The organism is Anaerosacchariphilus polymeriproducens (assembly GCF_003363435.1).
Classification (GTDB): domain Bacteria; phylum Bacillota; class Clostridia; order Lachnospirales; family Lachnospiraceae; genus Anaerosacchariphilus; species Anaerosacchariphilus polymeriproducens.
In genome coordinates this window covers 1-57,671 of sequence record NZ_QRCT01000032.1, presented here as the reverse complement: position 1 = coordinate 57,671, position 57,671 = coordinate 1, and the positions used below count along the sequence as shown (strand labels likewise).

Annotated in this window: 59 protein-coding genes and 2 pseudogenes; 47 read left to right on the top strand and 14 right to left on the bottom strand. The window is 32.4% G+C overall.

The features are described from left to right. Nucleotides 1-282: 282 nt before the first annotated feature. The 4 genes from DWV06_RS10780 to DWV06_RS10765 are packed head-to-tail and all read right to left on the bottom strand — an operon-like array spanning nucleotide 283 to nucleotide 3,038. Nucleotides 283-714 (bottom strand): SMI1/KNR4 family protein, encoded by a 432-nt coding sequence (locus tag DWV06_RS10780; RefSeq protein WP_115482196.1) that lies wholly within the window; start codon nucleotides 712-714, stop codon nucleotides 283-285. Between the two features lie 16 nt (nucleotides 715-730). Further along, nucleotides 731-2,443: a T7SS effector LXG polymorphic toxin gene (locus DWV06_RS10775; RefSeq protein ID WP_115482195.1), complete on the bottom strand. Its 1,713-nt coding sequence runs from the start codon at nucleotides 2,441-2,443 to the stop codon at nucleotides 731-733. A 30-nt stretch (nucleotides 2,444-2,473) separates the two neighbouring features. Beyond that, nucleotides 2,474-2,749, bottom strand: coding sequence for a DUF3958 family protein (locus DWV06_RS10770; RefSeq protein ID WP_115482194.1), 276 nt, complete (start codon nucleotides 2,747-2,749; stop codon nucleotides 2,474-2,476). Continuing rightward, entirely contained in the window at nucleotides 2,742-3,038 is a 297-nt protein-coding gene (locus DWV06_RS10765) for a hypothetical protein (protein WP_115482193.1), read from the bottom strand. The genes DWV06_RS10770 and DWV06_RS10765 overlap by 8 nt, the downstream gene beginning before the upstream one ends. 254 nt (nucleotides 3,039-3,292) lie before the next feature. On the opposite strand from DWV06_RS10765, the gene DWV06_RS10760 reads away from it, so the two are divergent. The 5 genes and pseudogenes from DWV06_RS10760 to DWV06_RS10740 all read left to right on the top strand — a co-directional run bounded on the left by DWV06_RS10760 (nucleotide 3,293) and on the right by DWV06_RS10740 (nucleotide 7,650). Continuing rightward, the gene (locus DWV06_RS10760) at nucleotides 3,293-5,077 is read left to right on the top strand and encodes a GmrSD restriction endonuclease domain-containing protein (RefSeq protein ID WP_162300618.1); all 1,785 of its coding nucleotides are present in this window, start codon (nucleotides 3,293-3,295) and stop codon (nucleotides 5,075-5,077) included. A 134-nt stretch (nucleotides 5,078-5,211) separates the two neighbouring features. Beyond that, nucleotides 5,212-5,373, top strand: a complete 162-nt coding sequence (tnpA, locus tag DWV06_RS18380) for an IS66 family insertion sequence element accessory protein TnpA (RefSeq protein WP_155522629.1) — start codon at nucleotides 5,212-5,214, stop codon at nucleotides 5,371-5,373. 60 nt (nucleotides 5,374-5,433) lie between these two features. Next, a pseudogene (gene tnpC, locus DWV06_RS10750) lies at nucleotides 5,434-6,603 on the top strand (IS66 family transposase). Between the two features lie 29 nt (nucleotides 6,604-6,632). Then, nucleotides 6,633-6,788 carry an ATP-binding cassette domain-containing protein gene (locus tag DWV06_RS19100; protein WP_115482200.1) on the top strand — a complete coding sequence of 52 codons (156 nt, stop codon included), beginning with the start codon at nucleotides 6,633-6,635 and terminating at the stop codon, nucleotides 6,786-6,788. 145 nt (nucleotides 6,789-6,933) lie between these two features. Continuing rightward, the gene (locus DWV06_RS10740) at nucleotides 6,934-7,650 is read left to right on the top strand and encodes an AAA family ATPase (protein ID WP_115482189.1); all 717 of its coding nucleotides are present in this window, start codon (nucleotides 6,934-6,936) and stop codon (nucleotides 7,648-7,650) included. 653 nt (nucleotides 7,651-8,303) lie between these two features. Here the strand turns inward: DWV06_RS10740 and DWV06_RS10735 are convergent. Further along, nucleotides 8,304-8,609, bottom strand: coding sequence for a hypothetical protein (locus tag DWV06_RS10735; RefSeq protein ID WP_115482188.1), 306 nt, complete (start codon nucleotides 8,607-8,609; stop codon nucleotides 8,304-8,306). A gap of 32 nt (nucleotides 8,610-8,641) precedes the next feature. Between DWV06_RS10735 and DWV06_RS18910 the strand changes: the two are divergent. From DWV06_RS18910 to DWV06_RS18690, 16 genes and pseudogenes are all read left to right on the top strand, one after another. Further along, nucleotides 8,642-8,758: pseudogene (locus DWV06_RS18910) on the top strand (DUF6061 family protein); the annotation flags it as partial. Nucleotides 8,759-8,956: 198 nt separating this feature from the next. After that, the gene (locus tag DWV06_RS10730) at nucleotides 8,957-9,160 is read left to right on the top strand and encodes a helix-turn-helix domain-containing protein (RefSeq protein ID WP_115482187.1); all 204 of its coding nucleotides are present in this window, start codon (nucleotides 8,957-8,959) and stop codon (nucleotides 9,158-9,160) included. A 141-nt stretch (nucleotides 9,161-9,301) separates the two neighbouring features. After that, on the top strand, nucleotides 9,302-9,655 hold the full coding sequence (locus DWV06_RS10725; RefSeq protein WP_115482186.1) for a ParA family protein: 354 nt from the start codon (nucleotides 9,302-9,304) through the stop codon (nucleotides 9,653-9,655). Further along, nucleotides 9,648-10,547, top strand: coding sequence for a ParB/RepB/Spo0J family partition protein (locus tag DWV06_RS10720; protein ID WP_115482185.1), 900 nt, complete (start codon nucleotides 9,648-9,650; stop codon nucleotides 10,545-10,547). The genes DWV06_RS10725 and DWV06_RS10720 overlap by 8 nt, the downstream gene beginning before the upstream one ends. Beyond that, entirely contained in the window at nucleotides 10,547-11,554 is a 1,008-nt protein-coding gene (locus DWV06_RS10715) for a DUF6017 domain-containing protein (protein WP_331463316.1), read from the top strand. Before DWV06_RS10720 ends, DWV06_RS10715 begins: the two co-directional genes overlap by 1 nt. 34 nt (nucleotides 11,555-11,588) lie before the next feature. Then, on the top strand, nucleotides 11,589-11,873 hold the full coding sequence (locus tag DWV06_RS10710; RefSeq protein ID WP_115482184.1) for a hypothetical protein: 285 nt from the start codon (nucleotides 11,589-11,591) through the stop codon (nucleotides 11,871-11,873). Nucleotides 11,874-11,895: 22 nt separating this feature from the next. Further along, the gene (locus tag DWV06_RS10705) at nucleotides 11,896-12,102 is read left to right on the top strand and encodes a hypothetical protein (RefSeq protein WP_115482183.1); all 207 of its coding nucleotides are present in this window, start codon (nucleotides 11,896-11,898) and stop codon (nucleotides 12,100-12,102) included. Nucleotides 12,103-12,500: 398 nt separating this feature from the next. Then, complete coding sequence (locus DWV06_RS10700; protein WP_115482182.1) at nucleotides 12,501-12,728, top strand: hypothetical protein; 228 nt, start codon at nucleotides 12,501-12,503, stop codon at nucleotides 12,726-12,728. Nucleotides 12,729-12,779: 51 nt separating this feature from the next. Further along, nucleotides 12,780-13,847, top strand: coding sequence for a DNA cytosine methyltransferase (locus DWV06_RS10695; RefSeq protein WP_115482181.1), 1,068 nt, complete (start codon nucleotides 12,780-12,782; stop codon nucleotides 13,845-13,847). A 12-nt stretch (nucleotides 13,848-13,859) separates the two neighbouring features. Further along, nucleotides 13,860-15,440: an AlwI family type II restriction endonuclease gene (locus DWV06_RS10690; RefSeq protein ID WP_115482180.1), complete on the top strand. Its 1,581-nt coding sequence runs from the start codon at nucleotides 13,860-13,862 to the stop codon at nucleotides 15,438-15,440. A 15-nt stretch (nucleotides 15,441-15,455) separates the two neighbouring features. Next, nucleotides 15,456-17,321 carry a hypothetical protein gene (locus DWV06_RS10685; RefSeq protein ID WP_115482179.1) on the top strand — a complete coding sequence of 622 codons (1,866 nt, stop codon included), beginning with the start codon at nucleotides 15,456-15,458 and terminating at the stop codon, nucleotides 17,319-17,321. Next, complete coding sequence (locus DWV06_RS10680) at nucleotides 17,305-18,171, top strand: hypothetical protein (RefSeq protein ID WP_115482178.1); 867 nt, start codon at nucleotides 17,305-17,307, stop codon at nucleotides 18,169-18,171. The genes DWV06_RS10685 and DWV06_RS10680 overlap by 17 nt, the downstream gene beginning before the upstream one ends. Next, on the top strand, nucleotides 18,161-18,880 hold the full coding sequence (locus tag DWV06_RS10675; RefSeq protein ID WP_115482177.1) for a DUF6339 family protein: 720 nt from the start codon (nucleotides 18,161-18,163) through the stop codon (nucleotides 18,878-18,880). The genes DWV06_RS10680 and DWV06_RS10675 overlap by 11 nt, the downstream gene beginning before the upstream one ends. Before the next feature lie 18 nt (nucleotides 18,881-18,898). After that, nucleotides 18,899-21,823: a sigma factor-like helix-turn-helix DNA-binding protein gene (locus DWV06_RS10670; RefSeq protein WP_115482176.1), complete on the top strand. Its 2,925-nt coding sequence runs from the start codon at nucleotides 18,899-18,901 to the stop codon at nucleotides 21,821-21,823. A 19-nt stretch (nucleotides 21,824-21,842) separates the two neighbouring features. Next, nucleotides 21,843-22,625: an HNH endonuclease gene (locus tag DWV06_RS10665; protein ID WP_115482175.1), complete on the top strand. Its 783-nt coding sequence runs from the start codon at nucleotides 21,843-21,845 to the stop codon at nucleotides 22,623-22,625. Nucleotides 22,626-22,738: 113 nt separating this feature from the next. After that, nucleotides 22,739-22,942 carry a hypothetical protein gene (locus tag DWV06_RS18690; RefSeq protein ID WP_205027761.1) on the top strand — a complete coding sequence of 68 codons (204 nt, stop codon included), beginning with the start codon at nucleotides 22,739-22,741 and terminating at the stop codon, nucleotides 22,940-22,942. Nucleotides 22,943-23,132: 190 nt separating this feature from the next. Here the strand turns inward: DWV06_RS18690 and DWV06_RS18375 are convergent, their stop codons facing one another. Further along, nucleotides 23,133-23,303, bottom strand: a complete 171-nt coding sequence (locus DWV06_RS18375) for a hypothetical protein (RefSeq protein ID WP_155522628.1) — start codon at nucleotides 23,301-23,303, stop codon at nucleotides 23,133-23,135. Nucleotides 23,304-24,010: 707 nt separating this feature from the next. On the opposite strand from DWV06_RS18375, the gene DWV06_RS10655 reads away from it, so the two are divergent. Then, the gene (locus tag DWV06_RS10655) at nucleotides 24,011-24,991 is read left to right on the top strand and encodes a non-reducing end alpha-L-arabinofuranosidase family hydrolase (RefSeq protein ID WP_115482174.1); all 981 of its coding nucleotides are present in this window, start codon (nucleotides 24,011-24,013) and stop codon (nucleotides 24,989-24,991) included. 210 nt (nucleotides 24,992-25,201) lie between these two features. Here DWV06_RS10655 and DWV06_RS19025 read toward each other — a convergent pair whose 3' ends face one another. Together DWV06_RS19025 and DWV06_RS19020 are read right to left on the bottom strand one after the other, a co-directional pair. Further along, a complete protein-coding gene (locus DWV06_RS19025; protein WP_235828943.1) occupies nucleotides 25,202-25,411 on the bottom strand; it encodes a helix-turn-helix domain-containing protein in 210 nt (69 codons plus the stop codon). An 8-nt stretch (nucleotides 25,412-25,419) separates the two neighbouring features. Then, the gene (locus DWV06_RS19020; RefSeq protein WP_155522627.1) at nucleotides 25,420-25,572 is read right to left on the bottom strand and encodes a hypothetical protein; all 153 of its coding nucleotides are present in this window, start codon (nucleotides 25,570-25,572) and stop codon (nucleotides 25,420-25,422) included. A gap of 288 nt (nucleotides 25,573-25,860) precedes the next feature. Here DWV06_RS19020 and DWV06_RS10645 point away from each other — a divergent pair, with 288 nt between their 5' ends. The 3 genes from DWV06_RS10645 to DWV06_RS10635 all read left to right on the top strand — a co-directional run bounded on the left by DWV06_RS10645 (nucleotide 25,861) and on the right by DWV06_RS10635 (nucleotide 28,406). Next, on the top strand, nucleotides 25,861-26,409 hold the full coding sequence (locus tag DWV06_RS10645) for a GNAT family N-acetyltransferase (RefSeq protein ID WP_115482173.1): 549 nt from the start codon (nucleotides 25,861-25,863) through the stop codon (nucleotides 26,407-26,409). 350 nt (nucleotides 26,410-26,759) lie between these two features. After that, nucleotides 26,760-27,119: a helix-turn-helix domain-containing protein gene (locus DWV06_RS10640; RefSeq protein WP_115482172.1), complete on the top strand. Its 360-nt coding sequence runs from the start codon at nucleotides 26,760-26,762 to the stop codon at nucleotides 27,117-27,119. Between the two features lie 48 nt (nucleotides 27,120-27,167). Beyond that, the gene (locus DWV06_RS10635; RefSeq protein ID WP_235828941.1) at nucleotides 27,168-28,406 is read left to right on the top strand and encodes an erythromycin esterase family protein; all 1,239 of its coding nucleotides are present in this window, start codon (nucleotides 27,168-27,170) and stop codon (nucleotides 28,404-28,406) included. 144 nt (nucleotides 28,407-28,550) lie between these two features. Here the strand turns inward: DWV06_RS10635 and DWV06_RS10630 are convergent, their stop codons facing one another. Further along, nucleotides 28,551-28,868, bottom strand: coding sequence for a hypothetical protein (locus DWV06_RS10630; RefSeq protein WP_115482170.1), 318 nt, complete (start codon nucleotides 28,866-28,868; stop codon nucleotides 28,551-28,553). 4 nt (nucleotides 28,869-28,872) lie between these two features. Further along, nucleotides 28,873-29,085 carry a helix-turn-helix transcriptional regulator gene (locus DWV06_RS10625; RefSeq protein WP_115482169.1) on the bottom strand — a complete coding sequence of 71 codons (213 nt, stop codon included), beginning with the start codon at nucleotides 29,083-29,085 and terminating at the stop codon, nucleotides 28,873-28,875. 423 nt (nucleotides 29,086-29,508) lie between these two features. On the opposite strand from DWV06_RS10625, the gene DWV06_RS10620 reads away from it, so the two are divergent. After that, nucleotides 29,509-31,167, top strand: coding sequence for a diphosphate--fructose-6-phosphate 1-phosphotransferase (locus tag DWV06_RS10620; protein ID WP_115482168.1), 1,659 nt, complete (start codon nucleotides 29,509-29,511; stop codon nucleotides 31,165-31,167). Between the two features lie 396 nt (nucleotides 31,168-31,563). Here the strand turns inward: DWV06_RS10620 and DWV06_RS10615 are convergent, their stop codons facing one another. Then, a complete protein-coding gene (locus DWV06_RS10615) occupies nucleotides 31,564-32,361 on the bottom strand; it encodes a pectate lyase (protein WP_205027760.1) in 798 nt (265 codons plus the stop codon). A gap of 494 nt (nucleotides 32,362-32,855) precedes the next feature. Between DWV06_RS10615 and DWV06_RS10610 the strand changes: the two genes are divergently transcribed. From DWV06_RS10610 to DWV06_RS10590, 5 genes are all read left to right on the top strand, one after another. Then, a complete protein-coding gene (locus DWV06_RS10610; RefSeq protein ID WP_193726017.1) occupies nucleotides 32,856-33,758 on the top strand; it encodes a helix-turn-helix domain-containing protein in 903 nt (300 codons plus the stop codon). Between the two features lie 22 nt (nucleotides 33,759-33,780). After that, complete coding sequence (locus tag DWV06_RS10605; protein ID WP_115482166.1) at nucleotides 33,781-34,437, top strand: hypothetical protein; 657 nt, start codon at nucleotides 33,781-33,783, stop codon at nucleotides 34,435-34,437. Between the two features lie 118 nt (nucleotides 34,438-34,555). Then, nucleotides 34,556-34,750, top strand: coding sequence for a hypothetical protein (locus DWV06_RS10600; protein WP_115482165.1), 195 nt, complete (start codon nucleotides 34,556-34,558; stop codon nucleotides 34,748-34,750). A gap of 160 nt (nucleotides 34,751-34,910) precedes the next feature. After that, entirely contained in the window at nucleotides 34,911-35,372 is a 462-nt protein-coding gene (locus DWV06_RS10595; RefSeq protein ID WP_115482164.1) for a GNAT family N-acetyltransferase, read from the top strand. Between the two features lie 16 nt (nucleotides 35,373-35,388). Continuing rightward, complete coding sequence (locus DWV06_RS10590) at nucleotides 35,389-36,795, top strand: serine hydrolase domain-containing protein (RefSeq protein WP_115482163.1); 1,407 nt, start codon at nucleotides 35,389-35,391, stop codon at nucleotides 36,793-36,795. A 174-nt stretch (nucleotides 36,796-36,969) separates the two neighbouring features. Here the strand turns inward: DWV06_RS10590 and DWV06_RS10585 are convergent, their stop codons facing one another. Further along, nucleotides 36,970-37,437, bottom strand: coding sequence for a helix-turn-helix domain-containing protein (locus DWV06_RS10585; RefSeq protein ID WP_328587643.1), 468 nt, complete (start codon nucleotides 37,435-37,437; stop codon nucleotides 36,970-36,972). Nucleotides 37,438-38,083: 646 nt separating this feature from the next. On the opposite strand from DWV06_RS10585, the gene DWV06_RS10580 reads away from it, so the two are divergent. The 16 genes from DWV06_RS10580 to DWV06_RS10505 all read left to right on the top strand — a co-directional run bounded on the left by DWV06_RS10580 (nucleotide 38,084) and on the right by DWV06_RS10505 (nucleotide 55,365). Continuing rightward, the gene (locus tag DWV06_RS10580) at nucleotides 38,084-38,536 is read left to right on the top strand and encodes a helix-turn-helix domain-containing protein (protein ID WP_115482162.1); all 453 of its coding nucleotides are present in this window, start codon (nucleotides 38,084-38,086) and stop codon (nucleotides 38,534-38,536) included. Next, nucleotides 38,533-39,369: an alpha/beta fold hydrolase gene (locus DWV06_RS10575; protein ID WP_115482161.1), complete on the top strand. Its 837-nt coding sequence runs from the start codon at nucleotides 38,533-38,535 to the stop codon at nucleotides 39,367-39,369. The genes DWV06_RS10580 and DWV06_RS10575 overlap by 4 nt, the downstream gene beginning before the upstream one ends. Nucleotides 39,370-39,535: 166 nt before the next feature. Then, nucleotides 39,536-40,141, top strand: coding sequence for a hypothetical protein (locus DWV06_RS10570; RefSeq protein ID WP_115482160.1), 606 nt, complete (start codon nucleotides 39,536-39,538; stop codon nucleotides 40,139-40,141). A 241-nt stretch (nucleotides 40,142-40,382) separates the two neighbouring features. Next, on the top strand, nucleotides 40,383-40,577 hold the full coding sequence (locus DWV06_RS10565) for a PspC domain-containing protein (protein ID WP_115482159.1): 195 nt from the start codon (nucleotides 40,383-40,385) through the stop codon (nucleotides 40,575-40,577). 63 nt (nucleotides 40,578-40,640) lie between these two features. Next, nucleotides 40,641-41,900, top strand: coding sequence for a coproporphyrinogen-III oxidase family protein (locus DWV06_RS10560; RefSeq protein ID WP_115482158.1), 1,260 nt, complete (start codon nucleotides 40,641-40,643; stop codon nucleotides 41,898-41,900). 460 nt (nucleotides 41,901-42,360) lie between these two features. Next, the gene (locus DWV06_RS10555; protein WP_115482157.1) at nucleotides 42,361-43,431 is read left to right on the top strand and encodes an ABC transporter substrate-binding protein; all 1,071 of its coding nucleotides are present in this window, start codon (nucleotides 42,361-42,363) and stop codon (nucleotides 43,429-43,431) included. A 118-nt stretch (nucleotides 43,432-43,549) separates the two neighbouring features. After that, a complete protein-coding gene (locus tag DWV06_RS10550) occupies nucleotides 43,550-44,659 on the top strand; it encodes an ABC transporter ATP-binding protein (protein WP_115482156.1) in 1,110 nt (369 codons plus the stop codon). A gap of 2 nt (nucleotides 44,660-44,661) precedes the next feature. Further along, nucleotides 44,662-46,320, top strand: a complete 1,659-nt coding sequence (locus DWV06_RS10545) for an ABC transporter permease (protein ID WP_115482155.1) — start codon at nucleotides 44,662-44,664, stop codon at nucleotides 46,318-46,320. A gap of 37 nt (nucleotides 46,321-46,357) precedes the next feature. Then, on the top strand, nucleotides 46,358-48,097 hold the full coding sequence (locus DWV06_RS10540; protein WP_115482154.1) for a sensor histidine kinase: 1,740 nt from the start codon (nucleotides 46,358-46,360) through the stop codon (nucleotides 48,095-48,097). Next, complete coding sequence (locus DWV06_RS10535; RefSeq protein ID WP_115482153.1) at nucleotides 48,069-48,848, top strand: response regulator transcription factor; 780 nt, start codon at nucleotides 48,069-48,071, stop codon at nucleotides 48,846-48,848. The genes DWV06_RS10540 and DWV06_RS10535 overlap by 29 nt, the downstream gene beginning before the upstream one ends. Nucleotides 48,849-48,859: 11 nt before the next feature. Next, entirely contained in the window at nucleotides 48,860-49,660 is an 801-nt protein-coding gene (locus DWV06_RS10530) for a Cof-type HAD-IIB family hydrolase (RefSeq protein WP_162300616.1), read from the top strand. Between the two features lie 630 nt (nucleotides 49,661-50,290). Continuing rightward, entirely contained in the window at nucleotides 50,291-51,181 is an 891-nt protein-coding gene (locus DWV06_RS10525; RefSeq protein WP_115482151.1) for a DMT family transporter, read from the top strand. A gap of 117 nt (nucleotides 51,182-51,298) precedes the next feature. After that, entirely contained in the window at nucleotides 51,299-52,789 is a 1,491-nt protein-coding gene (locus DWV06_RS10520; protein WP_115482150.1) for an MBOAT family O-acyltransferase, read from the top strand. 9 nt (nucleotides 52,790-52,798) lie between these two features. After that, entirely contained in the window at nucleotides 52,799-54,154 is a 1,356-nt protein-coding gene (locus DWV06_RS10515; RefSeq protein WP_115482149.1) for a hypothetical protein, read from the top strand. A 197-nt stretch (nucleotides 54,155-54,351) separates the two neighbouring features. Beyond that, on the top strand, nucleotides 54,352-54,855 hold the full coding sequence (locus DWV06_RS10510; protein ID WP_115482148.1) for a CarD family transcriptional regulator: 504 nt from the start codon (nucleotides 54,352-54,354) through the stop codon (nucleotides 54,853-54,855). 105 nt (nucleotides 54,856-54,960) lie between these two features. Then, entirely contained in the window at nucleotides 54,961-55,365 is a 405-nt protein-coding gene (locus DWV06_RS10505; protein WP_115482147.1) for a hypothetical protein, read from the top strand. Between the two features lie 24 nt (nucleotides 55,366-55,389). Here the strand turns inward: DWV06_RS10505 and DWV06_RS10500 are convergent, their stop codons facing one another. Together DWV06_RS10500 and DWV06_RS10495 are read right to left on the bottom strand one after the other, a co-directional pair. Beyond that, entirely contained in the window at nucleotides 55,390-56,121 is a 732-nt protein-coding gene (locus tag DWV06_RS10500) for a GNAT family N-acetyltransferase (RefSeq protein WP_115482146.1), read from the bottom strand. 51 nt (nucleotides 56,122-56,172) lie between these two features. Continuing rightward, on the bottom strand, nucleotides 56,173-57,216 hold the full coding sequence (locus DWV06_RS10495) for a helix-turn-helix domain-containing protein (protein WP_115482145.1): 1,044 nt from the start codon (nucleotides 57,214-57,216) through the stop codon (nucleotides 56,173-56,175). Between the last annotated feature and the right edge of the window lie 455 nt (nucleotides 57,217-57,671).

Here is a 57,671-nt window from a genome sequence, read left to right as displayed (position 1 = left end):
CTCATGCAAACGCATGCGTTATGAACATTTTTATACCCGCCATATGGGTCAAGCATTACTCCCTGCTTTGGGGCTCACTGCCCATCTACGACAGCTCATGCATTACGCATGTGTTATGGAAGTTTATCCTGTTCCATATCCAGTACAACTTTAACGTGTCTTCACACGGAAGATATTACTATCAACATTTACATTATAGCTGATATTAGTGATTAAGACAATAGTAAAAAGTTATAGAATCTATTTGAAACTATATGTTTTAATTTCTTGCAGGAGGGGGTATTAGATTAAATCTAAATAATATTCTTCATTATCTCTTAGTTTTTCTAGAAAGTCAGATAATGATTCGGCTATTGGAGTATCATAATAGTATATCTTGCTTTTCTCGGAATCAGTAAGCTCTATTGAAATTAAAGCTGTTTCATTTGCTTCAAAAAATATTAATTTTCCATTTTCAAATTGATCATAAAGTTCAATATCCGGATAAAATTCAAAATCGTTTTGTCTTAATCTAAAATCTCTTACCGATAAAGGATCCATAATACGATTAATATTCGATTCCGAATTTCCTAAAAAACCATAACCACATTTTAAATAAAAGCTTCTTAATTCTTTTGGAAATTGGATATTCAATTCATTTTCAACATCATTGATTTCATTTTCATTTACTTCATAAAAATTATCTTCATCCATTATAATAAATTCTTTATTCACTATTATCACTCCTAATTTAATTAAATAATTTGCCCGCGGGTGATTCTGATGCATGAATACCTGCTTGATGTTCATTTGGAAATTTTGCAGGATGTATATTCCACCATTTATTTTCACCACCATATGAATTTTCAATTATATGATGTGCATCATATTTACTTCCCGCTTTTCTAACTACTTTACCTGTTTTTGCTGAAATAACGTCTTCTGTATATGTTGGCCATTTTTGACCTGTTTTTGCTTCCCATTCTGAAATTAATGAGTTTTTAACTTTATTAAATTCAATTCTATGTCTGGCTATTTCATTAGTAGTCAATTTTTTATATTCTTTATTTTTTAATGCATTTTTTAATTCATCTATTTGATTATCTGATAGCTTAATTCCTGTTCTAGTTTCAATATCTCGAATATATTTCTTTATTAAATCATAATCAATATTTTTAACAATATTGTCTGATTTATCAGCGTTTTTTAAAACATCATCCACTCTTTTAGCAACGTTGGAAGCTTCATCACTATGTTTTATTCCTTGTTGGACTACTTCCCCTACTCCATCTAAATTCTTTGCAACTCCGAATATAGGTATAAGACCAACGGAATCCAATAAAATTCCCGGAATATCAGGATCGTTGGGATCAAATTTTATAACATCAGCTGATAAGTCTCGTAGGTCTGCAAAAATATCAACTCCGCTAAAGCCTATCAAAACCTCTAAAAAAGTTCCAAGTGGCGTAACCTTTTCAGATAATTTCCCTGCCATTGCCTGTTCAAACGCATCTTTTATAGCTTGTATTACATTCTTTTTGTCCTTAAAGGTTGCTTGTACTAACTGTTCTTCACTGAAAAGTTTTCTGCGTTTCGCCAATTCTTTAATGACTACCAATCGTTTGTTTTTTTCATCATATCCACATTGTTGAACAAGTTTTGTAATATCAAGTTCCCCGGTTTCTAAAATCTCTTTTGCTATGATAACTGCTGCTTCATCAAGTTTAGCTTCATCATACCACCATCCCTTACAGAAATAATCATCTGTCCGATTCCAGAAGTTACCATTCATTTTAGTATAATCAATATCCGATTTTTTACTTTCTTTTAACTTCCATCCATTATTTAATGCTTTAGACCAATTCATATCTAAAGTGTCATATTTCACTATTTTAGTTTTAGAATCAAATTTCCTATTACTTGCTTTATCTAATCCTGTCGCTACATTTTGTAAATATAATTCTGCCTGTGTATAATGACTGGTGTGGGTGTCTTCAAAAGTTCTTATTTTCTGAATTTCATTTTGTAACTGAGCAAGCTGATTTCTCTGTCCTTGAATAAGATCTGCAGTATTTTTAGCAGCATTTTTCATGTCGTCTTTTAATCCGTTCATAATTTGTTCTAGCCCGTTTATATTTGCATTACACTCTCTTATATCTTCACTCAATTCATCCGTATCAATCTGGTAATTATCATCTGTACTAATTTGTGTATGTAAATCATTAAGCAAGTTATTATTTGCTGTCTTTATTTCGTCATATGCCATAATCAGACCTTTCATTATTGGTCTGTGAAATTCTTCAAAATATCTTTTCATTGCTGAAAATGCTTTACCCTGTAAGTCATCCTCACCTATAAGTTTATTTATTTCGCTTAATAGATTATAAGACTCTGCCTCTTTACTAGTAAGAATCGAGTTCATTTCTTCTATCATTGCCTTCATTTCCCCTATAAATACTTTCAAACACTATACTCCCTTCTTTTGTAATACTTATCAGTTTTGATCTTCTTCCTCCTTGCCAGAATCATCTTCTTCTTGTGTTGCTTTATATTCAGCTAATTCATCATATTTATCTTCAAAATTGGTTGAAATTTTGTATTTGTAATCACTAATTCGTTCGTCCATATCTTTAAAACACATTTGGGCTTTATTACCACGAAAGCTCTTCCACATATTTTCCTGGATTCTTTCATTCCTCCTAAAAAAATCGTAAACTTCTTCTTCCGCTGCCTCATATTTCCTTCGTTGAGATGTTTTTTCCTTATCCATTCTTCTTCACCTTAAGACGGATATGTAAAGCCCCTAATCTATCTACCTTTTCAAACATTCCCTGAATTTGCCGCATTACTTTTATATCAGTTTTTAATAAGGAAATAGATTTATCCATCTGTGTAAACTGATTATTATAAATAGTTTCCAATTGACTTCTTATACTTAAATTTGTATAAGTACCAAAGGTTATTCCTTTATCTGTATCCATAACATCTGAAACAGCCTTAGATAAATTTGACCTAAGGTACTTGAATTTCGGTAAATTAATTTTTACTCTGTCCTTCATTTTTACATCCTCTTATTTTAGTCTTACCTTATTTTGCCATATGGAATGTTTTTGTGTCAATGTTATATTATTTATTTGTCCATTTAATGATACAATATATTCCAAAAAATTTTAAGTTTTGAGACTGAACTAAAAATGGAAAGGTTCAGATTGCCTTTTGATTATGGAATTGTTATAATTAAATTAGAATAATTAACTGTTTTCAATGTAGAACAATGTCTAACAATGAAGGAATCATGTTATGGAGGTATAGGATGAAAAAACAACCAGTAATAAGTGGTAAAGTAGTTGAGAGAGCTTATGAAGAGTATAGAGGTGATACGTTCTTAGTCAATCGTAGATATCAACGTAAGTTAGTGTGGGGACAGGAAGAAAAAAAAGCTTTTATTGATTCATTAGTAAAAGGATATCCTATTCCACTTTTTTTATTTTCAAAAGCAACATACAAAGAAATTCAAAAATATGAGATTATAGATGGTATGCAAAGATTAAATGCACTATTTTCATATATTGAAAATGCTTTTTCTAATGAAGAAGGAGAATATTTTGATTTGCAAACGACTGCATTAACAAAAAGTTTAGCAGAATCAGATATTTTAGTACAACGTACCCCAATAATGGATAGAGATATATGTGTAAAACTTGTAAGTTATGAGCTGCCATTTTCAATATATGAAGAAAACGATTCGAAAACAATAGATGAAGTATTTAGAAGAATTAATTCTAATGGACAACATTTGTCAAGACAGGAAATTAGGCAAGCTGGAGCAACAGGAGAATTTGCTCAATTAGTAAGACGAATGGCGACAATAATAAGAGGAGATGTGTCTCATGAGGATATACTTCTTTTGCCAAAAATTAGTGAAATCAGTATAGGAAAAGATATAAACGGAAAGGGAATTGAACCGGCTGATGTTTTTTGGGTTAAAGAAAACATAATTAAAAAAGAAGATTTAAGACAATCAATGGACGAAGAAGTAATAGCTGATCTAATAGCAGGAATGATCATTTCTCCTATTCCACCATCACGTTTAAGTACATTGGATAGTTATTATGGATTCAATTCTGAAGATATTAGTCCATCTGATAGGAGAATTGAACAGGCATTGGCAAGTAATCCACCAGAAAAGATACAACAACAATTTATATACATTTATGATGAAATAAAAAAAATATTTCACAATAGAAAAGATACGCTTATAGAGCATATCGTAAATAAAAGAGTATATAAAGGACCAAGGTATTTTCAGGTGCTTTTCTTAGCTTTATATAGATTGCTTATTGTTGAAGAAAGAGTAATTATTGATTATGATACTATTTATAATCAATTAGATAAGATAAGTTCAAGAACAATAAATATTTCTGGTGGTGGTGGTGCTTGGTCAGGAAAAGAAAAAAATGAACTGATCACGGCGACAGCGGCAGTATTAAAAGGATATACGAAAGAAAGAACTGAAACTGATCCTATGTATTATTCATATACAACAGAATTAGAAACGCTATTAAGGCAATCAAAAACAGAAAACAGTCAATATGATTTTAAACAAGGTATTCATGACTTAAAAACTGGAGAATTGAATGAAGGCTTAATAAATAAAATATTTAAAACATTAACTGCTATGGGGAATTCTGAAAAGGGTGCTGTTGGTTATGTTATTCTCGGTGTTGCCGATAATGAGAATGATGAAATGAAAATAAGTACTCAATATGATACGAAAAGTGTTAAAGTTGGTAATTTCTTTGTAAGTGGTTTGGAGGGGGAAATTGACGCGTATTATAAAGGAAACACAGATAAGTACTTCTCCATGATTAAATCAGTGTTGGAAAAACAACCATTAACAGAGCATTATCGAAGACAGATAGGAAGCAAAATTCGTCTAGTAGACTATTTTGGAAAAACAGTAATTATTATTAAAATAGTAAATGATAATGGTGCAGTAATGTATGATAATAATTATTATACGAGAATTTGTGCAAATAATGATGCACAGCCAGTATCAGCAGAAGCTATGCCAGCCTTTTTTGCAAAATTTATGTAGGACTTAAATACAATAATTAACCAAAATAGAGGTTTGTTATGTGATAACATGTAACCGCTTCAAAACATGACGCCATTTTATATAGTAACAAAAAATGATATTCTACCTTAAAGTATATTAGGAAGAAAATTATCATGAGTACAAAAGAAAATATTTCATTAAGGAAAAACAGATTTGAAGCTAGAAAGCTCAGTTGTTTGAAGGTAGATGATTGGTGTAAGAAAAACGATGTTTCCAGACATGCTTATTATTACTGGTATCGTAAAATTCAGAATGTGCAACATGAAGAAGAATAAAATATATTTGCCTAGATACCAGTATCTTCTACACTTGAAAAGCTTAAATTGAAGCAGATTGTGCGTCAGGTAGCAAAATGTGAAAAATGTGAAAAAAAAGACAGTGAGAATAAATCTCCTGTATTTGTTAAGGCTGAAATACCTGCACCGGTTCTTCCTCATTCCATCTCAACGCCATCGCTTGTTGCACAGGTCATGTATCAAAAATTTGTGATGGGTCTTCCTTTTAACCGTCAGGAGAAGGACTGGTTCCGCATGGGACTGGTCCTTACAAGAGCAGACATGGCCTTCTGGATTATCCGTTGCAGTGAAGAATGGCTGGTTCCAATCTATCAAAAGATCCATGAACAGTTCATCACCTGCGAAGTGCTTCATATGGATGAGACACGAATTCAGTGAAACAAGGAAAAAGACCGGAAAGCCAGCAGCAATTCTTTTATGTGGGTAATGAGAAGTGCGGCAAGTGAATTCATCCAGGTGGCATACTTTTACTACTCCACCTCCAGAAGTACGGAGGTGGCCAAAAGTCTGTTTGGTAATTATAGCGGGTATCTGATTACAGCTGCATACTCCGGGTATAATAAAGCAGGTGATTATACAAGATGTATGTGCTGGGCTCACTGCCACCGTTATTTTATAGAAAGTATCCCTTTAGACAATAACGGAAAAGAGATTCCGGGTTCTAAAGGTGCAGAAGGTCGGGAATATATCAACCTGCTGTTCAAAGTTGAGAAAGAAATAGAGAATTTATCTTTTGAAGAAAAGAAACAGAAGCGTCAGGAGGCATCGCGGCCTATCCTTGATACATTTTGGTCGTGGATTGAACAGACTTCTGCCATGCAAACGACCAATGAGAAATTGACAGAAGCACTGGCTTATGCTGCAAACCAGAGAATGTATCTGGAGACTTTTATGGAGGATGGAAGAATTCCGCTCTCTAATAATCTCTGTGAGGCAAACATCAAACCATTTGCCACGGCAAGACGTGCCTGGTTGTTTGCAGATACACCGAAAGGTGCAAAAGCTAATGCAATTTTATATACCATTGTCGAAACAGCCAAATCCAATGAATTGGATGTATATGAATATTTGAAGTATCTCCTTGAGGTGATGCCAAACAATGACCACCTTCAGCAGCCGGAAGTCCTGGACAGATATCTTCCATGGTCGAAAGAACTGCCAGATCAGTGTCGATTAAAAACAAGGCATAAAAAGTGCCTCAAAAAATGATGTTATTAGATTAGCATAGAAATGCCGTTCTGTATAGGACGTCATCTTTTGAAGCACTTACAGAAATAAGTGAAGATGGAGAGTCATTATCTAGTGGGCAGATAAAATTAATATCATTTGCAAGAGCATTGTATGGTAACTATAAAATAATTCTTCTTGATGAAATATCTTCAAATATGGATTAAATATCTTCAAATATATTAAATGACACTCTTCAATTTTGGAAGGAAGATAAAATTATAATTATGATTGACCATACAGATTTATATGATGAAATAGCAGACAATATTTTGAATTTAGATAAAATTTTAATTTGAGACAGGAGAAGTAATGTATATAAAGAATTTAAGAATAAATTGGAATCAGCAAGAGTGTAAAGAGTATTATAATGAGATACTTAGTATAAATAATTTAGAAACCTTAGATTTTAAAAAAAGAATTACTTTTTTTGTAGGTGAAAATGGCTCGGGGAAATCAACATTACTTGAAGCTATTGCAGTAAAATATGGTTTTAATCCGGAAGGTGGTAGTATTAATTATAATTTTAGTACAAAACCTACACATTCATCTTTATCAGAATTGTTAACTCTTTCAAAAGGCATTCGTTCAAAAGATGGTTTTTTTCTTAGAGCAGAAAGTTTTTATAATATGGCTAGTTATGTGGATGACATAGGCATTGATTTTGAAGGATATGGAGGAAGGTCATTACATGAACAGTCTCATGGAGAAAGTTTTCTAACATTAATAAATAATAGATTTAGAGGAAATGGATTATATTTACTAGACGAACCAGAAGCGGCACTTTCTCCACAAAGACAATTATCATTACTTGTAATGATAAATAAATTAGTTAATAATAATTCGCAATTTATTATAGCAACCCATTCTCCAATTTTATTAGGGATTGATGATGCAGCTATTTATTCTTTTGATAATGACGACATAAATCAAATACCATATGAAGAAACAGAAAGTTATAATATAACTAAACTTTTTATTGAAAATCGAGAAATACTTTTAAAAAGGTTAATGAACGATTCAGAATAGGATTTGTAAGTGAAAGGGTAGTATAATAAAAACAAATTTATTATTAGAGTACAATGAGAAATGCGGGGTGGCAACACATTGAAAAATTTACATTCACAGACTATTATAGGTGGATCTATTAGCTATTATATTTATAAAGCATAAATAAAATTATAACATACTATTTTCTGTTTCATTTTGACGATATTATCCTTTATGTAGGAATATTGTTTATTTGTATGATACCTATGACTTATAGGTTCTCAAAAAGAAAAGTACAATTGAGGAATTAAGAACAATAGAATAGATATTTTGGGGTTAATATAGTGGCAAGAAAATTCCTAAACATAACATAACTGAACGGTAGTAGTGCTTGTAATATGCTTGCAAAAATTTTAGAAAACTTATATTATATTAAAATCTGAGGATATTTTGGAGAATATATAGATGAAAAAACGCCTTATATGTATTAAAATATATTCCTAAATATCGAGTTTGAATAAAAAATAGAGAAAATAAACGTAGTATTTAAGCGTGTTACAAACAAATTTGTTTAGTATGTGGCAACAAAATGGCAACGTTTGGCTCTAACTCAAAGAATAAATTTTATCTATAAGCATAAAAAAACTTCTGATTTTCAAAAATGAAAGTCGGTAAGTTTTTTTGTGCATTTTTTATTTGTCCATTTTTTGGATTTTAGAAAGACCAAACCCTTTTAATTTTTCAGTTACGTAAGTGCTAGCAGGATAATTATATCTCCAAGTATCATATGCTTCTTTTGTAATTTCACCTTGCTCTAGCTTTGCAGCTTGTATTTGCCATAATTCAATATTATTTCCAAGTGTTGAATGGTCAGGTGTAATGGATGGATAAAATTGAAGACAGGTTTTCCCATCTACCTTAGTAATCTTTAATCCATACATATCTTCTAAAGCAAATAAAGTATGCATGAGACCGTCTGTGAGGAAGTGGAGTTTCATCTTCGGATGACTCCACGTTCAAAGGCAAAGTTAATCGAATTATTAGAGAAATTCCATTGGAATATGTGCAGATGGCATTAGATGGAGGATTACAAAAATATTGTGATTTACAAGATGATGAATTAAGGATTTGTACGGACGGATTTTAAAAGGATATTTGAAGAAAGGGTATAATTTAGCAACAGCGAAGATGATAGCGAGGGAGGTTATGGGGTATGGAAATTAACGGAACAGTATATAATGATCAATTCATATGAAGTCATATGAAAACCATCAAAACAATTGAAAAATCATAAAAAAATGTTATAATATATAACGAAATTATATTTGTTTAATGAGGTGTAAAAATGACTACAAATAAATATGAAGATAGATGGATTGGAATTGAAGAAGTAGCGGACTATATGGGAGTAAATAAAGATACAGTTCGTAACTGGATAAAGAAAGAAACTAATATTCCAGCACATAGAGTCGGTAAATTATGGAAATTTAAAAAGTCGGAATTAGATTCATGGATAAAAAGTGGAAAAAGTGCCATGGACCATGAATAATTCATAATAGAGTTTAATGGAAAGTGTAATAAATAAAAAAAGAATAAGTGTTTTGGTATATTAAATTTAAAAATAAATTAAAAAAAGGAGGATACGTATTATGAATCCATCTCCCCTACGTTATCCAGGTGGTAAATATAAATAGCAGCTGATGAAGTTATTATTCCTGTACAGGCAGCGTATTTGCCACTTAAGGGATTAGAACAGTTGTTAATAACAATTAGCCGTGCAAAGAGAAAGATGAATCCAAATCTACATATTATGGGTGTTTTGATCACCATGGTAGATTATCGAACGGTAAATGCAAATGAAATAACAGAGGTATTATATCAGCAATATGGAGATAAATTACATATCTTCGAACAAGCAATACCAATGTCAGTGAAAGCAGCAGAAGCTTCCACAGAGGGTATTAGTATCTATACACATGATGTAAAAGGAAAAGTCGCACTAGCATATGGAACAATTACGCAGGAGGTGGCTGATTATGAGTAAAAGAAATCTTGGAGAAAAAATCAAGCTGACTTCGTATGATGATATGTTTGGTGCAGATGAAGCAACTTCTAGTCCAGTGGACCTAAAGTTAGAGGGTCAGATTGTAGACGTACCATTAGAGGAGTTGCATACTTTTGAAAATCATCCGTTTCGAGTAGTTGATGATGAGTCTATGGAAGAAATGGTGGATAGCATAAAGGAGTATGGAGTTCTTGTTCCTGCGATTGCTCGTCCTCGTGCAGAGGGTGGATATGAACTGATTTCTGGTCATCGTAGACATCATGCATCTAAGATTGCTGGAAAAGATACAATGCCTGTTATTATTAGAGATTGTGATAATGATGAAGCAACTGTGATTATGGTGGATGCCAATATCCAAAGAGAAGATATTCTAATCAGTGAAAAGGCAAAAGCATATCGCATGAAGTATGATGCCATGAAGCATCAGGGAGCAGCTGGTGGAAATTCATTAAAAGAGATTAGTGAGCAGGCAGGAGATAGTATGAAGACAATTCAGAGATTGATCTGCGTTGCTGATTTGGATGAAAATCTTTTGAAACTCTTGGATGCTAAGAAGCTTGGAATTCGCCAAGGAGTAGATTTATCTTTCTTGGAGAAAGAAAAGCAGGAAGTTGTATATAAAATAATTATTGATTTAGGAGTTTCTTTATCGTGGGAAGATAGCACACGTATAAAGGAGGCAGGGAAAAAGGGATATCTGAATGAGGATTATATGAGAGATATTCTGACACATGATAAACCAAAGGTAAGAAAAGTGGTATTTAACCAAAAGAAGTTAGATGACTATTTTGAACCCAATATGAGCAGTGAAGAATTCGAAGAACTTATTGTAAGATTATTAGATGAATGGAAGCAGAAAGGAGAAGGCTGATGGAGCGATTAGAACTGGAATATTATTATGGAAAAGAATTTGAACAGTTCACATTCTATCGCCTTCCTAAGGCTTTAATCACTGACCTTAGATTTAAGGATATTTCAAATAACGCCAAGTTATTATACGGACTTATGCTTGACCGTATGTCTTTATCAGCGAGAAGCGGATGGTTTGATGAAGATAATCGCGTGTTTATCAAGTATGCTGTCAAAAGTATTATGGAAGATCTCAACTGCAGTAAGATGACTGCAGTTGGGCTTCTTAAAGAACTTCAAGGGATTGACTTAATAGATATAGAACAGAAAAATGGATTGGCAAATATCATATACGTTAAGAATTTCGTATCTGAGGATAAAAGTGAAGCAGTAGACCGGTCTAATAATTGTACCGGTAAGAAAACTGTACAGGCTAAATCAGACCAGTCTAAAAAGGAGACTAGTCTAAAAAATAGATCGGTACAGAACATGGACGAGTCAAATAGTCAGACCGGTACGAGTACAGAAATTGGACAGGGAGCGGTACAGATTTTAGACCCGAATAATACTGATTTTAATAATAACTTTTTTAGTGATAACAATCCTATCATTCAATCTGAGGAAAAAGTGGAAAATATGAAGCCTGCACAAGTAGATCAGATAGATGAGACAGCTACATATATGGAGCTGATTCGTGAGAACATTGAATACGATGTTATGATGAGCGACAGAAAGTGGCTTGAGCGAGATATGTATGATGAACTTTATGAATTAATCTGTGATGTTGTATGCGTTCCAAGAATGACAATTCGAATTGCAGGAGAGGATTATCCCTATAGCTTGGTTAAAAGCAAATTCTTAAAACTCAATTCAAGTCATCTACAATATGTTATGGGATGTATGAAAAACAACACAACCAAGGTGTCAAATATTAAGGCATATTTGATAACAGCCCTGTATAACGCACCAAATACAATCAGTCATTACTATACTGCGGAGGTTAATCACGATATGTATGGTGTAAATTGAACCAGCGGAAAAATTACAAGAGAGGTAAACGGTAATGGATGTACAAGCGAAGAGGACAACAAGATTCAGAGTCATTAAGACATATCCAACGGATGATAGCATTGCAACATGTGAGTACGAGGGTACTATTGAGGAACTGTGTATAGAGTTAAGCAAGTACTTGGGTGGAAAAACAACCAGATACAGAGGGCTGATGGAGAAGTGGTTATATCTGTATGAGCAAGAGCATCCATATGTACATTTTAAAGTGTGGAATACTAGAACGAAAGCATGGAAACTTTATCAAAAAAGAATTGTGCAAATAACAGTTATGATGTAGGAGAAGGTGAGGTGCTGCATTTGTGTGGAGTATTCCACTTCATCAGAAGCTGTTTCCTGATGCTGGCTGGTGGACGACATTTGCATTATGTGGATTGTTTGTAATCGCATATATGGTACTGAGTTTTCTACCTATCATAACAGTTGCTCCTTGTGTAGCAGGAGTGATTATATTCACAGCATTAGCCTGGGCACCTGCAGACATGATTGGAAATAATGTGGTTAGATAATTGTTAAGACAGTGATCCTTGCATTCTTCATTGTGTTGGAATTATGCGTGTGGATTAATGCGACACTGCCTTGGTTGGAAAGGAAGTTACCCAATAGACCGAATATAAGGGTGATTAAATAGAATTAACAATAGAACAATAGAATTATATTGTTGCGAGTCCGTTTATTGGGACAGAAAATAGTATAAAATTAGAATCAAGATTGAGATAATGGACATTATTTCGTTTTGATTCTTTTTTGTGTATATGTAAAATAATGAAATCTAAGTACATAGATATGTCAAAAAATTACAATGTTCTATTTCTAATTTAAAAATAAAATAAATATTTGAAAAATAATGACATCTATGCTATGCTTATTTTTGAAATAATGTATTTCTCTTAAAGGAGCATAGCATATGAAAAAAGAGACAAAACGTGATAAATTCATAAGATTAGCGGAAGCAAGAACAAACAAAATAATTGGAATGATACGTTTGCTTGGTAATTGTGCCAATACCAGAATTTATGAATATAACAAGGAAGATGTCAGAAAAATATTTGCTGCGATTGAAGAAGAGTTAAAAGCAGCAAAAGCTAAGTATGATATTGCTGACACCGAGGAAAAGAAATTTTCTCTCAAATAAAAGAGCATTTGAACATGGGAAAGAATAATAAAAATTGAATGGAGAATTGAAATGGACAACAATACAACGGTGTTTAGATTGGGAGAATTATTTTGTGGACCTGGAGGTTTAGCCTTGGGAGCAACAACAGCCCATATTAGCAATCCCAAATATAAAATTGTTCATGAATGGGCGAATGATTACGATAAAAGCACATGTGACACATATATAAGAAATATTTGTCCGGATAAACCTGAAAGCGTAATTTGTGGAGACGTCAGGAAATTAGATATAGACGCATTAGGTGACATAGATGCACTTGCCTTTGGATTTCCTTGTAACGATTTTTCCATTGTAGGAGAACAAAAAGGATTTGAAGGTGAATTTGGTCCTCTTTACACATATGGAATTAAGGTGTTAAAAAAATATCAACCTAAGTGGTTTTTGGCAGAAAATGTTGGTGGATTAAAGAGCGCCAATGAAGGAAAAGCTTTCTTGAAAATCCAAGAGGATATGAAAGCTGCAGGATATATAATATATCCAAATTTATATAAATTTGAAGAGTATGGGGTGCCACAGGCTCGTCATAGAATGATTATAGTTGGAATAAGACATGATCTTCCGTATGAGTTTAAAATACCAAGCACAGAACCATATAAGGGAATTAATGTTACATGTAAGACAGCACTTGAAGTACCACCTATTCCTGAAAATGCGCAAAACAATGAGCAGACAAAGCAATCAGCACATGTAGTAGAGCGCCTTAAGCATATTAAAGAAGGAGAGAATGCTTGGACAGCAAATCTTCCAGAAGAGTTACAACTAAAAGTTGGTGGTGCAAAGTTAAGTCAGATATATAAACGTCTTGATTCAAATAAACCAGCATACACCGTTACTGGATCTGGTGGTGGAGGGACTCATATTTATCATTATACTGAACCAAGAGCACTAACTAATAGAGAACGAGCTAGATTGCAGACATTTCCAGATGATTATGTTTTTGAAGGAAACAAGGAAGCTGTAAGAAAACAAATAGGAATGGCAGTTCCACCGAAGGGAGCTCGCGTGATATTTGAAGCGATATTAAAAACATTCGCAAATGAGGAATATCCTTCGGTTGAAGCATCAGAAAGAGATTAAGAAGGTGAAGTAATGATAAACTATTGGTGGGTAACTAGACCTAAAAGAAAATTAAATTCAATACCTGAAATATTAGCAGTTTTTTCAACCGTTTCGTTAGATGTTCAATGGCAGGGTAGTATAAGCTTGCATAGAATGTTTGAAGATGGATTGGAAGAAGCAGGGTTAAAAAGAATTGGTGAAAGAAGAGATGCTAGAGGAAGTGGGGGAAGAACATATTATGCATGGCTTGCTTCCTTGGGTCTTGTATTTACACAAGAAAGTACTAATAAATCGTATTTAACACTGGCAGGAGAGGCTATAATGCAAGGTCGCTCTCCTGTTGAAGTGCTAAAAAATCAGGTATTAAAATATCAATTTCCTTCACCATTTTCTATTTCACCACAATCTTCGAAAACTCGTGTTAATGAACGATTCAAGATTCGTCCATTTAGATTTTTGCTAAGACTTCTTTCAGATGAAAGAGTTCAATATTTAACGAATGATGAGATTGGTAAAATCATTATAGTTGAAGCGGAGAACGAAACAGAACAATGCTATGAACACATTGTGAAGAGACTTCAAATGTATAGAGATTTTGCGGATGGAATTTTGGATGACGATTATTTTGAGAAGTATGCACCTAGTTCAGGGAAGGTTAATCCAGATCATCCTTTTAGTCATCTTACAGACACCGCAAATACATTGGTAAACTGGCTTGATTTTACACAGTTAGTTTATCGAGAAGAAGGTGGAATAGTAAAACTACTTGACGAAAAAAGGGAAGAAGTAAAGTATATCCTTGAAAATAGGACAGCATTTATTGATAGACCTGAGGAGCAAGAATATTTTCAGCGTAAATATGGTCTTGATCCATGGCATCAGAAAGATACAAGAAATTTAGCAAATACTAGAACAATTACCTCTCGTATGATTGATATCCAAAAAATTCGTCAGGCGTTTATTACATATTCAATACACAAGCCGGTAAGAGCAATTACCTCAGATGTCATAGATTATGTTATTAGTGTTACTGGAACTGATGGAAGATTAGTAGAAAATACATTGATAGAGGCATATCCAAATGGCGCAATTAGTGGATTTATGACAGAGTACTTTGAAATGGCATTTAAAGGAACTGAAGAAGCTATTCAATTTGAAGAAGCAACTACGGAACTATTTAGTGAGGTATTTGGATTTAAGGCAAAGCATTTAGGACAGACAGGAAGTAAATCTGCTCCCGATGTTTTACTGTTATCTGATGATGCAGGATATCAGGCTATAATTGATAATAAGGCATATAGTAGATATTCTATTTCAGGGGATCACCATAATAGAATGGTTCACAATTACCTGAATAACATATCAAATTATAGCGAATACCAGCAACCAATAGGATTTTTTACATATATATCTGGTGGTTTTGGAAACCAAATTGATAGACAAATACAATCCATTGCTGAGGAGTCAGGAATACATGGATCAGGTATGAGCGTTTCTAATATGATTAAGCTGGTAGAAAAACAAAACGAAAAACCATTAACACATCAAATGATAAGAGAAATATTTTCTGTAGATAGACAGATTTTACTTTCAGATTTGAATCTGGTGTAGATCAGGAGGATAAAAATGGCAGAATGGAGATTTCCGTCGAACGATTATGGAGAAAATAAAGGAATAAACGATTCTGGAGTTGCTATGTTTAGGGGAACTCCTTTGAAGTCATTGGCTAGAGAGATTTGTCAAAACTCTCTTGACGCTGCAACAGATAAGAAAACAGTTGTTGAATTCAGTATGTTTAGTATTCCATCTTCTCAGATTCCTGGAAGAGACTATTTGTTGGATACGTTCAAGAGATGTCTTAATTTCTGGGGTGGACAGAAAGCTTTGGCAACGAAAGAGTTTTTTACTATCGCTATTAACATGATTAGTGGTGATAGTTGTAACATTTTAAGAATAAGTGATTTTAATACAACTGGATTGACTGGATCAAGAGAAGAAATCAATACAGATTGGACAAACTTGACAAAATCATCAGGTGCATCAGATAAAAAAGGCACTGCAGGCGGATCATATGGTATTGGAAAGTTTGCTCCTTTCGCATGCTCAGCATTTTCAACAGTATTTTATAGTACATATGATATTAATGATGAGAAGGCTATGCAAGGAGTTTCGAGATTAGTAACATTTACAAGAGAAGATGGGCAGAATACTCAAGGAACGGGGTACTATGGAAATGATAGAAATACCCCGGTATATGAGGAACTTAAGTTTGAACAAAGTTTTTCGAGAAAAAATGGACAATATGGGACAGATATTTACATTGCAGGATATAAATATGGTGGAGAGAATTGGCAAAAGGATATCATTGTTTCAATTCTGGATGGATTTTTAGGAGCAATTTGGAATGAAAAATTAGAAGTAAAAGTTGGAGAAATTTATATATGTAAATCAGAATTAGGTAATATCATGGAAGCGTATCATGATGATCTTACAAGCTATACAGATAAATATTATGAAGTGCTTATTTCAAATGAAACAGTATGGTATGCGGAAGATTTTTTGAATTTGGGTGAACTACGTTTAGGGCTTTTATTGGGAAATCAAGATTCTCCAAATAGAATATCAATGATTCGTCAAACTGGTATGAAAATTATGGATAAAGACCGTTTGCCAGGACATGTTCCATTTACAGGGGTTATGTTTATTGAGGGGCAAAAAATTAATGAAAGACTGCGTTTGATCGAGAATCCCGAGCATACAAAATGGGAACCAGAAAGATCAAAAAATCCTATTCAAGAGCGACAATTACTTAAAGCATTGAATGACTATATTAAATCAAAGATTGAAGAATTAATTAGCTCAGGTGCAGGTGAATCAATAGATGCAGTAGGTGTTGGTAATTTTATTCCGGATGAAATAACGAACACAGAAAACCAAGCAACTGAAGAAGTAGTAAGTGAGAAAATTCTAGATGTTGAGATAAAACAAATAAAGAAAAAAAGTGTTTCCAAGCAAGCTCCAGGTTCGTCAGAATCAGATAGCGAAAATGAAGAATTGGGGCATAAGGAAAAGGGTGGTAATGATACTGAATGGTTCCATGATGGCGGAAAAACTGAAAATCCTGAACATAAACCTGGACAGGAGGCACATGTCGAATTTGGTGGAGATACGCCGATGCTTACAAAGATAAATGTAGGAATTGAAAAATTTGTATGTATGGGAATAGATAAAGACGCAGGAAAGTATATGCTGATGGTTGTTCCAAACCAAGATGGTACTAATGGAGAATTAGAATTGTACTTATCAGCAGAAACACAAAGATATGAGGCTCCGATAAAGAATGCAAATGTTATCGGAGGAACAGCACAGTTTAGTAAAAATGTCATATCTGGATTAACCTTTTCTAAGGGACAACCAATTAGGATTAGTCTAGAGTTGGATTACTTTGATTATTGCTCAATGGAGGTGATGATGCATGCAACTTCGAAATAAATATTATCCATACCCAGTTATTGTTGAAGATGGAGATTATTATGAAAGTAGTTCTTTTTCATCATTTGTAGAGCAGGCTATGGAAGGTTACAATGTTAAATTGACATTAAAAGCGCAATTGGAAGACCAGTTGCTGAACCAGATGATAGACGATGGATCTGTGATATATGCTCATCATATTGAATGCCCACAAACTTGTTATAGAAAAGTTATAAAGACAAAAGATAAAGAAGTAAATGTATTATTGAATGATACTGATGTTAATGGAATTGTACAGGTATGTTCTTTTGTAGTTGCTGAAAAAAATATTGAAAAATATACGAATGAGTCTTTTTCAGCAGATTATAGAGGTTGGAAATTCAACATAGAAAAAGGATGTATCCTTGCAATAGGACATCAATATAACTTGAGAATAAATAAAATCAGAGATGATTTAGCCAATACTACATCAATTTTCTCAATAGTACCAAATACAGATCCAACAGAGAGTAATGTATTAGTTGATTTGGGTCAGCAAAAAATAATTATTTCATTACCTGAAAAAACATATCAACAGTACTATAATGTGCAAAGTTATATTGATATTCAACCAGTAATGCATTCGATGATTATTGTTCCAGCATTAGTTTATGTATTTTCAGAGTTAAGAGCGACAAGTAATTTGTATGAAATGGAATATTATAGATGGTTCCGTGCGCTAAAAAAGGCTTGTGAAGGAATGGACGTTACTTTAGACACAGATGGACTAAGGCAGATGGATACTTTTAAAGTGGCGCAACAGCTTTTAGATGGTCCAATAGAAAAAGCTATAAAGTTTTGTTCAATGGGAGGTGGAACATATGAAAATTAAATATATGATAGAAGATGACTTAAATACCTTAAAAAGTAACCTCCCAGGAGTTTTCAAAGAAGTTGTTGCTCCAGGCGGAATAAGTATAAATAAAATGTTTTCCAGAGAGGATATGATAAAAAATACACCATATGAGATTGATGAATTTACACTTGATATGAGTCAGCCAAAAGGTAAGGAAAGTCTGACTGATGTGGAAAACATACAAAGAGTGTATAATCATATGAAGTTTTTATCAGATTCACAGGCTTCAGATGAAAGAATATGGTTGGCTTATACTTTTTCGGAATTTATAGACTATATGCGATATAGGTGGACTGCAAATTCTGTATCTGACTTAGAGAATAGGTATTTATTTGGATATTCAGTACAAAGATCTTTATTTAGAAATGGAATAGCAAGATTATGGTGGATTGGGAGATTTACTTATGATCTGAATAGACTAGATCCTTATGAATTAACGAAGTTTTTGTGTAAAGATCAAGATTATATTGAAAGTATATGTGGAAGAAACATATTTAATAATCCAGATGTTGGAGTGGCGACAGTTTCTGCGTTATTTGACGCCGAAAAGAATGGAAAAACAGTAAATAGAGATGTTGTGCGAAATATGGGTAAATATGTAAATGTGTTGGCAGGTACATATTTACTGGACTCATTGAGTCGCGAGGAAATATATAACAAAGTAAGTAAAAAACTAGCACAGTAGAGGAAGGAGGGTATCATTTTGCAGTGTAAAGAATGTGGAGAGAATTATGCTGAGGAAATGTTTCCGGTATGTCCATATTGTCTAACTCCAAGTAATAAGAATGAACTTTATACCCAAATGGAATCCGATAAATCTGAGACAGAAGTTTGCGAGAATGATATAACAGACGTAGATAATGATGAAATATTAGTTAGTGATTCCAAAGACAACGAAGAAGAATTGGTTGAAGAATCGAAATCGGAAATAACGAGTGCAACAGAAAAAGATTTAGAAGTAATTAATATACCTTCTTTTAGTATGAGAACAAAAAATGTATTGCGTAGAAACGGAATTTTCAAACTATCAGAACTTAAGTCTTTTTTGAACAAGAAAGAGGTTAAGGATATTCATGGTCTTAGTGTATTTGTTGAAAAAGAGATAACAGATGTACACCTGTTAACAGAAGTTGTTGCGGATGAGGATAAGGAGAGGATTCAAGAGGAAACCAGGGTAAGTAGTGTATACTCAGCAAATAAGTATAAATTGTTTGTTGAATATTGCAAAAAAAATGGAATCACTTATATGAGCGATTTTGCTGGATTTGATTTTATGTCCTTGATGCATGTTCAAAGAATTGGAACCGGCAAAATAGAAGATATTATTAAAGTATTTGATTCATACTGTGCAGGAGAATTGGTGGAAGAAAATATCAGTGATTATGAAAACGTCCAATCTACAACATTGTATGGGTATATAAATGAGCAACTTTTAGACTTGAATTTAGATTTCTTAGTGGGACTTGGAATAAAAAGTAAACAGATAAAGGAATTATCTAGTCGTGGATTTATGAGAATTAGTGATTTACAGAACATTTCTGTAAACACGTTGCAACAGATTGTCGGAATTCGAAACATTGAAAAGTTTAGAGGAATAGAAGATTTACTGAAAAAATCTTTGATAGAGATTTTTGAAGGAATACTTTGCGAGTATGAAAAGGAAGATGATCTGATTATTGATGTAAAGAAAGAAGAAGGATTTACACTCCAAGAACTTGGAGATGAATATGGTGTTACAAGAGAACGTATTCGTCAGAAAATTAGTAAATTTAATTTAAAGATAGACCCATTTATGAATCCAATTGTGGAGTTCTTTATGAATCCAAAGAATTACGTTAGTACACAGGAATTACTCGACATATATGATAATGATAATTTTGATAAAGTACTAATTCATTGGTGTAAAAATTGTAAGTCATTAGAATATTTAAGTTTTGCAGATGTTTTTGTTTGGAAGTTAGATGAAGAAAAATCAACTTACGATAAAATATTAGATTTAGCAATAGATTTTATAGGTGATGGCATCAATCTATATGATAATTTAGAAGAACTTGAAACACTAATGCAAACTTCAAATTTTACATATGTTGACGGTGGAGCTTTTTTGAATTTAGCTCAGGAAAAAGGATATAGAGTTTATGGTGATTTTATTGTAAAGGGAAGACAATCATATGGATATTTATGTGCAAAAATTGTTGCTAATAAATTTCCAGATGGAATAAAGTTGTATGGTAGTGCAGATTTGAAAATTTTGAGAAAATTAGCATTGGAGGAATATGGTGATTTAGGTATTCCAGATAATGATAGAGCATTCAGTACAAGATTGACAGACTATTTGGTGCTATCTGGAAGAGGCACGGTGACAGCAGAGGCTAATATACATATAGCTATAAATGTTCTTGATGATATCAAGGATTATATCGATGGAACACAAGAAGGAGAAGTCTATTACGCAGAACTATATACCAGATTTGAAGGTATGCTCAGAATGATGAGTAACATAGACAATTACAACTTTTTACATGGTGTATTGAAACTTTATTTTTCAAATGATTATGATTTTTCCAATAGAGATTATTTGAAAAAACACGGAGACGGATATGTATCAGGAAAACTCAGTATTAAGGTAAAGAATTGTATCGAAGCTGCTGGTGTTCCTCTACATAGAAATGAAATTAAGAAAAAGGTATTAGGATTGACTGACATTGTTCTGTTCTCTGCTATCGCATCAGAACAAGAATTATTTCAGTGGGATTACAATTATTATTATTCAACAGCACTTATGCAAATTGATGAAAGTGATATTGAGTACTTGATGCAACAAACTGATACAATTATGGATAAGAATGAAGGCTACTGCAGTGACAATATGTTACTTGATGAAGTAAAAAGATTTAGAAGAAACTTTTTGATAAAAAATCGAATTGAGTCTTCGAATAATTTGTATTATTTGTGTCAAAAACTCCTGTCTGATAGATATGATTTTAGAAGACCACATATAACGAGAAAAGGTCTTATGGAAGAAATATCTGTAAGAAATGTTGCATTGCATTTGCTTGGAAGTCCAATCTTGCTATCGTTTAAGACATACCAAGATATGGCGGAACATCTTAAATGGTCGCCAGTTACTACGGGAATGGTGTTTGGAGAGATAGAAAAAGAGTATATTCGAATTACGGATGATTCTTATCTTAAAACAGAAGAATTTAAGATTGATAACACATCGGTAAAAGAAATAGAAAATGTTTTAATAAATAATATGAGTAACGATTATATCTCGTTAATTAATTTTGATTTGTGGGAAATGTTACCAGATATAAAATATGAATGGAATATATATCTATTGAGATCCATTATAGATAAATTTATTTCGGAACTTCGTATTATAGAAATCAGAGCAAAAGACAGGCGCTATGAAAGAGGAATTGTTGTCAAAAGAGAAATGGAGCTCTCAGATTATGCAGATTTAGTAGCTTATTTTATGAGAAAAATGGGCTATAGTGATTTGTCAGAAAATAACATGCTAACATTGTTGGTTATGAATAACTTGACATATAAAATGATTCCAAAAGATCTGTTTTTGTCAGATAAAATTATATATCAAAATGAACATTTCATGTTAGCGTAGCTTTTGAGAAGGAGGTTTTATGGCTATCAAATATCGTGAGAAATGGACGAGAGAAGAAACTATTTTGGCATTTGATTTATATTGTAAAACGCCCTTTTCAAAAATTGCTAAAACTAATAAGGACATAATAGAGTTAGCAAATTTGATAGGTAGAACGCCTAGTTCTGTTGGATTGAAGATGGCGAATTTAGCTCATTTTGATCCGACATTAATTGCTAGAGACGTTAAAGGAATGGCAAATGGAAGTAAGTTAGATAAAGAGATATTTGACGAATTTTCAAATGACTGGGAAGAATTATCTTATCAGGCACAGATAATTCTTGCTAAATATAACAAAGTATCAATTGAAAGCTTAAATCCGCAACTTGGAATTGAAATGATTCCGGCAGGTGAATATAGAGAAATAGAAACAAAGGCAAGGATTGGTCAATATTTTTTTAGAACATCGGTGCTTATGGCATATGGCAATCAATGTTGTATTACAGGAATTCGAAAACCAGAACTGCTAATTGCAAGTCATATTAAGCCTTGGTCAGTTAGCGATTCAAAAGCAGAAAGAACAAATCCAAGGAATGGTTTGAGTCTTAATGCATTGCATGATAAAGCTTTTGACAAGGGATTGATTACATTAGATTCAGAATATAGACTGATAATGTCTTCTAAGATTAAGGATGTAGAAATGGATGAAAATACAAAGTCTTGGTTTTATTCATATGAACATGAAAAAATCATTCTGCCAGATAAGTTTATTCCAGATAAAAAATTTATTGAGTATCATAATGATGTGATTTATCAAGGATGATATATAATAGTAAAATAGCTGTTTAATAGGGAGATGATTTAATGTCTCGTTTTAGAGTTGGAGATACGGCATATATTGTTGAATCAAATAGAATTGTAAGGTAAGTAACGATTGTGAAATGCTCTGGTGGAATCTATCTAATTCGTTTTAATACAGGTGGCGGAATTCAAGTGAAAGAACATCGTTTGTATTCATCACAAGAGGAGGCGCAAGCTGCAATTCCAGGAAACAGTGCAGTAAAAGAAAAAGAGTATCGAGTCCATATGATTATGAGCATTAAGAAAGTTTTAGTCCACTGGACCAGAGTTAATGATTAGTGTGAAATTAATTCAATATGTTTACAGTAGGGGGCAGTCGTGCTAGGCTATCCCAAGAGCGGAAGGCTCTGGTTTCTATTTAGGTAGGAATCGGGGCCTTTCTTTTTGCCTTTCAGCACGGCTGTGGGTTCATGCTGTCAACATATAGAGCAGATTAACTTTTGGTTCAGTGGACTAAAGGCGGACTTTTCTATTTTTCTGTTAATTCGAATTTTGATGATCCTGTATATAATTGTGTATGCGTATCAACACCTGAGAATCCAAGGTTCATTCCATTCCCAGAAATAAGGTTTTTGATTTCTTCGAAGTTTTCTATTCCCCATTGATGACAGCCTGCTGAAAATTCTGTTTCTAGCCACAATGGACATCACGAAAAAGTGGACTGGCCAGCGGTAAGACTGGGGTGTAATCCATTCCCAACTAGAGATTTATTTTGAAGAATGCCTAACTGGCTATTAATAAAACTGGCCAAACTCAGCCAGTTTTATTGACATACAAAAAATCAGCGTTATAATACAGACAAGGACAGAACTCAGAAATAGCGGTCCTGTCCTTGCATAACTAATAATATATCTTATATCAGTTTTTAGAGTTTACACAAAACTTTGGCTTTTAAAGAATGAATATGGGAAGAAAGATGGCTCTCATCAGAATCCCATAGTCATGAAAGAAAGTCATAGAATGTATCACCCCCCGGAGTGTCACCGAATGCAAAGCAGCTAAGAATGGCATAGAGAGGGTTGATTTTAAGTTGAGCAGCCCAATCTAGTTATAAAAAATGATAAGATAAACCATTTACATAATTGATAACTGTAAGCTTTTATAAAAATTTTACTGAAAGCAACTCGCAGTATGGAAGGTTGAATTGCAGCTTTATATTATCAAAAGCTTGTTATTAGTGGCTATTTCATTGACTTATATAACTATCGGACTTTGACAACAATTTTTTTGTAATTAACTGGTTGTAATACTTAGTTTTAAGACAAAAAATATCAAATATCTACAATATAAGCATCATCCTATTTATTTTATGTAGTACATATTTGCCTAAAAGGAAGGAGTATATATATGAAACAATTAATAAGGTTAAGTTCTGCATTTATAATTGGACTAGTTTTAATATTTCCAGTTGCAGGTTCTCAAGTAAAAGCTGCAGCTAATGCATATCCAACATGGTATGTCGATTCACCTGTCATTAACCATGGACAAGCATATCCATATGATTATTATGCCGCAAAGGATCCAAGCATCGTATACTACGGCGGTAAATATCACGTATTCTATACCGGCGCCAATAAAGGCGGCGGCTGGCAGATGCTTTATACATCTGCCAGTACCATTTCAGGATTAAAAAGTGCTTCGCGTACCTATTTAAGTAAAATCGGCGAAAGCTATTTTTGCGCACCTGAAGTGTTCTATTATGAGCCACAGGGTTTATGGTATCTGGTTTACCAGGACGGAACACATGGAGCAGCCTACGCAACCACAAGAAATATAGCAGATCCTAATTCCTGGTCCGGACCAAAATCCTTTGGCATATCAGGAAATATGGGATGGGATTATTATATTATCTGCGACGATACCTATGCCTATATGTATAACACACCAAGTGACGGATCCGGTAAACTGTATGTACGCAAGACAAAACTGGCCAATTTCCCGAAAGGCTGGGGCTCACCTACAGTCGCAATATCCAATACCTTTGAAGGTGCACATGTATATAAGTCAAAAGCAGACGGAAAATATTATTTGATTGTGGAAGATCAAAAGGATGGCCGTTATTATGAACTTTGGACCTCATCAGGTGCAGGCGGTCCTTGGACACAAGTTGCTGAAAAATGGGCATATCGCGGAAACCTTTCCTATAATGCAGCCAAGTGGACAACTAATGTTTCTCACGGAGAAATTATACGCTTCGGATATAACCAAAAGTTGGAGATCAATGATATTAACAGGGTAGATTTCCTTATTCAGGGTACCACCAACTTAAACGGCCCTACATATCAGCAGCTTATCTGGGATTTGGGAGTAATCAGAAATTATAAATAAGCTGATTCTGTGTAACATTTAGAAATAATTGATACTGAATTAACATGTATTCTAAAATGAATAGGGTGATACTTATATGGTAGAACTTTGTAAAACAATCTTTTTGGTAAGAAGTGCCTATTATATACTAGGGAATTTCGGAGAAAATTCCTAGTATGATGTTGGGTCAAAAGGTATTTTGCCCCTGGTATATAAACAACCCCTGCCATATCAAAGTCTAATATAGTACTTAAATACAGTTTCTTTTTCTCTTCTCAAACGCTCTAATTCATCTACTTGGTCATTAGGTTTATGATAACCTCTACGATCTTTTAAACTATCTTCTCCTTTAGCATCATATTTTTTTACCCAACTATAAACTTGGCTATAAGAGACATCATATAAAGATGCGGTTTCCTTATAGTTACGGTTATGATTTATAAAGTATTCTACGATTTTTTTCTTCTTGCTTCTGCCATATAGACCTCCCGCTTAGGATTGTAATCCTTAAGTACTCTATTGGCATTATAACCCTTAATCCATCTTTTAAGAATAGATGAATCTGGAATATTGTATTTTGTTACAATTTCACTAACATACATTTTTCCAGAAATATAAAGTTCAACACACTTAGTCTTAAATTCCGCACTGTAACAATTACACCCCGATTAGTTGATATAATAATTAAAAGTGGTATATTTAAATATATAGTATACTTTATATATACTATATATTGCTATTGCCATTTGGCATTTGAATGTACAGATAAGTTATTTACAGTAATTATAAATAAAAAATTTAAAATTAGGAGCCACATGTCAGAAGCGGATATAATTAACTCATTTTAAAACATAATTTAATGTAAAAATAAAAATCTAGGAGATATATTTATGAAATTTAAGTCTATATCAATTATAGATAAACTAGGAAGAAATGTTATTTTACGAAATGCAGAGGTATCAGATGCCGATGATCTAATTAAATACTTAAAAATTACTACAAGTGAAACACCTTTTTTGACTAGAGAATCAGATGAAGTTGTTTTAACACATGAACAAGAAGAGCATTTTATAAAAAGAAGTATAAATGCAGAACGTGAATTAATTCTCGTTGCTACAATTGACGGAAAGCATATAGGAAACTGCTCTCTTATGGGAATTGGGTCGTATAAGAGGTATGCTCATCGTGGTGATATATCAATTGCTTTATATAAGGAATTTTGCGGAATTGGAATTGGAAAAAAAATGATGTTGAAGGTTCTTGAATTGGCAAAAGAAATTGGGTATGAACAAGTCGAACTTGAAGTAATTACAGATAATAAAGCGGCAATTACTCTATATAAACAGTTAGGATTTGAGAAATATGGAAGTTTTCCTCATAATGTGAAATATGCAAATGGAAAATATGCAGATGCAGACTGGATGATGAAAAAATTATAGTTTTCAAATAACATATTATGTAGAGTGATAAATAGTGGTATATGATAAAAAGAATGGGTTGTAAAAAAGGCTTTTTGTCAATAGTTGGGGTGGTATCCTTATGGATGCCGCTCCATGATTGCGTTTTGGGCATGCAAAGAGGACCTTTATGTGCCAGACCAGTCTATTGCTTTTAGATAATTAGTGTGTATTAAGTAAAATGCGGGCTCAGAAATGATTGAAATGTTTTTTTAAGGCAAAAATAACGCTATTTTATGTTTGCAACCCAAGTGCAACTGAAAATAGCGTGATAGTTGGTGGTGGCAACCGCAAAATACTGATATAGTAAATACAAGAAAGGAGTTGATAGCATGAAACTTGATTTTTTAGGAACAGTCATCTTTGGTATAGTTCTTCTTATTGGGCTGGCAGTGGTAGTAATATTTATTCTCTTGGGTATATTTGTAATAAAAGCACTCATTAAATATATCAAATCAGAAGATGTTAGGAAAGAAAAGTCAGGCATCAGAAAATCTCTTGGCAAGGTTTTAAAACAGCATCGAGAAGAATGTAATATGACGCAAGAATTTGTTGCAGAGGCAATTGGTGTAAGCAGACAAGCAGTATCTAAATGGGAGAATGGAATGTCTGACCCCAGTACCTCTAATTTAATTGCACTTGCAAAATTATTTAAAATCTCTACTGAAGAACTATTACACGAAGTGAAATAAACTCGGCGTAGAGAATATTCACATCAAAAACGAGAGGGTATATCAGTTATGAAAACAAAACACTTTAAAATACGGTACATCGTTTTGAGTTTATTAGGAGCAATCCTTTTGGCAGCATTCATTTTTATGCACTTCGGTGGCTTTAGTACAGGAAAAAATGCAAATCCAGAGGAATTTGCCAAATATGCACAGTCGGTGGAAGATATTACAATACCGGAAAATACCAGAATAATAGCCTTAGGAGAAGCTACACACGGAAATGTAGAATTTCAACAGCTTAAGTTGGACGTATTCAAACAAATGGTAAACAAATACAACATGCGAGCCTTTGCATTGGAAGGAGACTTCGGCGGTTGTGAGCAGGTAAATCGCTACATACACGGTGGCAAAGGAACAGCTCAAGCGGCTGCAGCAGCTATCGGTTTTGCTATATATCGCACAGATGAAATGGCTAAGCTTATTTCGTATATGCGACAGTATAATGACAATGCTGCGGAAGGTGATGATCTGCGTTTCTACGGTTTTGATATGCAAAGATATGCTCACAGTTTTCATTTCTTGTTGAAATTCTGCAAGGAGCTTGGCGTGGATACCAAGAACTTGAAAAAACTCATGGACGGTGAGGAATGGAGCAGTGAGTATGACAACTCTGCCCGAATGGAAATTATAACACAGGTTAAAACCGAGCTTGAGGGCAAGAAAAATGCTGCACAAGCAGTACACTTCGCAGATATGCTTCTGCAATACTGTGAGCTTCAAGTGGGCACAAATAGCAGTACATTAAGAGATAAACTTATGGCTGAGAATGTGGAGTGGATATTACAGCAAGAGCAACAGCTTGGCTATGAGCGTATCTTTGTTTCAGGTCATAACAGTCATGTGGCTAAATGGGGTAGCTTTGATTCCATGGGCAAGCTACTTTCCAATAAAACAGACAATGGTTATTATGTAATCGGTACTGATTTTTATAAAACAAACTGTAATCTACCTTCCAGCTCATTAGGTAAACGTACAAATCAAATATTTTATTCCCATAGTCCACTGGCAAAAACAGCAAAAATGGCTGGGTTAGAAATTTGTTGGTTGAATTTTAGGGATATTCCGCATGATTCCGAATTAGCGGAACTGATTTTGCAATATACCTACATGGGTACTCTGGGAGAAAGATATTCTTGGTTGATGCGTCTTATTCCTCCAAGTTACCGAATGTTTCAACCACCTGCAGTACTTTACGATAGTATGATATTTGTAACGAATGCGAATCCCATTCATATAATCACAGAATAATAAAAAAGAACTCTTACACATGAAGGTTTAACTATAAATTTGTAGCCTAATCGCTATTATGAGGAGGTGACGGTGTCTATTTATAAAGGAGCATATTAAAACTAGCGGTTTAGATTTTTTGTTCCACTGTGATGGAGTTTATATTTATAGCTTTCGATCATAATAGATAAGTCCAATAAGTTCTAATAAATTTCGAAGACCGAAAAATAGTATCCCCGCAAATAATATTCTTTTAAGTGGGACGAGTACTTCTTGTATTGATGGTATACATAGTAGAATTGCTACTAAGATAGTTAATAACCCATTGGCAACCTCTGCAAAACTTTTGGATTTTAGCAGAACAAGAGTCCAACGTTCATCATTTTTATTTTGTACTTGTAATATAGCGCTCCATAAATAGAAGCTCACTGTAGATAATGCTGCTATTACTATTAAGATAAGTAGTATAATTTGTTCATTCATTTTGTTAATTCTCCGATGTTATATTTTCTTTTAAACAGTATAAATCTTCCATTGATACTTTAAATATCTCTGCTATACGATATGCAAGTATAAGAGATGGATTATATTTCTCATTTTCAATGGATATAATTGTTCTTGATGAAACATTAACTAATTTAGCCAATTCTACCTGTGTCATATTTGCTTCTGTCCGTAATTTTCTGACATTGTTTTTCAATTTACCCCCTCCTTTGGATGTGAAACAAACTTCGCATGAAGCTGACTTCATATTGGCATAAATAATATGTCGCGTCAATAGGAAAAATCATTTTATTAAAAACATTAGAATAAAAAATTTCTAAAATTTAATTGTACAATTATTGATTTACCATTAAACCTGAAATGGTAACAGCAAGATATATCTGGAACACAAAGCAAGTAATAATAAGAAAGGAGGCATTGCATCGGCAGTGTTCCAGTTGGATTAGGTATCAACGTTTACAGTTTCAAAACCGTTAATGACTGATATGGATTAATTGATTTATTTTAAGTTTAGGATAGAAAAAAAAGACAATTATTGCTTTTTATAGTTTACAATTAGTATAAAATGCCTTAAAATCTTTATAGTAGATAAAAATTAAAAGTAAAAAGGAGATAAATGATGAAATATTCACCGTTACAACAAGCTAGATATGCGTATACTCCTAAACTTCCAGGAATGCTTAGAAATGGTATCGCAGAAATCGGCGTTAAAGAAGGACAAGAAACACAGAGTGTAGCTGATCAGGACAAGATTAAGGCTCTCTTTCCTAACACCTATGGTAAGAATGAAATTACATTTGAAAAAGGTCAGAACACATCTGAGTCAAAAAAACAAGTTGTAGGAGTTATCCTTTCAGGAGGTCAAGCACCAGGTGGACACAATGTTATTTGTGGTTTATATGATGCATTAAAGGCTACAAACAAAGAGAATGTTCTTTATGGTTTTAAAAACGGCCCAAGTGGTCTTATTGAAGATGATGTATTAGTATTCGATGATGAATATATTAATGAGTTCAGAAATACTGGTGGATTTGATATCATCGGTTCTGGTAGAACAAAACTTGAATCAAATGAACAATTCGCAATTGCGGCTGAAGTTTGCAAAAAACATGGCATTACAGCAATTGTTATCATTGGTGGAGATGATTCTAATACAAATGCAGCTATTTTAGCTGAGTATTTTGCAGCTCATAACACAGGTGTTCAAGTTATCGGTTGCCCTAAGACAATTGACGGTGACCTTAAGAATGAAGAAATTGAATGTTCTTTCGGTTTTGATACAGCAGCTAAAACTTATAGTGAATTAATCGGAAACATTGAAAGAGATGCAAATTCAGCTAAGAAATATTGGCATTTTATCAAAGTTATGGGGCGTTCAGCTTCTCATGTTGCTTTAGAATGTGCTCTTGAAACACAACCAAATATCTGTTTGATCTCTGAAGAAGTAGCAGCTAAAAAAATGTCTCTTTCTCAACTTGCGGATTATATTGCTGATTCTGTTGAAAAGAGATCAGCGAAAGGCATGAACTTTGGAGTTGCAATCATTCCAGAAGGTGTTGTTGAATTCGTTCCAGAATTCTCGACTTTAATCGGTGAAATCAATGAATTACTCGCAGGAAGTAAAGCAGATGATTTCAATGCACTTAATACATGGGCAGAAAAATATACATTTATTGAACAAGGACTTTCAAAAGAATCTATGACTGTATTTGCAATTCTTCCACAAGGAATTCAACAACAGTTATTCCTTGAAAGAGATCCACATGGTAATGTACAAGTTTCTCTTATCGAGTCAGAAAAATTATTCTCCGCACTTGTTGCAGACAAATTAGCTGAACGTAAGAAAAACGGCACATACAATGGTAAATTCAATGCCCTTCATCATTTCTTTGGATATGAAGGAAGATGTGCTTTCCCATCAAACTTCGATTCAGATTATTGCTACTCATTAGGATACAACGCATTTATGTTGATTCAATATGGTTACACTGGTTATTTATCTAAAATATCTAACCTTTCTAAGCCTGCAAGCGAATGGGTTGCTGGTGGATTGCCTATCACTAAGATGATGAACATGGAAAGAAGACATGGCGAAGATAAGCCTGTTATTAGAAAAGCTCTTGTAGAACTTGATGGAAAACCATTTAAATTCTTTGAAGCAAACAGAGAAGAATGGGCAGTTGAAACAAGTTATGTGTATCCAGGTGCTATCCAATACTACGGACCAGCAGAAGTTTGTGATATCACAACAAGAACACTTGCTCTTGAACAAGAATAAGAAAAACAAATAAACCTTACCGATTTGCGTGAGCAGATAGTTAAACGGAAATAGTTATTTTTCCATTTGATGAATGCCTCAACACTCATGTGTGAACATGGGTGTGAAAATCGGTAAGGTTATTTTTTATATCTCACTATTTCTTCTTTTTTTGCCTACGCTATAATTATCCCAAGAAGGATTGTCATATTTCTTTAAAATTATAAAAAGATTTTCCAAGCAATCGTATTACATGAATAATTCAATTAAGTTTTTTGCATGTTGAGGAAGCCTTCGAAAGAGGGCTTTTCACATATTTAGATCCCTAAAGGAACTAAAAAGATACACAACCCAGCAGTTATAATGTACTGCTTGGGTTGTGTATCCAATCATCATTTTCTTATTTCTAATTCATTTTTAGTAAGTACTTACCTGAGAACTGGAAGGGAATTTCCACCAAGTAGTACAGTTCGTTACGGTAAGGTTTTTATAATAGCATTTTGTAGATTTACTATCAGTTCTTGCGATAGAATCTTTTACTTTATCAATTGTGCAATTATTTATGTACCACTCACATTTATAAGACGTTCCGCCGTTTTGCCTTACAAATTTTCCAATATCATTTGCTTTAATATTACTGAAGTATACTTTACATGGAGCGTTGCATTGGAATAGTTTATCGGTTGCTGCACTTGCTGTACAATTGGAAATATTAATTGTTCCAGCATCCGCAGAAGAACTACCTTTTACTGTTAATGCGTCTTCTCCAACATCTTCCCAAGTTACATTATCAACGGTATTATTACCGTAAACATGCACACCGTCACATCCAGGGGAAGCGATAATAACATTTTTCAAAGTAGCTCCCTCTTTTAATTTAAAAATTGGCTCTTGATTCTCAGCCTGGCTGCCGTCACCCATTCCACTGGCTATGATGGTAATACCTTTGCCATCATAAGTTTTACCAGAATCTACTACGATGGTGCTGGTGATTGTTTCACTTTTTCCGTAATTCGACATTCCACTATAAGAAGCCCCAACAGATGATAAGTTTTCACTGCTGGATGACATGATTTCGAGATTTTTAAAGGAACTATCATTTGAATTCCATGATGTCGAAGTTTTTGCACTAGACACAATGCTTGTTACATCCATAACGGTCAGTACTAAAGCAAGTGCTAAAAATGTTGTTAATAATTTCTTAAAATTTTTCATTAACATATTCCTTTCTTTAAAATTTTTATTATCAAGTAACAAACTCATTATAGTGCAAACTTTCAATAAATGTCACCGTAATAATAGCAAAATTTTACTCTTAATAACGTTGGAAAATGTTACAATGTAACATCTATTTTTCTTACATTGGTAAAATATTACATATATGTTAAATGTATTTCGTAATTATTAACTATAATTAACATAACATTATTTTATGGTAATCTAGTATTTGCCATTATATTACTCCATATTTGGATTTAAACATAAAACATACAATTATACTTAATTCTGTTATTGTACTTTATTTTCTTTCTAAATTTCTTTGTCACCAAACTTCTCCTGCATGGCTTCCATAACCATTAAAAATTTCACTTATAATATTCGTTGATAAGTTTAAGGAAGATGCAAGTTTTTTTAAGAACAGCAATATCAATCAAAAAAAATTTTTAAGTTATGCTATAATGAATTTATCTAATAAAGGAGTAGAAAATTTGAATTATTCGTATCGTATACAAAAAACTATTTTATATATTGAAACTAACCTTGGAAAGAAACTCTCTGTAGATGAATTGGCGGGAATAGCGGGATTTTCTAAATATCATTTTATTAGAATCTTTAAACATGAGACTGGAAGTAGATTATTTGAGTATATTCAAAGTCGCAGGATGGCTAGGGCAGCAAAACAATTATTGTTTACAAACCAAAATATATTTGATATTGCACTAATGTATCAGTTTGATTCACAGGAAGCATTTACCAGGGCGTTTAAGAAAGAGTATAGTCTTTCACCGGGAAGATATCGTAATGTAATGAGTAATTTAATACATTTTGAAGAGGAGGTATATACCATGGAAAAAAATATAATTCCTGGATGGATTGTAACGGGTACAGTACCGAGTGAATACAATGTGGAATTTGATTATATTATTTTTCATAAAGGAACTCGTTCTGTACGTATAAAGGGAGAAAGTATAAATATTAATAATGAGGACTATATGACTGTAATGCAACAGTTTAAAGCATGTACTTATATAGGAAAAAGAATTCGTTTTTCAGCATTCATTAAGACCCAGGAAGTGGACACGTGGTGTGGCCTTTGGATGAGAATAAATGATGCCACAGCAAATATACTGAAATTAGACAATATGCAGAATCGTCCTGTAAAAGGAACAAATGATTGGAATTATTATTCTGTCGTTTTAGATATACCAGAATGTAGTAATATTATTAATATTGGTATTCTACTTAATGGGAAAGGAACAATTTGGATGGATCACGTAGATATTGAGATTGTCGATAAGAGTGTTGAGACAACAGATGTAGATTTAAGCAGTGAACTTCCAGAAAAGCCTATGAATCTTTCACTTGAAGAATCGGATATTGAGATGGAGTAAAAAGAAACTGAGGGATAGGGAAATGAGCAAAATAGATAAAAAAGTCAAAAAAGAATTAGCATGGGAGTATGGATATATGCTAGCAATGACTGCTATAAGCTGTATTCTAGCGTATTTGCTAAACAAATTGATTTTGCCTGCTATTTTCATAATACTTTTAGCGGTTTTAGTTGGAATTGTTGTACTTTGGACTAAACCGATCAGTAGAAAATTATTATATCTACATAATATTTTAAATAGTTTGGCATCCGTTTCTTTCGCATATCTTCTTGTTACCGTATTTATAAAATCTGTCGACAGCTTTATTACAGTGGTTATAATAATCGTAGTAATGGATTTGTTTAGTTTTACAAAAGCAGGGAAAAAAACACCAAATGCAAAGTTAATTAATAACAATAATACTTTGGCACGTCTAAGTATCTGCTTGCCAGTACCAGGTAAACCGGGACTTCAACCAATTATTGGAGTGGGAGATTTGTACTTTTACAGCGCTATGTCAGTATTTTCTTTACATATTTTTGGTGTGAATGTTTTTGGAAATATATTTTGTTTGATTCTTGTAGGTCAATTAATAAATATTCTATTAATATCGATTATCAAAAATAAAATATGGTACAAAGGTTTTCCGGCAACTTTATTTCCAGGTATATTTTATTTAATTATTATGTATATCGTTTGAATTTATAAAATGTTAAATGTTTTGAAGCAAAATTCATTGTGATCAAAACTTTTATTAATGTTATATTGACGGTTACTCTTAGAAGTAAAAATTTTTATTTAAGTGAAATAAAATAACTATGTTAATTATGGTTAGCAATATTAAAGATACGAATAGCTTACAAAATTTATATGTATATAATAATGGTAATTTGGATAATTTTGAAGTATTATTAAATGAGGAGTGGAATATAAAGTCTATTTTAGGCTCATATTTAAATATTGTTTTCTATCAGGGTGGTTTTGATAGAGAATCAATACTCTTTATGCCGTAAGGTATGACTCTAATAATTCTGAAACAATAGTTTTATTTAATACTTATGGTGATTTAATTAGTGTATTAAAGTATAAATAAGTTAATTTTTTAACCAAAATTACAAGATCACTTATGAGAAAATAATTATCATGTTCAAGAAAGGTTTTAGCTAAAAAATTATGAGTATTAAGTTTAAAAAATCAATTGTTGAAGAAGCAGAAGAACTTGTAAGAATATACAATGAAGCATTTTATGCAGATTATGTTCGGTTTGGTGTATGTCCGGGATATGGGCATACAGTAGAAAATATGCGTCAGTCAATATCACGCAACTTGAAGTATACAATATTTGCAGATAAACAGCCAGTTGGAGCAATATCTGCTGTTAAAGAAAGTGAAGAAGTATATCATATAGGTTGTCTGTGCATTATACCAGAATATCAAGGATTAGGAATAGGTTTTAAAGCCATACAGTTTTTAAAAGAAACATTGCCAGATTGGAAAGAGTTAGTTTTGGATACACCTGTTGATAAAATAGAAAATGTAGGATTTTATACTCACAAGTGTGGGTTTGAGATAATAGAAGAGTATCAAGAAGGCAAGATTAAATTATACAAGTTCAGATTAAAAAGGATTAAATAGGAAGAGAAACATGTAGATGAAGAGATTCGTGATAATAGTGAAAAGTACAATTATTGTAATTATTTGTTTGTATTTTATGGGTTATGTGATAAAACATTATGATGGAAAAGAGTATGGCTTCAATCAAATAAATGACTATGTCACAAAAATGTGTAAAGTAGCAGATACACCTGGAATGTCTGTAGCTGTTTTGAATGATGAACAGGAATATTATATTAATGCCGGTTATGAGAATAAAGATACAAAAACAAAAGCAACAAGTGAAACAAAGTACGAATTAGGCTCCACTACAAAAGCATTTACAGCGTTGGGGATTCTCTTACTTGAGCAAGATGGAATGTTAGACCGAAACGATAGTGTTAGCAAATATATACCATGGTTTGCACCTAGTTTTAATGGTGGAACTGTGGAAATGACGATAGAACAATTACTTTGCCATACAAGTGGGATTCCTGCATGGACTATAGCCAATCTTCCTATAGGGACAATAAATGATGATGGATTATTAGAAGAGACTATTAGCATGATTAAGGATATGAAACTGGATAATCATCCAGGAAAGGTTTATAATTATGCGACAATTAACTATGATGTACTAGCACTTATTATTGAAAGAGTAACAAATACTACATACGAAGAATACATAGAAAAGAGTATATTAGAACCGTTAGGTATGTATAATAGTTATTTTAGAGTCGATAATTCAAAAAAAAGTCAGTTAGCACAAGGATATCATTATGCGTTCCAAGTAGCAGAAAAATATGAGGCACCTACTTTTTATGGGAACACGGCAGCTGGTTATTTAGTTTCAAACACTAAAGATTTAATGATATGGATGAAAGCTCAGTCAGGATTATTTGAAATAAATATGACTGAATCATTAGAAAAAATAAAAAATGCTATTATGGAATCTCATTTATATCCAATAAAGAGTGGAAAACATTACTGGGCAGGTTGGAATTTATATCATTCTTATTTCTTTCACACAGGAAACAATCCAAATTTTTCCTCCCATGTAATTATTGATAGAGATGAAACAAAAGCAGTATTTGCATTGACAAACATTTCTGGTTCGGCAGCTGCAGTGACAGCTGATGGAATATACCGGATTCTACATGGTGAAAATATAAAGATTGGATTTTTTGTGGATGAAACTTCACTAGTTGACTTATTTTGTACAATATTATGTTTCGTTGAACTTTATGTAGGAATTATCTTATGGGAAAAAAAGAATAGGATAAGAACATATGCTATTGTTAAAGCTTCTATTTCTTTGTTATTAGCCATCCTGATTGCAGTATTTCCTTATGCTTTGCATTATAATTATCTGACTTTGGCAATATGGTATTCACCTTCCCTGCTAGTTGCAGCAGTGGGTGGTGTGATATGCTTATTAAGATATGCTGTAAAATGTGCCGTTTGACTCTACTTTGATCTAATTGTAAGAAGCATTGTAGAATCAAAGGGCTAATTTTGTTTAAAAGATAAATGATTTCAATAACCAAACGAATATCATGCAAACTATAAATGTAATGAGCCCACATACAAAAACAGACAATACCTTTTGGTATGGACGTTTTCCGTATTCTTGAGCTTTTTAAATTTCATCTAACCTTTTACCTTCAGTAAAAGATAAAATTTCCTTAAATGTCTGAATATCATTATTCTTTTTATACTTCTCAATTTCGTTCGCATAATACATTGTTATTACAAAAATTATAGCTGTAATAAATAAGCCGAAATAACCTAAAAATACAGCCAGTGGAACAGTCGACATCATTAATAACACTAATAGTAAGGTGAATATAGTACCGTTACGATTAAATTTTTGAAGTTCACCTTTATTTATTTCTTCTTTCATAACTTTTATATCTCCTTTTATCAATTGATCAAGAGATGTGTTGAATAATGAACTTAGTAAAAGAAGACTATGAATGTCTGGGTAATTTTTATTGTTCTCCCAATTGGAAATAGTTTGTCGAGTGACATAAATTTTTTCGGCAAGTTCTTCTTGTGATAAGTTCATGTTGGTTCGGTACTTCTTTATTTGGGTATGAAGTTCCAAGGGAGACCTCCTTTCTGTTTTGTTTCTCTTGACCTGTGTTCATCATAGTGTATTCAAGAGAAAGATGCTATCAAATGGCTTTTACATTATTGAAAAGCAGCATGTAAAAAGTGTTTTACATCACGAAAATGTACTATTTGCGGGATTTCCTATTCCTATTTTTAATAATTATAGTATTGTGACTGGAAAAGTATTGTGACTGCAAAATTGTCTTAGTATTTCTTGGATATTCCTCGCATATTTTTAGAATATTTGATTTTCTGCCAGTTGTTATATCATTATTCTACATGTATTTTGTTTACATTTGTATTCTATCACATGGGGACACATATAAAAAGTAATGAAAAATACTTTGCAGACACAGAAGAACCATTTTTGCGATAAATATGTCTAAATTTGGAATAATATATTTGCTTTTATTCACGGGATCCTTCCTGACAGATATATAACAATGATAAAAACTAGTGCATGAGTAGAAATCAATTATGGTAAATATAGGGTTGTAAATGTGGAATTAAAATTTCACTTTACATAGGGAATTTGTTGAATAATTTTATTTTAATACTTGACATATTACCTAATATGACTTAATATGTATTCGTAAGTGATAATAAGAAATAATAAGAAATATAAAAAGGAGTTAATAATGGAAAGAGAATTTTATACAGTTGACCAAATAGCAAAAATGTTGAACATACATCCAAAAACGATACAAAGATATATTAGAGAAGGGAAGCTGCGTGCAACAAAAATAGGAAAAAGTTGGAGAGTTTCTGGTCACGATTTAAGTTGTTTTACAGAAAATAATGTTTCAGTATACAGCATGAATTCAGAAGATTTAATAGAAAATCGTGTAAGGGCATCTTCGGTAATTGATATCACTGTCATAAATAAAGAAGAAGCAAATAGAATAAGTAATTCTCTTACGGCAGCGATGAATGTAAAACCAGTTGAATACGGTCAGGCGTCGTTACATGCACAATTTTTAGAAATGGACAAGGTGCTTCGAATAACATTATGGGGAAATGCAAATTTTATGTCAGCTATTTTTAGCTTTATTGAAGTATTTGTAAATCAGACAAAGGAGGATTTATTATGAAAAGGTCAAGTGTTTTTAAATCTGAAAAAGGCAAAGAGAAGATCAGAGAATATTATAACAATATTTTAAATAATTTTCCTTTGTTACAAAGAAATATTGAGACTTCATATGGAAAAACATTTATTCTAGAATCAGGAAACGAAGGGAAAGAAAATATGCTTCTGATTCATGGATCTTGCAGTAATAGTTCTGCTTGGTTAGGCGATATAATGGCTCTTTCAGAACATTATCATGTATTTGCAGTTGACATTCCAGGTGAACCGGGAAATAGTGAAGATATTCGTTTGAATGTAGATTCAAACGAATATACAGAATGGCTAAAAGAAGTTATCGAACTTCTTGGATTGGATAAAGTAATATTGGTTGGGAACTCAATGGGGGGATGGATAGCCCTAAACTTTGCAGCAGAGTATCCAGAACGAATGAAGGTACTGGTATTAATGGCACCATCAGGTATCGTACCACCAAAAGAAAATTTTATTGATCAGGTCGAGCTAATAGAAAAAAGTACTGAAGCTGCAGATATTGTTTCTGCTGAAGTTTTGGGAGATGTAGCATTACCGAAGGAAGTTATGGAATTTATGATGCTTGTAATGAAAAATTTCAATCCAATAACGGCATCACTTTCTATTCTTTCTGACGCACAAATGAAAGCACTAACAATGCCTGTATTATATATAGCGGGAACAAATGATGTGACAATGGATTCTGTAAAAGCATCAGAGAGATTAGGTGAGTTATTACCTCAGGTGACCTTAAAAATAGATGAAGGAGTCCATGTAATTACATCGGTATCAGAAATTGTTATTCCATTTTTAAAAGGAAAGATGTAATGATTGATGAAAAAGGATGGAAAGTAGCAAAGAATCTAAGAAAAAATCAGATATTTGGTAGTTAGTATCGGTTGTTAGCCTGGAAAAATTAGGTTATACTATAGTCAAGATTTGGCAAATAGAAATCTGTCTGTGGAAAATATAATTGATAACAAGGGGGATAATTATGAAAAGAAGAATTATAAGTTTGTTAATTACGTTTACATTACTTTTTATAGGGGGGTGTGGGGATGTAAACAAAACGAGAGATGAACTTGAAGGAACATATGTATTCAAGGACTCTTCTATGACAGGTATTGATAAATTGATTTTTGAAGATGATACTTTACAAATGTGCACTTATTACAAATATAATCTAATGTCAGATGGTCAAATTAAATTTTTGAATTTAGAAAATGAAAAAGATCATAATATGAAAACTCAATATATAGTTGAACAATCTGATAATAAATATAAATTAGACATCTATGAGGGCAGTGAGGTAAAAAATAGTAACAATTATGTAATTTATAAAAGTGGGAACGATGGTATATTAGGAAAAGATACATTTGATGGAATATATGTTGACGATAAAAATAATGTAAAATATGTATTTTCGAAAGATGGAACACTTGAATTAATTTCCATTCAGAGTTATAGCATTAATGACAAAACAATAAAACTAACAGGAACAAGTGGCTCTACTACATTTTCTTATGAGTTGAAAAACCAAGGAAAAGAATTAGATATTTCATCTGGTTCGGATAATAATTTTACTTTAATGAAAGAATAAGTTGATGTCTTTTGTACTGAAGATACTAAAATTTTTTATAATAATCTAAAAAGAAATTGTCGATAAAATTCGACAATTTCGCCTTCTATTATCTTTTCTTTTAGGTTATAATTTGAGTATAAAACAAAATAACTAAAGATGGTGGAAAATGTAACCAACAAATGAAAAAAGTTGGGACTAAAGGATACCTCTCATTTGACTATAATTATTATAAAATTGTAGTATGGAAAGGAATTAAAAAATGGATAAAAGATTATACAAATCAGATACAAATAAAAAAATTTTAGGAGTATGTGGAGGAATAGGAGAATATTTTGCTATCGATCCTACGTTAGTACGATTGGCATGGGTAATTTTTTGTTTTGCAGGTGGTAGTGGAGTTTTAGCGTATATCATAGCAGCAGTGATTATTCCAGAAAGAAGAGAAATTATGTAAAATAATATAATACAAAAAAGTAATCTTTATAAAAGAAAATATAAATACTGAAAGGATTAACAAATGAGTAAACTTACTTCATTTGCTAGAATATGGCTTACTCGTTCATTTAAACCGTTTTACTTTTCTAATACATATGACAGCGTACTTGAATATGAAGATACAGATAATCTAGGGTTGTATGTACATATTCCTTTCTGTAGGAAAATATGTACGTTTTGTCCCTATTGTAAAGTAGTATATAATAAGGATGATGCAAAATTATATGTTAAGGCACTATTAAAAGAAATTGAAATGGTTGGACATATGAGAAAAAAGGAGAAAAAAGAGGTTACAAGCTTATATTTTGGTGGGGGAACACCAGCGCTTCTCATAGAAGACATAAGACTGATAGTTACTAAAATAAAAGAAAATTTCATTATAACAGAAGGTATTGGCTTAGAACTTCATCCAAATGACGTTACAGTGGAAAACTTAAAGACGTTAAAAGCATCAGGAATTACTAAAATAAGTATTGGAATTCAATCTTTTCAATCAGAATTTTTAGAATTACTTGGAAGAAGCAGTGTAGAATATGAAAGTATGTTTCAGGCATTAAAAGAAGTTGCATTTGAAACGGTTTCAATGGACTTTATTTTTGCATTGCCAGGACAGACGTTTGAACATATAAAGAAGGATATTGAAATAGCATTTAACAATCAAGCAAATCATGTTGCCATTTATCCATTCATAGATTTTTCATTTACTAGTCATACATTTTCTTTAATGAGTAATCAGGATAAAAAAAGACTTCTTTTTAAAATTGTTTCATACTGTAATGAAAAGGGTTATGAGAGGGATTCGATCTGGACTTTTTCAAAAAATGGGAAAGCACGATATTCTTCGATGACACGAGAAAACTTTTTGGGTTTTGGATGTTCTGCAACGACTCTTTTAAAAGAGCAGTTTAAAATTAATACTTTTGATGTAAATGAATATATAGAAAGGATCAGCGGAAAAACTTTACCAACTTCTTTGGCTATAAAATTTACTCTTAGACAGCGCATGGTATATTATTTATTTTGGACTTTTTATACCATGAAATTATATGAGGGAGATTTTAATAAATTTTTTAACAAGAAGCTTCTTAAATATTATGGATTGGAATTGTTAATTGCAAGAATGTTTGGTTTCATAAAAAAAGAGAATGAAAGGTATTCTATGACTACAAAAGGGTCTTATTATTATCATTATTTTGAGCATTTTTATACGTTGTTATATATTGATCAAATGTGGTCACTTATGAAGAATAATGCATTCCCAGATGAATTAATAATACATTAAGACAATTATAAAAGTTATGTATCTCACTTTCTGAGATTATTTATCCTTTTCAGAGGGTATTAGAAGAATGTGACAGAAACAAAGTTTTCTTATCCTGTAATTTACGGAATGAGAAAACTTTTTTTATTATATTTAAAACGCTTATAATTTGAAGAAAATGTAGGTGTTTGGGCTTTGACATTATATAATACTTATAAATTTCGACACAAAGCCTATTGGCTCTACTTTATTTTAATTGTAATCTTTCCAACATTTTAACTACGCATAATGTTTTTACTAATTCTATATTTTTGCAAATTATGATGCATAAAAAGTGAATTATATGTAACTAATGCATAAAATATATTGCATTAGTTCATTTTTTGCGATAAAAATGTCTAAATATAGGTTTATAAAACCAAGAATACAAGATAAAATTACCATACAAACAAAAAACAAAAAGCAAAAGGGAGGATTTTAAATGAAAAAACTTATATCAATCTGTTTGGTACTATGTATGGCGATGTCGCTTGCAGCCTGTGGCAGCAAAAAAGAAGAAACGAAAGAAGCAAAAACATCTGAAACAACAAAAGAAACAGAAGGGGCGGAAAAAACGAAAAAAGCTACAGATGATCTTGTCATATATTGTCCACATCCATTGGAATTCATTAATCCGTTGGTAAGTGAATTTGAATCACAGACAGGTATCAAAGTTGAAGTTATTGCAGCAGGCACCGGTGAACTTTTGAAAAGAGTAGAATCAGAACAAAGCAATCCTTTGGGGGATATCTTCTGGGGAGGTTCCATTTCTACAATGAAACCTCAGGCAGATTTATTTGAAGCATATCAGTCAGTGAATGAAAAATTTGTACAGGAAAACATGAAGAATGTAGAAGGCAGTCTTACCAGATTTACAGATATACCAAGTGTTATTATGGTGAATACAGATCTGATCGGAGATATTGAGATCAATGGGTATGAAGATTTATTGAATCCTGAATTAAAGGGAAAAATTGCACACTGTGATCCTTCCAAATCTTCATCTTCGTATGAACATCTAATCAATATGCTCTATGCAATGGGGAAAGGTGATCCGGAAGCAGGATGGGATTTTGTTAATAAGTTTTGTGAGAATTTAGGTGGAAAATTACTTAGTGGATCTTCAGCAGTTTACAAGGGTGTAGCAGATGGAGAATATACAGTAGGTTTGACCTTTGAAGAAGGTGGGGCTAAATATGTTGCAGATGGTGCTCCGGTTAAATTGATCTACATGAAAGAAGGTGTTATCTCCAAACCAGATGGTGTTTATATTATTAAAGGTGCAAAAAATATGGAAAATGCAAAAAAATTCATTGATTTTGTTACTGGAAAAGAAGCACAGACTATTATTGTAGAACAATTAAATCGCCGTTCTGTAAGAACTGACGTAGCAACCCCAAGCTATTTATTACCAAAAGAAAAAATGAACATCATTACAGATGAAGAAACAGTTGTGAATGAAAAGAAAGAAGAATGGTTAGGGAAATTTAATGATATTTTTACCAGCTATTAATTCATTCTCTTAGATACTTAGAGTAAACAGAATTAGGGGCAGGCCCACAACTCTGTTGTGGGCCTGAACTCTTAAAAAAATCCCCCGATGCAATGACACAAAAAAGGAGAAATTGACTATGAGTAATTCTATAAATATTGGAAATGTAGTTAAAAAGTATGGAGAATTGACCATTATTCCAAATTTATCTGTGCAGATCAAAAACGGAGAATTCTTTACCCTTTTAGGACCTTCTGGTTGCGGTAAAACAACACTGCTACGTATGATTGCTGGTTTTAACAGTATTGAAGGTGGAGAAATAAAATTTGATGATATGATAATTAACAATATCTCTGCACATAAGAGAAATATTGGAATGGTTTTTCAGAATTATGCTATATTCCCACACTTAACAGTACGCCAGAATGTTGAATATGGACTGAAGATAAGAAAAATTCCCAAAGCTGAGATGAAGAAAAAAGTTGATGAAATATTAGAAACCGTAAAAATTAGTGATTACCAGGATCGTCTACCCGAAAAATTATCAGGTGGTCAGCAGCAAAGAGTTGCTTTGGCCAGAGCGATTGTAATTCATCCAAGTGTACTTTTAATGGATGAACCACTTTCCAATTTAGATGCAAAGTTACGAGTGGAAATGAGAAGTGCGATTCGTGATGCACAAAAAAAAGTTGGTATCACAACAGTCTATGTAACGCATGATCAGGAAGAAGCACTTGCAATCTCCGATCGAATTGCTGTTATGAATCAAGGGGTGATTCAGCAAGTGGGTACCCCTGAAGAAATCTATGCAAGGCCAAATAATGTCTTTGTATCAACCTTCATTGGCCATTCTAACTTATTCTATGGAAAAGTTGGAAGAGACAGTAATAGTACTTATGTAGAATTTACAAACGGATATAAAATTTTACTAGACAATTTGAGTCAGGATTGTAAGGCGGGTATGAAAGTAATCATTTCCGTTCGTCCGGAAGAATTCTCGATTGCTAATGATGGTCTGAAAGTAAAGATTAAAAATCGCACCTTTCTTGGGAAACATACCAATTATGAATTGGATTTTTCCGATTCTATGATAATTCCAAATCAGCCATCCATTGAATACTCTCAGGATTTGGGCCAGTCAACGAAAACATATGAAGCAGGTGAAATGTTATCATTAAAACCAAATGCGTACAAAATAAATGTTTTTACGGAAGATGGGCAAAAAAGTTTGATTAAAGGATGTGATTAATTATGGAAAAAAAGAAACACTTTAAGGTTGATTTTTGGTTTGTCATTACGCTAGTAATTGTAATTGTATTTGCACTGTTTCTAGTATATCCATTATTTTCTTTATTTGCGAATGGATTTAAAGATGCAGATACACAAACGTTTACAATGAATAACTTTTTGAAATTTTTTCAGAAGAAATATTATTATAGAACTTTATGGCACAGTTTTTTAGTAACGACGTGTACCACGATACTGGCTGTTGGGATCGGTGCCCCACTTGCATATTTTACCACAGTTTATAAGGTGAAATGCAAAGGCCTTATTGATATATTAATTATTCTTTCCATGCTGTCACCTCCTTTTATTGGAGCGTATTCTTGGATTGTATTAGGTGGAAGAAGTGGAGTGATTACTAAATTTTTTGCCAGTACTTTTGGAATTGAGACTCCTTCCGTATATGGATTTGGAGGTATCTTATTAGTCCTGACCTTGAAGTTATATCCTTACATCTATTTGTATACCAAAGGTGCATTGAAAAAAGTAGATGCATCACTGGGTGAAGCAGCAGAAAGTCTCGGCTGCAGTTCAGTTCGAAAAGTAGCTACGATTATTTTACCGCTGATTACACCGACTATTTTGGCTGGATCTTTATTGGTGTTCATGAATGCTCTTGCAGACTTTGGTACACCAATGTTAATTGGAGAGGGCTACACGGTAATGCCTGTACTTATTTATAATGAATTCATCAGTGAGCTAGGCGGAAAGGCTAATTTTGCAGCAGCTTTAGCAGTAATTTTAGTTATTATCACAGGAATCATGTTCCTGGCACAAAAATATGTGGTCAATAAGAAATCCTTTACGATGAGTTCTCTTCGGCCAATACAGGCAAAGCGCTTACGAGGAGGTAAAAATATATTATTACATATAGGTATATTTATAGTAGTGTTTTTATCTATCATTCCACAAGTTACAGTGATTTACACTTCCTTTAAAGTAACAAAAGGATCTATGTTTGCGAAAGGTTTCTCTTTGAAGAGCTATCAGTCTATTTTTGGGGACTTGGGGAAACCGATTCTTAATACCTATAAATTTGGATTAATTGCAATTATTAGTATTATTTTATTGGCCATGTTTATTGCATATATAACGACAAGAAAGAAAAGCTGGCTTACAAACATAATTGACTCTATTACCATGTTCCCATATATTATACCGGGTTCTGTATTGGGTATCACCCTGCTTCTTGCATTTAATAAAAAACCAATGTTATTGAGCGGAACAGCTGTGATAATGATTATTGCTTTTGTAGTTAGACGTCTTCCTTATACATTGCGATCTAGTGCGGCTATTTTATATCAGATCAGCCCGAGTATGGAAGAGGCAGGAATTAGTCTCGGAGATTCACCACTTAAAACTTTCTTTAAAGTTACAGCGGTCATGATGCTTCCAGGTGTAATGTCAGGTGCTATCCTGAGCTGGATTACCATAATCAATGAATTAAGTGCTTCCGTCATCTTATATACAGGAAATACCAAGACCATGTCTGTTGCAATCTATACCGAAGTTATCCGGGCAAGTTATGGTACAGCAGCGGCTTTAGCCAGCATTCTGACGTTGACCACAATAATATCGTTATTGATATTTTTTAAGATTAGTGGTAAAAAGGAAATAAGCATTTAAAACAGAATGAATCGCGTTAAGATGGAGGAATAATGGTATGAAAAGAGAAAAGCATAGTTATTTTAAGGATGATATTAGGAAAATGCTTTTAGTTTATGCCATTATTCCTGTTGTACTTATTACGCTGGTGGGATTATGCGCTTTTTGGGGAGTTTGGCGCTATTCTATCCAAAAGATAAGTAAAAATGATAATTCTACGATTTCAGAAGACCTGGTAACGACTGTAACTGCTTACAGTAATATACTAAACCAGTTAGAGGCCAATAATAAATTACTGGGGGGAGATTTAGAAAAACAAGAACGGGTCAAGATATTTCAAAAAATATATAGTATTTCGAATGAACTAGACCGAAAAGGGAGTCTTTACATATTTGACCAGGAGTTAAATCCTATCATAACAGCTACCAAGCAGGTACCGGAATATCTAAATGGAGAATATAACAAAAATTGGGGTATCTTTCTCATTATGAACCGGACTCCGGACCAAATCGCTTTGAAGATGGTGGAAGAAGAAATATCGAAAGATATGCAACTGCTAATTGGAAAGGCAATTGTCCGAGAGGGAGTGATTAAAGGTTATGCAGTTTTTGTTATTGACAGCAGGCAATTTGAAAGTGCAATTGGCAAAATGGACTCGGAAACTGTGGTTTCAGATGAATATGGCTGGGTTTTTATTTCAAATAACCATAGTTTTAATGATGAAATGGAGCGTGTAGATATCAGCAAGGAGAAATCACATGGTACTATCGTTAATGACCTGGGTATTTTCTATGTCACTTCGAACTCAATACTGGGTGACCGGCTTTATATCTATTCAATCTTACCACTTAAAAATCAAATTACAATATTTAAATGCATCTTATATTGCTTGATAGCTGTTTTTGCTATGATGGTATTTGCGATTTTAATTAGTACGAAAGGTCATGCGATTAAGAAGACAAAGGACTTAGATACTATAATTAGAGGCTTGGAGAAAGTAAAGGAAGGAAATCTGGAAACACACATTGATATCACCAGCAATGATGAATTTGAGATTATTGGAGAATCTTATAATCTGATGATAGATAGTCTAAAGGAACAGATTGAAAGAAATAACGAAATGAGCAGATTGGTTTCTTTTTCTCAGAACAAACAGTTGGAATCACAGTTTAATCCACATTTTTTGTTTAATACCTTAGAAAACATTCGCTTTATGTGTAAATTAGATGCAGAGTCTGCTAGCAAAATGGTACTAAATTTATCTACTTTGTTACGTTACAGCATTAGCAATACACAGGAAGAGGTAACCATTAAGGAAGACTTGATTTATACGGAAAACTATATGAGCATCTTAAAATATCGATTTAATCAACGTTTTCATTATATAATAAATATTCCGACCGAAGTACAGCTATGTGTAATACCAAAACTAATTATTCAACCAATGATTGAAAATGCGATAAAATATGGGTTCGAAGGAAAAGAACATCTTCTTGTTGAAGTTAATGGATACATTGAAGATAATAAATTGATTCTGCAATGTTTTGATGATGGTGCAGGTATGAAACCCGAAACCCTAGAAGAAATGCAAAAAATAATTGGCGAAAGCATTAACAGAAGTAATCATTCAGGATTATACAATATTCATCGCAGAGTGCAACTTCGATATGGGGAAGGATATGGTATACAAATCGAGAGTGAATTGGGATGTGGAACTTGTTTAAAAGTGTTATTGCCAGTGAAATTTCAAGAAAGTCAAGGTGAAATCAATGTTGAAAATTATCATAGTAGAAGATGAAGATATTATACGTAAAGGATTAGTGTATACGATAGACTGGCTGAGTATGGGGTGCGTTGTTGTTGGAGAGGCAGCAGATGGTGAAGAAGGGTTGCAAAAGATCATTGAATTAGAACCGGATATTGTAATTACTGATATTAAGATGCTCAAAATGGATGGGATTGAAATGATTCGTCAGGCAATGGAACAGGTAGAATTTAAAAGCCTGTTTTTAACGAGTTATGCGGAATTTGAGTACGCCAAAAGAGCCATTCAGTTAAAAGCATACGAATATTTATTAAAACCAGTGAATGAAGAAAAGATAATTGAGACGATACAGGCAATCCAATCGGACCTAAACAAGCATAGGAAAGAGGAATTTGTATCTGAAAACATGAGTTCAGCATCTCGCCGTCTCGACTTTAATTATTATATGCAGCTGGATAAGTCTGAGAGTGGTTATGTAGCAAAAGCCATTCAAAAAATCCAAGAAAGCTATGCCGATCGAATTAGTGTTGAGTCGATCTCGGACGAGCTTGGTGTAAGCAGCAGTTTTTTAAGCCGTAAGTTTAAAGAAGTAACAAAACATTCATTTTTATATTTGTTAAATGGGTATCGTGTGCAACAGGCAATTAAATTATTAAATTCTGGTAAATATAGGATCTATGAGATATCAGATATGACAGGATTTGGAGACTATAAGCATTTTTGTAATGTATTTAAAAAATATACTTCAATGTCTCCTACAGGGTTTGTAAAAAAGAGAAAGTAAAGGGAATGGTTATGAATTATAACAACATAATATTATTAAGCGATATGGATGGAACTTTATTGAATACAAATGGTATTGTTTCTGAACAAAATAAATATGCAATAAAAGAATTTGTAGCAAAAGGGGGAAAATTCGGAATTGCAACGGGTAGAAATCAAATGAATTCCGTGATGTTTCTGGATGGGATTGAGTTGAATATACCTTGTATACTCTACAATGGAGGTGCTTTATATGACTTTAAGACGAAACAATTTTTGTTGTTGTGCGAATTAGAAAAAACAAAATTGATTGAGTTTTTACGGTTTTGTTTGAAAGAGTTTCCGGATATCGTAATTCTTATTTTTAGTCCGGATCAGTGTTCTGTAATATCAGTGAAAGAAAATACAGATCCTGATTTTATTGCGGAACATCAGCCATGTGAATTTTGCAAAATGGAGGATATTATAGAAAAACCATGGATTAAGATATTGTTTTGTGGTGAAAATAAAATGCTCAAGTCCTTGGAACGCGAAATGCTAAAGTTTGATTTGGAGAATGATGTACACTGTGTTTTTTCTTCTGGAATTTATATGGAACTTTTACCATGCCAGACAAATAAAGGAAGTATGTTAATGAGATTAAGGGAGCTTATGGATAAGGACTACACAATATATGCAGTGGGCGATTATAACAATGATATAGAAATGTTAAGTCATGCTGATGTCGGAATTGCGGTACATAATGCACATCCCGATTTAAAGGAAATCGCAGATGTTACAACTGTGAGTAACGATGAAAGTGCGATAGCAGATGTTATTAATCATATTTTGTGATATGAGTTGTTTTATATATAATAGTATGAGACATATGTTAAAGTACTTTTAGAAGAAATTGAATTGGTTGGCCCTATGAAAAAAACAACGCATTACCTGATGAATTAATGAAACATTAACACCATTTTAAAAGATAAGTATAATGGAAGAATGTCAAAAACAAGTTTTCTTATTCGTAGTTAACGTAATGAGAAAACTTGTTTTCTATATTTACCTAACTTTTAATTTAACAAAGCTTAAGTTTTAAATAAAGTCAAAAAAGTCGAATTGGGTGAAATAAGATAATAAAATGCGATTACTTTTCTGCGATTCTACAAAATAGTATGTTAACATTAATATATGCAGCCAAATTGCGACAACAAATTAGTAGAAGCAGGGTTGTAATAAATATCCGGAATGCAGTGATTGTGAAGTAAAATATAATTGTGCTGGTGGCTGTATAGGAGAGGCGCTATATGAGAAAGGTTCAATTTTTAAAATTAAAACACAGAATTGTGAGGCGATTAGATATTTGGCAAAAGAATTAGGCGTCAATAAAGGGAGCTATCCTATATTTCATCCATAGCAGGATACAACTTATTATTAATTTTTTGCCGTAATCGAAGCGGTTCGGAATGGAGATAATTATTTATGCAAAAAAGAAGGATGGCAGATTTATTACTAATATTTATAACCTTAACTTGGGGATCTACGTTTGTTTTGATGAAAAATATTCTAGATACATTGTCTACGTTTGAATTATTATCACTTAGATTTACAAGTGCATTGATAGTTTTACTAATAATATTTCATAAAAAACTAAAATACATAAATTTTAATATTCTAAAGTATGGATCGTTAATTGGTCTGATGCTTTGTGCTTCTTTAGTTTTTCAGGTATATGGACTTTATTATACAGAAGCTTCAAATTCATCTTTTATAACTAGTTTAAATGTACTTTTAGTTCCTATACTTTCAGCAATCTTTTTTAAGAAGAAAGTGAATCGATCTTCAGTTGTAGGAATAGTATTTGCATTAGCCGGTATGTTTTTTTTGACAGGAGGCTTAAATTTTAAGTTTGGAATTGGAGAATTTCTGACCTTCTTATGTGCACTTTGTATTGCTTTACAAATACTTTTTATAGATAAATTTACTCAAAACTATGATGCAATTTTATTGGGAATTGTTCAAATTGGATTTTCAGCATTATGTTGCAGTTTGGGTTGGGTATTTGTAGGAGGAGATTTTGTAAAATTTAATTCAAATATAATAGTTATGATAATTGTGGTTGGAATTTTGGGTACTGCATTAGCATTTACCGGACAAACTTATGTACAAAAGTTTACATCACCTACACATACTGCTCTAATATTTGCTTTAGAACCAGTGTTTGGACTATTATTTGCATTAATCGTTCCAAATAATTTAGGAAAGGTTGAGGCTTTGACAATTAATAAAGTGATAGGTTGTTTTGGTATATTGCTGGGTGTAATAATATCTGAAATGAATTTATTTAAGGTAAAAAAAAATAAAAAAATATAAATATTTGCCTGCAAAATGTAACACTCCGAGAAATTATATAATACTGAACTTTTTTTCTTGCTGAAAAAAGTCGATTATGGTAGTATTATACATATTTTGTAAATTCAGGAGATAGTTATGTTATTTAATTCAATGGAGTTTTTGATATTTTTTCCAATCGTGGTCTTAATATATTTTGTTATACCGCATAAAATTCGTTATATATGGCTTTTAGCTGCAAGTTATTTTTATTACATGTGTTGGAATCCCAAGTATGCGATTTTGATGTTACTTTCAACAGTAATTACATATCTTAGTGGGATATTAATTAGTAGAGCTAATTTGGTACCGAATAAATTGAAGGCTGTCAAGTTAAAGAAATTGTTTGTTGGGTTCTGCTTTAGCTCCAATTTAATCATCTTATTCTTTTTTAAATATTTTGATTTTTTTATTTCAAATATAAATTTAGTTCTAAGAAAGTTCAATTTTGAATTATTAAATCCTCAATTTGATATTATATTACCTGTGGGAATATCTTTTTATACATTTCAAGCATTAAGCTATACAATGGATATTTATAGAGAAGAATTAAAACCAGAAAAAAACTTTTTAAAATATGCTTTATTTGTATCCTTTTTTCCACAACTGGTAGCAGGTCCGATAGAAAGATCGAAGAATTTGATTCATCAAATAAGCGAAAGACATTACTTTGAGTATAATAGAGTGAAAAATGGTTTGTTATTAATGCTGTGGGGATTTGTTAAAAAGCTGATAATAGCAGACCGCCTTGCGATTTTAGTAAATCAAGTATATAACAATTATCACGATTATAAGGGACTTGTGTTAATTCTGGCAACTATTTTCTTCTCTTTTCAAATTTATTGTGATTTTTCAAGCTATTCGGATATTGCAAGCGGTGCTGCTCAGGTAATGGGATTTAAGTTGATGGATAATTTCAAACAACCATATTTCTCAAAAAGTGTAGCAGAGTTTTGGAGAAGGTGGCATATTTCGCTATCCACATGGTTTCGGGATTATTTGTATATTCCACTAGGTGGAAATCGTGTAAGCAAGTTAAAAGGCTACTTCAATATTATGGTTGTTTTTGCAGTAAGCGGTCTTTGGCATGGGGCAGACTGGAGCTTTGTTATGTGGGGAGCCATGAATGGAGCGTATCAAATCATTGGTAAAGAGTTAAAGTTTTTATTTGACAAAGCTGCTACAATATTTAAAGTGAATCGTGAATCTAAGTTACATATATTACTAAAAATAATTACTACGTACTTATTGATTTGTTTTTCGTGGATTTTTTTCCGAGCAGACAATTTCTCTATGGCAATTCAAGTAATAAAGGAGATGGTCATGGAATTTAATCCTTGGATTTTGACTGATGGTACTTTGTATCAATTAGGATTAGATGAAAAAAATTTCCGTTTAGCAATTATTGGAATTATTATCTTGCTTGTTTTTGATTATTTTAATGCGAAACAAGATATTAGAGAAAGACTTGGATCTTGTCATATTGTATTCAGATGGAGTGTTTATTATCTGACGATATTTAGTATTATTATTTTTGGAGTATACGGTTTGGGTTACGATGCAAGCCAATTTATATACTTTCAATTTTGAGGTGATGACATGAAAAATGTAGTAATAAGAAGTGTAACTTTTTTTGGAATTTTTTTGGTATTATTTTTAGTGATAACAGAAATTTTTAAAGCAAAATGGATCAATTGCTATTCAAATAATATTGAACCGGCCACTTTAATTGTTGACGGATTTTATGAAAATAAAGATGAGCTAGATGTTGTGTTTGTTGGAAGCAGTAATGTGTATGAAAATATAAATCCTTTAGTTTTGTTTGAAGATTATGGTATCAGTAGTTATGATTTTGCAACAGCATCTCAGACAATGTCTCAAACATATAGCTTTACAAAGGAAGCAATAAGGTTAAAAAAACCAAAAGTAATTGTCCTGGATGTATATGGATTGATGTATAACGGAAATCCAAGAGAGGACAGGGCTAGAAGAAGTATTGATAATATTCCTTTATCAATAAATAAGTTGGAGTTCATAAAGAATATAGTTACAGGTATGGATATCAAAGCTATCTCTGATTATATATTTTCCATTAAAAGATATCACTCAAGGTGGACAGAACTTTCGAAAGATGATTATACTTATCCACTTAGAGATAAACATTATTCTTATAGAGGGCATCAACCGCATTTTAATACCGTTTCCTGTGATGATTTAAAGTATAATGAGGAAGTTGAATTTAAAGGATTCACAAATCTTTCGAAAGAATATTTTATTAAAATTATAGAATTATGTAATAAAACGAATACATCACTGGTATTAATTAAATCGCCCAATGTGAATTGGAAAAAAGTTAATAGTGATGAAGTAAATAAAATAATTAAACCATATAACATTAAATTTCTGGATTATGCAAAAAATTATAAGGAAATAGGAATTGATGTGAAAGATTGTTTCCGTGATACTGGCAGACATATGAATTGTAAAGGTGTAAAAATATATACGGATGCAATTGGAACATATTTAAAAAGTAATTATCAATTAAAGGATTATAGAAATGAAGAAGAATTTTCTCAGATGAAAGATGATTTAGAAATATATTATCAAGATATTGAAAGCTATAAATTGTCACAATTGAAAGATGTAAAGCAAATATTAGAAATAGTTAATAGTAATGAGAACTACAGTGTATATTATAATGTGAATCAAGTGGATATTAATAAATATAATAATAAATTTTATCAATTACTTATTCAAAAGGGAATAAATCTTACAGAGGATATTTCGGGAAAAAATATAACTGCTGAAAGTATAAATAATTTATTACTTGGAAATAAAGGAATTAACATTATTATCTATGATAATCTAACTCAACGAGTTGTAGATAATTTAAGTGTAACAGAAAATCTTGTTCTTGAGAGAGAGAAAAAAGTAATAAGAGAAAGTGATTTATAAAACATACATTTCAAAATAATATAATTCTGCTTACATAAAACAAAAAAATGTGTTAAAATAAAATAGAAAACTGGTAATTAAACAAAGGAAATGCTTTTCATTTCTTTGTTATGTAAGAGGACTCTTCACATAAACCCTGAGGTTTTAGGGCTTTAATTTGCTGATTGTGAGAGCTCCTTTTTTTTAGGAGGATATGTATGTATATAGTAGGAGATTTTGTTTTGCATTCGACATCAGGAGTATGTAAAATTGAGGATATCAGAGAAGAAAATTTTACAGAGCAAAAGAGAAATTATTATGTGTTGCATCCGATTATTGACGGTAACAAATCGACTATATATGTTCCTGTGGATACACAGAAATGTCCATTCCGAAAGCTACTTAAAAAGGTGGAAATACATCAGGTAATAGCTGAATCATTAAAAGAAAATATTGAATGGATAGATAGTAATAACATTAGAAAAGTGACTTATTCAGATATTTTACACAGTGATAACACTAGTAAAATTATTGCAATGATCGTTTGCTTACATGAAAGAAAAAAAGCTGTAAATGACAACGGGAAGAAATTTTCGATTATGGATGAACAATTATTGAATGATGCAGAAAAAAGAATCCATCAGGAATTCTCTTACGTATTGTCAATAAAAGAACAGGAAGTCCCTGAATATATAATAGGACGACTATGCAAAACACAATGATTTGGGAAAGCTCTGTAGAAGTCATATTTTTTTATATGCGTTGGTTATAAGATGTATAATGCAAAAAGATGTGGTATTTATAATGATAAAAGAGGATAGGAAAATATGAAACAAGCGTTTTTATTAATATCAAAAATTATTTACATTGTTTTTATGGTAAGTTTGTTGTCGATGTTAATAATAGTGTTTCAGGAAGAAAAATCCCCACCATTTTTCATTTTTTTTGTAGTGGGAATTTTGTTAGTTGTTTCTGCTGTTCTTTCTATAATTTGTTGCTTAATTATGTTTGTACTAGAAATGAGAATTGAATGGAAAGAACAGGGGATTCGATGTGTTGGAAAATTTATATTAGAAATTATATTAATTTTTGCATTTTTTCTTCTAATGGAGTATGTTTATCTAAAAGAAGGAATAAATATTAGGTCGTATTTATTCCGGTCTGTTATATTTGTAATTGGATCTCGAGGAATTGGAACATATCTGTTACGCAGAAAAGGAAGTACAATCTGAACGAAGAACCATATAGCAATAATATTAGATTGCAAATAGTTCATATGTAACATAAGCACTATCTAGATGATACCCCAACTTTTCGGCTAGAGCAACTGAACGCAAATCGTGTGCATCCCAACTTGGATATATTTTTCTTTCTAAACATTCTAATATTAATTTGGCTCCGCATACAGTTGCAAGTCCTTTTCTCCTGTATTCGGGCTTGGTATCTATTTCAATTTCTATACCACTATTATAAACTGCGTAAGTTGAAGCTCCTGACACTAGTTTTCCTTGATGCAAAATTACTGCTCCGACAGCTTTTTCTTTATAATCTAAATAATTCTTAAATTGTGAACATAAATCGGTTGACCAAGCTTCACTTCGCGCCATTTCAAAAATTTCTTGCTCAAATAATCTGATTTCAAAACTATTATCAATTGTTTTTATATAGGTAGCCAACTTTTCCTTGTTAAAAACATTTGGTTCTTTTTTAATTGCATAGCGTAATGTTTTGCTTACTCGTTCTCCATAATAATTTTCTATTAATGTCTCCCAATACTTATCTCTAGGAATTAGTAATTTTGAACCATTAATTGAGTTGAATAAATTTGGGTCTGGTTTACCGGCGAAGAAGCAGAAATCTCCTATGTCAATCATTGCTGAATCTGGGTTTTTATCATTATTAGAAATTATATTTCCCATATATCCTTGCAAAGCGGACCATATTAGCGCTTCATCCCAATCTGCAAATAGTATATCTATTTTATTCATATACGTGTTTATCTCCTTATTTTAAAGTTTATTTAATATTTATCTTCAATTCTAATTGTTCTGTATTAATTCATTAAATTTATCATTATCTCTTATAAATGAAAATAATGGACTAGTTTTCAATTCAGATAAAATACCTGGAAGTATCGAAAATATTTCATCACCTTCTCCTTTAAAAGGAATATCCCTAAATAAAATGGTATTAGTATAATTGAATTTAATATTACAACATGTTATAACTTTTTCTAACATGTTCAAAGTGTCTTCTACATTTTGCCTTGATGCTGCATCTAAAAGTAAAGGAATTAAATTGTAATACGCAGGAAGTCCAATAACATTTGCATATTCACTACAAAGCACTGTAATCTCAGTAACATGTGCTGTATTTTGCTTTTCAATTTCAATTTCAATAAGGCTGATCATATAATTCCATACATTTGTAACAGACAATAATAACATTTTTTCATAAATTTCTAGTGCTTTTTTGGATTGCCCTTTTTCCGTCCATAGCCTTGCCTGTAAAATTCGTTTATCAAGGGCATTATAATTTGGTAGATGGTCGATGATTTCCTGAGCTTTATCATGCTTACCATTTCCTATATATTTTGACGCAAGCATATAAAGGGCATTGTCACGCAGCTCAGAATTTTCACCTTCTGCAACTCGTTCATATAAACTGTAGAGGGGTTCTTCGTATTGTTTCCTTTCAGCAGCTGGCATTCCGCATATTGTCATAGCACCTTCAAGTAACATCACAAGTTGATATATCAGCTTATCGCTATTTGGATATTCTTCAATCTTTGATTTCGCTAGGCAAAATCCACTTTCAAAACCACTATTTATAATGCATTCATAAACTTCATTTTGAAAAAGACCAATTTCCTGTTCAGTCAAATCCTCGTGAAAACATAAAAGCGTATTCAAATCTGTTTTTAAAATTCTGGCTAATGGGGCTAATAAAGTGATATCTGGAAATGAAACCCCTTTTTCCCATTTATTTACTGCCGGTGTACTTACACCTATATATGCAGCCATCTGCTCTTGAGTCAAACCTGCTTCTTTTCTTTTTTCTCTAATAATATGATTAATCTTCATATAGTCTCCTCCTTTTGATTATTGATGAGGATCCTTCATCTAAAAGTAATTATAGCAGGTATTTTAAAATGAGACCATTGATTCATTATTAAATATCTGTCAAAATTTTTAACTGATGGTTAATAATGGTTTCCCGATTTAAAAAAATTAAGAATCGTTAGAAATAAGTTAAAAATGAAATATTTTCTTTTCGTATAATGCTTGTATTAAGAAGAGAAAGGAAAAATATTAATGAAAAATAATAATTTATTTAAAAAAGTTATAATTGGGTTACTATTAGTTTGCCTTGTTCTACAAAGTAACAAATCTGTATTTGCCCAATCACGTCAATTACAATGTGCAGGACAAGTTATTAATGATGATAGTAATGAAAAAAACCTAAAGTTACATTGAACCAGAAAAATGTCAAGAAATTTATTACTCAATATTTTCAAATGTACCCCATTTTTGATAAT

What these genes read in the sequence shown, in the direction of transcription:
- DWV06_RS10770 (WP_115482194.1), bottom strand. Translation starts at nt 2,749, where the DNA reads ATGGATAAGGAAAAAACATCTCAACGAAGGAAATATGAGGCAGCGGAA.
- DWV06_RS10765 (WP_115482193.1), bottom strand. Translation starts at nt 3,038, where the DNA reads ATGAAGGACAGAGTAAAAATTAATTTACCGAAATTCAAGTACCTTAGG.
- DWV06_RS10760 (WP_162300618.1), top strand. Translation starts at nt 3,293, where the DNA reads ATGAAAAAACAACCAGTAATAAGTGGTAAAGTAGTTGAGAGAGCTTAT.
- tnpA (WP_155522629.1), top strand. Translation starts at nt 5,212, where the DNA reads ATGAGTACAAAAGAAAATATTTCATTAAGGAAAAACAGATTTGAAGCT.
- DWV06_RS10740 (WP_115482189.1), top strand. Translation starts at nt 6,934, where the DNA reads ATGTATATAAAGAATTTAAGAATAAATTGGAATCAGCAAGAGTGTAAA.
- DWV06_RS10735 (WP_115482188.1), bottom strand. Translation starts at nt 8,609, where the DNA reads ATGAAACTCCACTTCCTCACAGACGGTCTCATGCATACTTTATTTGCT.
- DWV06_RS10730 (WP_115482187.1), top strand. Translation starts at nt 8,957, where the DNA reads ATGACTACAAATAAATATGAAGATAGATGGATTGGAATTGAAGAAGTA.
- DWV06_RS10720 (WP_115482185.1), top strand. Translation starts at nt 9,648, where the DNA reads ATGAGTAAAAGAAATCTTGGAGAAAAAATCAAGCTGACTTCGTATGAT.
- DWV06_RS10715 (WP_331463316.1), top strand. Translation starts at nt 10,547, where the DNA reads ATGGAGCGATTAGAACTGGAATATTATTATGGAAAAGAATTTGAACAG.
- DWV06_RS10710 (WP_115482184.1), top strand. Translation starts at nt 11,589, where the DNA reads ATGGATGTACAAGCGAAGAGGACAACAAGATTCAGAGTCATTAAGACA.
- DWV06_RS10700 (WP_115482182.1), top strand. Translation starts at nt 12,501, where the DNA reads ATGAAAAAAGAGACAAAACGTGATAAATTCATAAGATTAGCGGAAGCA.
- DWV06_RS10695 (WP_115482181.1), top strand. Translation starts at nt 12,780, where the DNA reads ATGGACAACAATACAACGGTGTTTAGATTGGGAGAATTATTTTGTGGA.
- DWV06_RS10690 (WP_115482180.1), top strand. Translation starts at nt 13,860, where the DNA reads ATGATAAACTATTGGTGGGTAACTAGACCTAAAAGAAAATTAAATTCA.
- DWV06_RS10685 (WP_115482179.1), top strand. Translation starts at nt 15,456, where the DNA reads ATGGCAGAATGGAGATTTCCGTCGAACGATTATGGAGAAAATAAAGGA.
- DWV06_RS10680 (WP_115482178.1), top strand. Translation starts at nt 17,305, where the DNA reads ATGCAACTTCGAAATAAATATTATCCATACCCAGTTATTGTTGAAGAT.
- DWV06_RS10675 (WP_115482177.1), top strand. Translation starts at nt 18,161, where the DNA reads ATGAAAATTAAATATATGATAGAAGATGACTTAAATACCTTAAAAAGT.
- DWV06_RS10665 (WP_115482175.1), top strand. Translation starts at nt 21,843, where the DNA reads ATGGCTATCAAATATCGTGAGAAATGGACGAGAGAAGAAACTATTTTG.
- DWV06_RS10655 (WP_115482174.1), top strand. Translation starts at nt 24,011, where the DNA reads ATGAAACAATTAATAAGGTTAAGTTCTGCATTTATAATTGGACTAGTT.
- DWV06_RS19020 (WP_155522627.1), bottom strand. Translation starts at nt 25,572, where the DNA reads ATGTATGTTAGTGAAATTGTAACAAAATACAATATTCCAGATTCATCT.
- DWV06_RS10645 (WP_115482173.1), top strand. Translation starts at nt 25,861, where the DNA reads ATGAAATTTAAGTCTATATCAATTATAGATAAACTAGGAAGAAATGTT.
- DWV06_RS10640 (WP_115482172.1), top strand. Translation starts at nt 26,760, where the DNA reads ATGAAACTTGATTTTTTAGGAACAGTCATCTTTGGTATAGTTCTTCTT.
- DWV06_RS10635 (WP_235828941.1), top strand. Translation starts at nt 27,168, where the DNA reads ATGAAAACAAAACACTTTAAAATACGGTACATCGTTTTGAGTTTATTA.
- DWV06_RS10630 (WP_115482170.1), bottom strand. Translation starts at nt 28,868, where the DNA reads ATGAATGAACAAATTATACTACTTATCTTAATAGTAATAGCAGCATTA.
- DWV06_RS10620 (WP_115482168.1), top strand. Translation starts at nt 29,509, where the DNA reads ATGAAATATTCACCGTTACAACAAGCTAGATATGCGTATACTCCTAAA.
- DWV06_RS10615 (WP_205027760.1), bottom strand. Translation starts at nt 32,361, where the DNA reads ATGAAAAATTTTAAGAAATTATTAACAACATTTTTAGCACTTGCTTTA.
- DWV06_RS10605 (WP_115482166.1), top strand. Translation starts at nt 33,781, where the DNA reads ATGAGCAAAATAGATAAAAAAGTCAAAAAAGAATTAGCATGGGAGTAT.
- DWV06_RS10600 (WP_115482165.1), top strand. Translation starts at nt 34,556, where the DNA reads ATGTTAATTATGGTTAGCAATATTAAAGATACGAATAGCTTACAAAAT.
- DWV06_RS10595 (WP_115482164.1), top strand. Translation starts at nt 34,911, where the DNA reads ATGAGTATTAAGTTTAAAAAATCAATTGTTGAAGAAGCAGAAGAACTT.
- DWV06_RS10590 (WP_115482163.1), top strand. Translation starts at nt 35,389, where the DNA reads ATGAAGAGATTCGTGATAATAGTGAAAAGTACAATTATTGTAATTATT.
- DWV06_RS10580 (WP_115482162.1), top strand. Translation starts at nt 38,084, where the DNA reads ATGGAAAGAGAATTTTATACAGTTGACCAAATAGCAAAAATGTTGAAC.
- DWV06_RS10575 (WP_115482161.1), top strand. Translation starts at nt 38,533, where the DNA reads ATGAAAAGGTCAAGTGTTTTTAAATCTGAAAAAGGCAAAGAGAAGATC.
- DWV06_RS10570 (WP_115482160.1), top strand. Translation starts at nt 39,536, where the DNA reads ATGAAAAGAAGAATTATAAGTTTGTTAATTACGTTTACATTACTTTTT.
- DWV06_RS10565 (WP_115482159.1), top strand. Translation starts at nt 40,383, where the DNA reads ATGGATAAAAGATTATACAAATCAGATACAAATAAAAAAATTTTAGGA.
- DWV06_RS10560 (WP_115482158.1), top strand. Translation starts at nt 40,641, where the DNA reads ATGAGTAAACTTACTTCATTTGCTAGAATATGGCTTACTCGTTCATTT.
- DWV06_RS10555 (WP_115482157.1), top strand. Translation starts at nt 42,361, where the DNA reads ATGAAAAAACTTATATCAATCTGTTTGGTACTATGTATGGCGATGTCG.
- DWV06_RS10550 (WP_115482156.1), top strand. Translation starts at nt 43,550, where the DNA reads ATGAGTAATTCTATAAATATTGGAAATGTAGTTAAAAAGTATGGAGAA.
- DWV06_RS10545 (WP_115482155.1), top strand. Translation starts at nt 44,662, where the DNA reads ATGGAAAAAAAGAAACACTTTAAGGTTGATTTTTGGTTTGTCATTACG.
- DWV06_RS10540 (WP_115482154.1), top strand. Translation starts at nt 46,358, where the DNA reads ATGAAAAGAGAAAAGCATAGTTATTTTAAGGATGATATTAGGAAAATG.
- DWV06_RS10535 (WP_115482153.1), top strand. Translation starts at nt 48,069, where the DNA reads ATGTTGAAAATTATCATAGTAGAAGATGAAGATATTATACGTAAAGGA.
- DWV06_RS10530 (WP_162300616.1), top strand. Translation starts at nt 48,860, where the DNA reads ATGAATTATAACAACATAATATTATTAAGCGATATGGATGGAACTTTA.
- DWV06_RS10525 (WP_115482151.1), top strand. Translation starts at nt 50,291, where the DNA reads ATGCAAAAAAGAAGGATGGCAGATTTATTACTAATATTTATAACCTTA.
- DWV06_RS10520 (WP_115482150.1), top strand. Translation starts at nt 51,299, where the DNA reads ATGTTATTTAATTCAATGGAGTTTTTGATATTTTTTCCAATCGTGGTC.
- DWV06_RS10515 (WP_115482149.1), top strand. Translation starts at nt 52,799, where the DNA reads ATGAAAAATGTAGTAATAAGAAGTGTAACTTTTTTTGGAATTTTTTTG.
- DWV06_RS10510 (WP_115482148.1), top strand. Translation starts at nt 54,352, where the DNA reads ATGTATATAGTAGGAGATTTTGTTTTGCATTCGACATCAGGAGTATGT.
- DWV06_RS10505 (WP_115482147.1), top strand. Translation starts at nt 54,961, where the DNA reads ATGAAACAAGCGTTTTTATTAATATCAAAAATTATTTACATTGTTTTT.
- DWV06_RS10500 (WP_115482146.1), bottom strand. Translation starts at nt 56,121, where the DNA reads ATGAATAAAATAGATATACTATTTGCAGATTGGGATGAAGCGCTAATA.
- DWV06_RS10495 (WP_115482145.1), bottom strand. Translation starts at nt 57,216, where the DNA reads ATGAAGATTAATCATATTATTAGAGAAAAAAGAAAAGAAGCAGGTTTG.